The organism is Paenibacillus cineris, assembly GCF_018333335.1.
Taxonomy (GTDB): domain Bacteria; phylum Bacillota; class Bacilli; order Paenibacillales; family Paenibacillaceae; genus Paenibacillus_AQ; species Paenibacillus_AQ favisporus.
Map to the genome: position 1 here is coordinate 461,371 of NZ_BORU01000004.1, position 57,671 is coordinate 519,041.

48 protein-coding genes (2 of these 48 only partly in view) are annotated in these 57,671 nt (G+C 49.8%); 8 read left to right on the forward strand and 40 right to left on the reverse strand.

The window, feature by feature from the left end; genetic code table 11:
* On the forward strand, window positions 1–134 hold the final stretch of the coding sequence (gene nfsA / locus KI379_RS28845) for an oxygen-insensitive NADPH nitroreductase (RefSeq protein WP_089549514.1). Its footprint begins 607 nt before the window's first position; 134 of the gene's 741 nt are visible here — the last part of the coding sequence; its start codon lies beyond the left edge, outside the window; it ends in the stop codon at window positions 132–134.
* Window positions 135–358: 224 nt separating this feature from the next.
* Here nfsA and KI379_RS28850 read toward each other — a convergent pair whose 3' ends face one another.
* Window positions 359–1,138, reverse strand: coding sequence for a nuclear transport factor 2 family protein (locus KI379_RS28850; RefSeq protein WP_212985724.1), 780 nt, complete (start codon window positions 1,136–1,138; stop codon window positions 359–361).
* Window positions 1,139–1,388: 250 nt separating this feature from the next.
* Between KI379_RS28850 and KI379_RS28855 the strand changes: the two genes are divergently transcribed.
* Window positions 1,389–1,997: a TetR/AcrR family transcriptional regulator gene (locus tag KI379_RS28855; protein WP_076172379.1), complete on the forward strand. Its 609-nt coding sequence runs from the start codon at window positions 1,389–1,391 to the stop codon at window positions 1,995–1,997.
* 124 nt (window positions 1,998–2,121) lie between these two features.
* Here the strand turns inward: KI379_RS28855 and KI379_RS28860 are convergent, their stop codons facing one another.
* Window positions 2,122–2,586, reverse strand: coding sequence for a phage tail protein (locus tag KI379_RS28860; RefSeq protein ID WP_212985725.1), 465 nt, complete (start codon window positions 2,584–2,586; stop codon window positions 2,122–2,124).
* A gap of 278 nt (window positions 2,587–2,864) precedes the next feature.
* Here KI379_RS28860 and KI379_RS28865 point away from each other — a divergent pair, with 278 nt between their 5' ends.
* A complete protein-coding gene (locus KI379_RS28865; RefSeq protein WP_212985726.1) occupies window positions 2,865–3,467 on the forward strand; it encodes an isochorismatase family protein in 603 nt (200 codons plus the stop codon).
* 74 nt (window positions 3,468–3,541) lie between these two features.
* Here KI379_RS28865 and KI379_RS28870 read toward each other — a convergent pair whose 3' ends face one another.
* A complete protein-coding gene (locus KI379_RS28870; protein ID WP_306433707.1) occupies window positions 3,542–3,997 on the reverse strand; it encodes an Lrp/AsnC family transcriptional regulator in 456 nt (151 codons plus the stop codon).
* Between the two features lie 149 nt (window positions 3,998–4,146).
* Between KI379_RS28870 and KI379_RS28875 the strand changes: the two genes are divergently transcribed.
* Window positions 4,147–4,797: an SDR family NAD(P)-dependent oxidoreductase gene (locus KI379_RS28875; RefSeq protein WP_212985727.1), complete on the forward strand. Its 651-nt coding sequence runs from the start codon at window positions 4,147–4,149 to the stop codon at window positions 4,795–4,797.
* Window positions 4,798–4,956: 159 nt separating this feature from the next.
* On the opposite strand, the gene KI379_RS28880 is transcribed toward KI379_RS28875, so the two are convergent.
* From KI379_RS28880 to KI379_RS28890, 3 genes are all read right to left on the reverse strand, one after another.
* Window positions 4,957–5,970 carry a DUF3231 family protein gene (locus KI379_RS28880; RefSeq protein ID WP_076172388.1) on the reverse strand — a complete coding sequence of 338 codons (1,014 nt, stop codon included), beginning with the start codon at window positions 5,968–5,970 and terminating at the stop codon, window positions 4,957–4,959.
* Window positions 5,971–6,155: 185 nt separating this feature from the next.
* Window positions 6,156–7,379 (reverse strand): RNA polymerase sigma factor, encoded by a 1,224-nt coding sequence (locus KI379_RS28885; RefSeq protein WP_212985728.1) that lies wholly within the window; start codon window positions 7,377–7,379, stop codon window positions 6,156–6,158.
* 8 nt (window positions 7,380–7,387) lie between these two features.
* Entirely contained in the window at window positions 7,388–7,735 is a 348-nt protein-coding gene (locus tag KI379_RS28890) for a YciI family protein (RefSeq protein WP_212985729.1), read from the reverse strand.
* A 368-nt stretch (window positions 7,736–8,103) separates the two neighbouring features.
* Between KI379_RS28890 and KI379_RS28895 the strand changes: the two genes are divergently transcribed.
* Complete coding sequence (locus tag KI379_RS28895) at window positions 8,104–8,667, forward strand: DUF4062 domain-containing protein (RefSeq protein WP_212985730.1); 564 nt, start codon at window positions 8,104–8,106, stop codon at window positions 8,665–8,667.
* 100 nt (window positions 8,668–8,767) lie between these two features.
* Here the strand turns inward: KI379_RS28895 and srtB are convergent, their stop codons facing one another.
* The 3 genes from srtB to KI379_RS28910 all read right to left on the reverse strand — a co-directional run bounded on the left by srtB (window position 8,768) and on the right by KI379_RS28910 (window position 16,954).
* Window positions 8,768–9,547 carry a class B sortase gene (srtB, locus tag KI379_RS28900; RefSeq protein WP_212985731.1) on the reverse strand — a complete coding sequence of 260 codons (780 nt, stop codon included), beginning with the start codon at window positions 9,545–9,547 and terminating at the stop codon, window positions 8,768–8,770.
* A gap of 19 nt (window positions 9,548–9,566) precedes the next feature.
* Entirely contained in the window at window positions 9,567–15,812 is a 6,246-nt protein-coding gene (locus tag KI379_RS28905) for a DUF7601 domain-containing protein (RefSeq protein ID WP_244879484.1), read from the reverse strand.
* A 551-nt stretch (window positions 15,813–16,363) separates the two neighbouring features.
* A complete protein-coding gene (locus KI379_RS28910) occupies window positions 16,364–16,954 on the reverse strand; it encodes an NAD(P)H oxidoreductase (RefSeq protein ID WP_212985733.1) in 591 nt (196 codons plus the stop codon).
* Window positions 16,955–17,165: 211 nt separating this feature from the next.
* Here KI379_RS28910 and KI379_RS28915 point away from each other — a divergent pair, with 211 nt between their 5' ends.
* Window positions 17,166–17,552: a winged helix-turn-helix transcriptional regulator gene (locus KI379_RS28915; protein WP_076172400.1), complete on the forward strand. Its 387-nt coding sequence runs from the start codon at window positions 17,166–17,168 to the stop codon at window positions 17,550–17,552.
* A gap of 196 nt (window positions 17,553–17,748) precedes the next feature.
* Here KI379_RS28915 and KI379_RS28920 read toward each other — a convergent pair whose 3' ends face one another.
* From KI379_RS28920 to KI379_RS28950, 7 genes are all read right to left on the reverse strand, one after another.
* Entirely contained in the window at window positions 17,749–19,872 is a 2,124-nt protein-coding gene (locus KI379_RS28920; protein WP_212985734.1) for a bifunctional metallophosphatase/5'-nucleotidase, read from the reverse strand.
* A 260-nt stretch (window positions 19,873–20,132) separates the two neighbouring features.
* Window positions 20,133–20,828: an ABC transporter ATP-binding protein gene (locus KI379_RS28925; RefSeq protein WP_212985735.1), complete on the reverse strand. Its 696-nt coding sequence runs from the start codon at window positions 20,826–20,828 to the stop codon at window positions 20,133–20,135.
* Complete coding sequence (locus KI379_RS28930) at window positions 20,828–21,949, reverse strand: ABC transporter permease (protein WP_212985736.1); 1,122 nt, start codon at window positions 21,947–21,949, stop codon at window positions 20,828–20,830. Before KI379_RS28930 ends, KI379_RS28925 begins: the two co-directional genes overlap by 1 nt.
* 118 nt (window positions 21,950–22,067) lie before the next feature.
* Complete coding sequence (locus KI379_RS28935; protein ID WP_212985737.1) at window positions 22,068–22,637, reverse strand: TetR/AcrR family transcriptional regulator; 570 nt, start codon at window positions 22,635–22,637, stop codon at window positions 22,068–22,070.
* 100 nt (window positions 22,638–22,737) lie between these two features.
* Window positions 22,738–24,570, reverse strand: coding sequence for a hypothetical protein (locus KI379_RS28940; protein ID WP_212985738.1), 1,833 nt, complete (start codon window positions 24,568–24,570; stop codon window positions 22,738–22,740).
* Window positions 24,571–24,738: 168 nt separating this feature from the next.
* A complete protein-coding gene (locus KI379_RS28945) occupies window positions 24,739–25,380 on the reverse strand; it encodes a hypothetical protein (RefSeq protein WP_076172413.1) in 642 nt (213 codons plus the stop codon).
* A 149-nt stretch (window positions 25,381–25,529) separates the two neighbouring features.
* Window positions 25,530–25,901 (reverse strand): hypothetical protein, encoded by a 372-nt coding sequence (locus tag KI379_RS28950; RefSeq protein ID WP_179232097.1) that lies wholly within the window; start codon window positions 25,899–25,901, stop codon window positions 25,530–25,532.
* 410 nt (window positions 25,902–26,311) lie between these two features.
* On the opposite strand from KI379_RS28950, the gene KI379_RS28955 reads away from it, so the two are divergent.
* The gene (locus KI379_RS28955) at window positions 26,312–26,986 is read left to right on the forward strand and encodes a hypothetical protein (protein WP_212985739.1); all 675 of its coding nucleotides are present in this window, start codon (window positions 26,312–26,314) and stop codon (window positions 26,984–26,986) included.
* 194 nt (window positions 26,987–27,180) lie between these two features.
* On the opposite strand, the gene rlmH is transcribed toward KI379_RS28955, so the two are convergent.
* The 3 genes from rlmH to KI379_RS28970 form a co-directional block, all read right to left on the reverse strand.
* Window positions 27,181–27,660, reverse strand: a complete 480-nt coding sequence (gene rlmH, locus KI379_RS28960) for a 23S rRNA (pseudouridine(1915)-N(3))-methyltransferase RlmH (protein WP_089549497.1) — start codon at window positions 27,658–27,660, stop codon at window positions 27,181–27,183.
* Window positions 27,661–27,923: 263 nt separating this feature from the next.
* The gene (locus tag KI379_RS28965) at window positions 27,924–28,091 is read right to left on the reverse strand and encodes a CxxH/CxxC protein (RefSeq protein WP_076172419.1); all 168 of its coding nucleotides are present in this window, start codon (window positions 28,089–28,091) and stop codon (window positions 27,924–27,926) included.
* 112 nt (window positions 28,092–28,203) lie between these two features.
* Window positions 28,204–29,457, reverse strand: coding sequence for a S1C family serine protease (locus KI379_RS28970; protein WP_212985740.1), 1,254 nt, complete (start codon window positions 29,455–29,457; stop codon window positions 28,204–28,206).
* 703 nt (window positions 29,458–30,160) lie between these two features.
* On the opposite strand from KI379_RS28970, the gene KI379_RS28975 reads away from it, so the two are divergent.
* Window positions 30,161–30,367 carry a hypothetical protein gene (locus KI379_RS28975; RefSeq protein WP_076172423.1) on the forward strand — a complete coding sequence of 69 codons (207 nt, stop codon included), beginning with the start codon at window positions 30,161–30,163 and terminating at the stop codon, window positions 30,365–30,367.
* Here the strand turns inward: KI379_RS28975 and KI379_RS28980 are convergent.
* The 21 genes from KI379_RS28980 to KI379_RS29080 form a co-directional block, all read right to left on the reverse strand.
* Window positions 30,336–31,142: an MBL fold metallo-hydrolase gene (locus tag KI379_RS28980; RefSeq protein WP_212970506.1), complete on the reverse strand. Its 807-nt coding sequence runs from the start codon at window positions 31,140–31,142 to the stop codon at window positions 30,336–30,338. The two genes, KI379_RS28975 and KI379_RS28980, sit on opposite strands and share 32 nt — an antisense overlap.
* A complete protein-coding gene (gene yycI / locus KI379_RS28985; RefSeq protein WP_212985741.1) occupies window positions 31,142–31,945 on the reverse strand; it encodes a two-component system regulatory protein YycI in 804 nt (267 codons plus the stop codon). Before yycI ends, KI379_RS28980 begins: the two co-directional genes overlap by 1 nt.
* 275 nt (window positions 31,946–32,220) lie before the next feature.
* Window positions 32,221–33,507, reverse strand: coding sequence for a YycH family regulatory protein (locus tag KI379_RS28990; RefSeq protein WP_212985742.1), 1,287 nt, complete (start codon window positions 33,505–33,507; stop codon window positions 32,221–32,223).
* Complete coding sequence (gene walK / locus KI379_RS28995; RefSeq protein ID WP_212985743.1) at window positions 33,504–35,342, reverse strand: cell wall metabolism sensor histidine kinase WalK; 1,839 nt, start codon at window positions 35,340–35,342, stop codon at window positions 33,504–33,506. Before walK ends, KI379_RS28990 begins: the two co-directional genes overlap by 4 nt.
* Complete coding sequence (gene yycF, locus KI379_RS29000; protein ID WP_076172433.1) at window positions 35,343–36,077, reverse strand: response regulator YycF; 735 nt, start codon at window positions 36,075–36,077, stop codon at window positions 35,343–35,345.
* A gap of 253 nt (window positions 36,078–36,330) precedes the next feature.
* The gene (locus tag KI379_RS29005; protein ID WP_212985744.1) at window positions 36,331–37,902 is read right to left on the reverse strand and encodes a peptidoglycan DD-metalloendopeptidase family protein; all 1,572 of its coding nucleotides are present in this window, start codon (window positions 37,900–37,902) and stop codon (window positions 36,331–36,333) included.
* 246 nt (window positions 37,903–38,148) lie between these two features.
* A complete protein-coding gene (locus tag KI379_RS29010; RefSeq protein WP_212985745.1) occupies window positions 38,149–38,886 on the reverse strand; it encodes a hypothetical protein in 738 nt (245 codons plus the stop codon).
* A 526-nt stretch (window positions 38,887–39,412) separates the two neighbouring features.
* Entirely contained in the window at window positions 39,413–40,693 is a 1,281-nt protein-coding gene (locus tag KI379_RS29015; protein WP_076172439.1) for an adenylosuccinate synthase, read from the reverse strand.
* A 350-nt stretch (window positions 40,694–41,043) separates the two neighbouring features.
* A complete protein-coding gene (gene dnaB, locus KI379_RS29020) occupies window positions 41,044–42,405 on the reverse strand; it encodes a replicative DNA helicase (RefSeq protein WP_076172441.1) in 1,362 nt (453 codons plus the stop codon).
* A gap of 1 nt (window position 42,406) precedes the next feature.
* Entirely contained in the window at window positions 42,407–42,850 is a 444-nt protein-coding gene (gene rplI / locus KI379_RS29025) for a 50S ribosomal protein L9 (RefSeq protein WP_076172443.1), read from the reverse strand.
* A complete protein-coding gene (locus tag KI379_RS29030) occupies window positions 42,847–44,850 on the reverse strand; it encodes a DHH family phosphoesterase (RefSeq protein WP_076172445.1) in 2,004 nt (667 codons plus the stop codon). The genes rplI and KI379_RS29030 overlap by 4 nt, the downstream gene beginning before the upstream one ends.
* A 10-nt stretch (window positions 44,851–44,860) precedes the next feature.
* Entirely contained in the window at window positions 44,861–45,772 is a 912-nt protein-coding gene (locus KI379_RS29035) for a DUF2232 domain-containing protein (RefSeq protein WP_234489821.1), read from the reverse strand.
* A gap of 11 nt (window positions 45,773–45,783) precedes the next feature.
* Complete coding sequence (locus KI379_RS29040) at window positions 45,784–46,086, reverse strand: MazG-like family protein (protein WP_076172449.1); 303 nt, start codon at window positions 46,084–46,086, stop codon at window positions 45,784–45,786.
* A gap of 356 nt (window positions 46,087–46,442) precedes the next feature.
* Window positions 46,443–46,895: a CBS domain-containing protein gene (locus tag KI379_RS29045; protein WP_076172451.1), complete on the reverse strand. Its 453-nt coding sequence runs from the start codon at window positions 46,893–46,895 to the stop codon at window positions 46,443–46,445.
* 314 nt (window positions 46,896–47,209) lie between these two features.
* Window positions 47,210–48,229, reverse strand: coding sequence for an LCP family protein (locus KI379_RS29050; protein ID WP_076172453.1), 1,020 nt, complete (start codon window positions 48,227–48,229; stop codon window positions 47,210–47,212).
* Between the two features lie 363 nt (window positions 48,230–48,592).
* Window positions 48,593–49,597, reverse strand: a complete 1,005-nt coding sequence (locus KI379_RS29055) for an ABC transporter ATP-binding protein (RefSeq protein ID WP_212985746.1) — start codon at window positions 49,595–49,597, stop codon at window positions 48,593–48,595.
* Window positions 49,590–50,618 carry an ABC transporter ATP-binding protein gene (locus tag KI379_RS29060; protein ID WP_116233202.1) on the reverse strand — a complete coding sequence of 343 codons (1,029 nt, stop codon included), beginning with the start codon at window positions 50,616–50,618 and terminating at the stop codon, window positions 49,590–49,592. The genes KI379_RS29055 and KI379_RS29060 overlap by 8 nt, the downstream gene beginning before the upstream one ends.
* Entirely contained in the window at window positions 50,585–51,577 is a 993-nt protein-coding gene (locus KI379_RS29065) for an ABC transporter permease (RefSeq protein WP_076172460.1), read from the reverse strand. The genes KI379_RS29060 and KI379_RS29065 overlap by 34 nt, the downstream gene beginning before the upstream one ends.
* Window positions 51,574–52,545, reverse strand: coding sequence for an ABC transporter permease (locus KI379_RS29070; protein ID WP_076172462.1), 972 nt, complete (start codon window positions 52,543–52,545; stop codon window positions 51,574–51,576). The genes KI379_RS29065 and KI379_RS29070 overlap by 4 nt, the downstream gene beginning before the upstream one ends.
* Before the next feature lie 124 nt (window positions 52,546–52,669).
* A complete protein-coding gene (locus tag KI379_RS29075; RefSeq protein ID WP_076172464.1) occupies window positions 52,670–54,406 on the reverse strand; it encodes a peptide-binding protein in 1,737 nt (578 codons plus the stop codon).
* A 966-nt stretch (window positions 54,407–55,372) separates the two neighbouring features.
* Window positions 55,373–57,671: the 3' portion of an alpha-mannosidase gene (locus KI379_RS29080; protein WP_212985747.1), read on the reverse strand. The gene runs 446 nt beyond the window's last position; the window shows 2,299 of its 2,745 coding nt (coding positions 447–2,745); the start codon falls outside the window, past its right edge; the stop codon is at window positions 55,373–55,375.

A 57,671-nucleotide genomic window follows, 5' to 3' on the forward strand; every position in this document is an offset into this window, starting at 1 on the left:
GCCGTCCGGTTATGGCTCCCTTCACAGTGAAAAAAGTAAAGGGATGGAGTGACCATATCCAAGATCATCTCCAGAGAAGTACTCTCCCTCAAATGATGAACTATTTGAACAAGCAAGGATATGCGAAAAAATAAACGGTTAAGGCCGAGGTAAGTTAACTACATTAGCGCTGCAGAATAATAGGGATTTTCGCAACCGCGATTGCAAAGCGGTTGCGAAAATCCCTCTTTCAGTTCGGCATCGTTCTACGCCAACAGCTCCGGCAAATTACAGCCGGACCTCCGACTGTGGCGGTTGGTGAGCAAAGCTGACACCGCCGCAATGTTCGGCGATGCCTTTCTATTAACCCTCTCAAACCTTAAAACCGGCTGTTCGAATTTTTCCGCTTTTCTGTCGGCAGGATGGCTTCGACTACGTCCCAATGCTCGGCGATCTTTCCGTTCTCCACACGGAACAAATCGTAAAAAGCGGTAGGCTGGCCATCAAACAAACCTTCGCTTACCGTAAGCACAAAATCGCCTTGGCCAATGACCTGATGGAGCTGAGTATATTGAAATTCAATATTTCTCTCCGATAACGCCTGGAGTGCCGCATGCAGTCCCGAAAGGCCATCCCCAATATGCGGACTATGCTGAATGTAACGATCCCCGTCAAAATAGGAGTTCAGCAGCTCCGGATTTTTCCCAAACAAAATGTTCTCCACATAGCTTTGGACAAGCCCTTTGTTCTCATCCGTCTTGTCGATATCCTGAACCGTGACCGGTCCGTCAATCATCGTATGGCCGCTTGGCGTCTTCTCCACCATCTCCTGCAAATTGTCCCAATGCTCGACGATGAGTCCATGTTCAAAACGGAAAATATCAATCCCAATCTTAGGACCGAAGAATTCATATACGGAATGGAGGACCACCAAATCCCCGTCGACCAAAGCACGTTTAATGCTGACCTTCGTACCGTTTTCCTTTAAATGAGCTAGCGCACCTAGCATGGCATCACGGCCATCAGGTAAGGCTTGGTTGTGCTGAATATATTTATCCGGATGAACGTAAGCCTTAATCGCTTCGGGGCTGCCGCTCTCCAAGCTTTCCAGCACAGCGGTTGCCTTAAGAACAAGCTCATTATGATCGTTGAATGTCATCGAAATATCCTCCCTTTGATATCGAAAGTTAAAATTAACGTTTGCGCTTGATGGACCGGTCCTGATCTCGCACCATTTATCGTCATCAGATAAATAATGAACACGATGTTGTTTATTTATCTTGTGCTCATTATAATAAGGAACCATAGCACCCTCAATATTCAATATTTTGAGTTTTGCAGGATAAGAGGCATTTCGAACGGATTTGTCGCTTAACGCCTTAAATTTCTTGTAGGAGAGCGAAATTCATATGAACAAAAAGAAGACCGATCTAAGAATTGTGCGCACGAAACAATCGATCCGAAAGGCATTTTATGAGCTGATTCAGGAAAAAGGATACGAAGCGATCACGATCCAGGATATCGCCGACCGGGCGATGATCAATCGAAACACGTTTTATCTTCACTACCAGAACAAGCCGGATTTATTAGATACATGTATGGACGAGCTGTTAAGCGAATTGCAGCAGACCGTCGTGCTTTGCCCATTTCATATGAACCCTTTCCGTCTGTCCAGACTGGAGACCGTCATGCAAGCCGTTCTGGAACACATTTCGGGGAGTATTACTTTGTACTATGCCATGTTGGTGGAGGAGAGCAGAATCTATCCGTTTCGAGCAAAAATGGAGGCGATCATCAAAGGCAAACTGGATGAGGGGTGGAGTCCTGCGCAGGGGGATTCGCCGTTAGCGGTATCTAAAGAATTGCTGCTTGAATACCTCGTATCGGCTTTCATGGGGATCGTGATTTGGTGGATCAAAAACGACCGGCCCCTGTCCGCGGCTGAGGTATCTTCCCAGTTCAGTAACATCGTGACCTATGGACATTTGAGAGCTGCCGGCATTGCCGTCGAGGAGTAGGATCGCGAGAGCAGAGATGTGTTGTAGGCTGGCGTTCTTAAAAAGACAAAGGACAGGAGAGCATGGTCTGCCCCGCCTGTCCCGTTTATGTTTTGATTTGATTGCTTCGCATCCTATGCCGAGCTTAATATTCCCCTTTAATGACAAAAAACGAACCCCGAATCGTTCCGGCCAGCTTGGACTTCTGCCTCGCAAACTTAAACTTCCCTTCCAGCTCTTGGGGTATCTCCATCCCTTCCGAAAGCTTGAAACCGACGGCCCGTTTCTTCGGGTCATCCACGGTATACATGACATTGAGTGCGAGACCGTCCTCATAAAAAACGTAGGCCATTTGGATATTTTCCACTTGAAAACGCGATGTTTCCAAAGGTTTGGCCGCAAACTCAATATCCCGTTCTTCTTTCAAAATCCGGTTCACATAATCCAGGGTCTCCTGGCTTTCGCTGGCAGGCACAACCGTAAATTCATGCTTGTATTTGTTCATAAAGTAACGAGCTTCATTTGCGCGCAAACCGGCAAGTGCTTCAGCGACAGGTGAAGATTCCAAACCAACCGTAGATACATTTTGAAAATCAACGATATACGACATTTCCATCCCTCGTTTTCCCTTAATTTCCAGAGATCTATATTTCACAAGCTGACTGACGATTTTGTTAGTCTTCTAAATATTGTTTACATAGACTGGTAGAAACAAACATCCCGTTTACATATTCAGCACTTTGCGTCAAAATCCTTCACATATCTTCATAAAATCTATGTATTCTAGGAGAATCACTCCTAGGATAATCCGCTCTCTCGTTAATCACCACGGCCTAATATATACTGATTCCGTCATCATTACATTACAAGATTAGCGGAGGGTTTCCTATGAATCAACTTCATGACAATCATACGCATAGCGGGCAAAGAGAACCGTTAATCGATTGGAACAGAACAGCTCTGGTCGTCATCGATCTCCAAAAATGGATAGGCCAGCAGTATGCCCCTTATTCCGCCGAAATGGTCATTGCCAATGCAGCCAAGCTGACCCAGCTTTTTCGTAACCATGGGGCTTTTGTGGCACTTGTGCATGTATCCAGTAAAGACTTCAAAGATATGCTTAGCCCTAAGCTGGATGCCGCGCCTCCCAAACTAAATCTGGTCGAGGGCTGGGACGAATTTATTCCCGAACTCGGCGTAACGGAAACGGATCATATCATCTCTAAAAAGCAATGGGGGGCCTTCCATGGAACAGACCTTGATCTCCAGTTACGCCGCCGGAACATTGATACGATCGTCATCTGCGGCATAGCCTCAGGGATCGGTGTGGATACAACCGCCAGAGAAGCTTTTCAGCACGGATATGATATCATTTTCGCGATTGACGCCATGACCGGGTTCACGAAGGCTGAGCATGAGCATGTACGGGATGTTATTTTCCCGAGGATGGGGCGGATTCGCACAACGGAAGAGGTATTAAAAGGGATTTAGTTCCCTGGAGGGGTTGGCCAAAGCATCCCTGAATCCGATAGATTGCACTTTCTTCAAACCACCTGGTTAAGTCGTTAATTAGACTCGGGGACGACCGCGGCCAGGGATTTATTTTCAATAGGGGAAGAAAGTACGATGGACGTTGCAAATTTCCCGTACTTTACGATTTCGTTCTCAAACATCTCTAAATCCGGCAGTGACGCGGTAACTACCTTCAACAAGTGATTATACTCTCCCCCGCTTATCCTGTGGCACTCAATCACTTCCTGGGCGGATTGGCAGAAAGCATAAAGTGATTCGCAATTCGTTGCGCGCAGCCAAATAGCCGCCATTGTATGTTTACCTATCTTTTCTCTTGCGACGACCGCCCGATACTCTTTAATCACTCCCCTTTCCTCCATCCGCCGAACTCTCTCCGTTACAGCAGGCTGGGTTAGCCCAACCATCCTGCCTAGTTCTGTCATGGAGATCCTTGCATTGTCCTGCAAAACTAACAGGATATTCTTATCAACCTGATCCAAGTGACCCACCCCTTATATTCTATAAGCGTATGAAGCTAAATGGTTTGATTTCCTTAGCGAATGATGATAAACACCTTGGTTGACCCATGTAGCATTCCCATACTATCAAATATAATTTGTGGAGTACATTGGAATCCAAATTGAAGGAGCGAGTCTATATGGGCAAAAAATCTATTGTAATTGTTGGGGCAGGTCCCGGAGTGAGTTCTGGCGTAGCTAAAATATTCGGTTTGAAAGGGTTCAAAGTTATTCTTGTGGCCAGGAATGAAAAATCGCTGGGCGAGCTTGAAAAGAGCCTGGAGGCCCAGGGCATAGAGGCATATGGAACAACAGCGAATGCTGCGGATGCGGACTCTCTTCAAACCGCGTTCCAGCAGATCAAAAGAAATCATGGAATCCCGGAGGTACTTGTCTATAATGCAGCTGTTATTAAACTGGGGACTGCATCGAAACTAACGGAGGCCGAGTTGTTGGACGATCTTAATGTCAATGTGGTCGGGGCTCTAAGCAGTGCTTTACAAGTTATTCCCGACTTCATTGAACGGAAGAGTGGAACGATCTTGTTCACAGGCGGTGGATTTGCCCTAACTCCTGCTTATGAATTAGCTTCTTTGTCTGTCGGAAAAGCCGCTCTACGCAGCTTAGCCTATACATTAGGAGAAGAATTGAAGCCTCATGGCATTCATGTGGGCACCATCACCATTGCTGGTACAGTTGCGGTGAACACAAATTTCGACCCTGATCGAATCGCCCAAACGTATTGGGATATGTATGAAAAGCAGAACGAACGTGAACTTATCTATCAGTGAGTACTCCATTAGCGGTCATTTTCGCCTTACTTAGGGTACGGATCACCCGGCTGTCTGTAACCGCAAGCTTAAAGGCCATCCTGTAAAGGATGGCCCTTCCTATACCTATAGCTCACTCGATTCAACTATGGTGCCCAAAACAGCTTCTAGATCAAGCTTTTAATGTCCCGCTTGTACCTCATCTCGGTCTATAGCTTCTGGAGGTTGCTCCAACCAGCCATGGTCAATCATAATATTGGCACCATCTTCTACATATAACGATACTTGCAACTGACATTTTGCAAATAAGGCGGCAACATCTTTTCTTGCACTAAGTGAGGCACCATTGGCGTATTCCCGGATCTTCATGGCAAACATATCGATTTTATGATAAACCATCAGTTTGTCTGAGAAAGGAGACTCCGTTGATGGTCTGACCAGATGATCAATGAGCGAAGGAGATGGCAAACCGTCTTTGGACAATTTATCCGACATCTGATCAATATGTTTTTGGTTAAGATTCTTTCCGCGTTCTAAATATTGTCTGACTTTTTCACTTTTTGCCACCTGAACAAAGCCAGTAATAATGGCTTTACTTGTGATGTCGTTGTTCATGTTTCCGTATAAATGGGCAATTTCCAAGCCTTGCAGCGGTCTCCCGTTTCCAAAAAATACATTTAAGAAGCTCTGTTTGGTAATAAAATCAACTCCTTCGGGAGGAGGAATGACGGGTGGATTTATGGATGCATTTTTGGAAAGCAAAACATCATTGACCCGAACCATTAATTGGCTCGTATCATGAAGGGTCTTGACAAAAAAATCCCGGATATCTTTCCGCGTTACTAAAGGTATAGCCACGCTATAAATACTCATCCCGGCTTTGCCCAGATACTGTAAGTAATGAAGATAAAAGTCATCTTCATACAGTCGGGGTGCTTCCAGATTTACGTCGTCCTTCGTAAACCCGACCGGTATGGGAAAGGCCGCTTGTTTAAAAATGGCTTCGATATCCTGTATATAATCTTCACATAACCCCTGGGCAAATTGTAAAATTTTTTTAATTTCTTTATCGTTCACATGCTGGAGATAATAACTAAGCACGCATTTCCCCATCGTATTTCCAACATACGTTGCCCAAAGTTTTCCCATCTCCGCTGCCGTTAATTGTGATTGATCTGTTTTCACAAAACTCATTCCTTTTATGGTCTATTGGGAACCCATGCCTAGGATATCCAGTGACCAGCTTCGAAATACACTAGAAGCGCACCTTAAATTAAGCACGGGTTCAGCTTAACGGGTTTATCGGCGGAAAATTGAGAAAGGGGCTGGCACGCCAGCCCCTTTCTTCCTCGGGTAGTTATTTTATCCCGGTGTGTGCTTTATATCTCAGCATCTTGGCGATTTAGAAATTGCCGAATCGATATATCTGTGCTTAGCCCAATGGCACGGCTATAAGCCAAGTGAGCATCTTCCTTCCGCTGCATCCGTTTGTATAAATGACCGGCAAGTGCCCAATAGGGCTGATAGCTTACCACTTCTGCAGATGGAATGGCTTCTAGAAGCGCAATGCCGCATTCCGATCCATAAGCCTCCGCCACTGCAGCGGCTCGGCCGACTAATGCGCCTAGGGTAGGAGATATACGAATGAGGACCTCGTATAATTGAGCAATCGCCTCCCACTCTGTTTGCCCAGTCCATAAACGCTGTGCATGCACGGATTGGATCGCGGCCATGAGTTGAAAGCGTCCGATTTCACCGGCTTGCGAGGCGATATGCAGATAACGCTCCGCCTCCAAGATCAGGCTTTGTTCCCATCGGGCACAATTCTGCTGCGAGAGGGGAATATAGTTCCCCTCTTCATCATGCCGAGCCCCAGCTCGTGCTTCACAGTGCAGCATGAGCGCCAACAGGCCATTAACCTCCGGCTCGCGGGGATTGAACTGGAGAAGCAGCCTTCCCAGATAGATCGATTCCTCTGCCAATCTCCTGTGAGGCGAATCGGCACTGGCTGCTTCGTCCCACCCGCTCCCGTATGCAGCGTAAATAGCCTCCAGGACGGAATCGAGACGATTCGGAATTTCTTCAGCATCGGGCAATTCAAATGTGATGCGTTCGGTACGAATTTTGGCCTTTACCCGCGTCAGACGCTGGCTCATGGTGGAGGGCTTGACGATGAATACAGATGCAATTCGGGCTGCATCGATTCCAAGCACCGTCTGCAGCATCAGCGGTGTACGCATCGCAGGGTCAATGGCCGGATGAGTACAAAGAAACATCATCCGCAGTCGTTCGTCCGGAAAACCAGTGTTTGACGATGCGAGCCGCTGTGTATCCTCTGACATGGCAATGAGTGTCGGCAGCGCACTTTCGGAAACGCGGGTACGGCGTGCACGGTCGATAAGCCGCCTACGGGCGGCGGTAACCAGCCATGCCTCAGGCTTATCCGGAATGCCGATCTTCGGCCAAGTTTCTAACGCAGCGAGAAAAGCGTCTCCGATCGCATCCTCAACTGCCTGCAGGTCCCGCCAATTTACAGCTAAATAGGAGAGTAATCGGCCGTAAGCGTTACGAGCTGTTTGTTCAATAACTTGATGAGCTTCCATAGAAATGGTTACTTCAGCGCGGGAAGGTTCTCTCTGACCTCCACCGTATCGACAGGCCCTCGAGCAGCCCACTCTAATGCAGTATCCAAATCCGGAACATCAATCACGAATATTCCGCCGAGCTGCTCTTTCGTCTCGGGAAACGGTCCGTCCTGAACCTCCATTTCACCGCCGCGCCGTTTCATCGTTGCAGCTGTCTCTGGAGCATGAAGCCCCGAACCAAACACCACGATTCCAGACTGTCGTAAAGCATGCACGTAATGCGTCCAGCCTGCCAGGTATTCTTGTTGCCGGGCTGGATCCATTCTAGCCGCAAAATCCTCCTGGCTCTCGTAAAACATTAGGGTGTAACTCATACAAAAACTCCTCCCTGTAAAACCGTATTGGAATTGGGTTGCACTATAATGTCGTGTGGGCTGCTCCAATTTCTACATTACAAGAAAAATATTTATATAAAAAGCCGGCGTCATTTGGGATGCGCTCACAGGAAACCAAACGAAACTCCAAATCCCCACAAAAAGTGCGCAGTGAATACAAAAGCCCTTACATGTAAGCCATATATACTTGCTAATTTTGACATATAAAGTGAGCGAATGTTAGATTCTAAATAGATTGAAATAAAGTCTGCGCTGAACCTCCTGTTATAACAGCCCAATACGGCCTATTTCATTCATTTCTTTATTTCATTCTATATTTTTATGAATTCTTTAATTTAGGTGGGCTTATGAGAAAAAAATTACAAATTTACATATCGTCTACTTACTATGATCTAATTGAGGAAAGACATACCGCTGTGGAAGCCATACTTCAAGCCGGTCATATCCCTGCAGGAATCGAGCAATTTTTCAAGGAAAGCCCAGTGAACATTAGGAAGAGATGGATCGATGAGTCCGATGTATATATCCTGATTCTCGGAGGATTCTATGGTTTGACGCTTCCTGATGAATCCAAAAGCTATACGCATTGGGAGTATGAGTATGCCGGAGAAGCGGGCAAACCTAGATTTGCTTTTGTTGTCACAGATGAAGCATTACGACAAAAGCCATACGACTTTACAGCGATTGAATACTATCAGGAGTTTCAAGAGTTTAAGCAAACGGTCATGGAACAGGTCCCTATCTATTATGTGGAGGATGTACGGCACATTAAAATGGTACTTCGTGATCAACTGCCGGGGTATGCAGCAAGAGACGATTTGCATGGCTGGGTTTCCGGCAAAGATGTCCTGGATGTTCAAAAGCTGTTGGAAGAGAATGCAAGACTAAAGGCGGAGTTGGAGAAGAGGTAATGAAAGAGGGGTTGGCACCGTCAGCCCCGAATGCTAAAAAATCGCGTCCTCCAAAGGGAGAACGCGATATCAACCAGCTTGACTCCGTATTTCAACATCGTCATTTAATCTTTCGCGCAACCACTGCTAACCGGCCGTTTTGGGTTGAATATTCGCAAGTGGACAGTACAACAAGCTTGTCGCCATACCGGGCAGTTACGCCCGTATCATAAAGAGCAAGTTTCTTGATGTTCTGTACATACGAATCAAACTCGGCGGGCGTACTTATATTTTCAATCTGGTAGTATTTAAAAACGTCGTCCGATTTGCGATAAACTTGAGACAGAATGACGGCTACAATTTCGTACTTTTCCTTTTCAAAAAGCGTGCTGAACTGGAACGTAGCGTGCTCTTTGTAAAAATTTTCGTTCTTGTACTTCATTAAATCTTTAAACATCCAGCCGCTTTTCATGTGATGTCCATGAATCAGCAAAATGCCCGAACCATTGGCCCGGCTATGCGCATCCAAAAAGGGGAGGCCGCCTTTGTTTTCCTTCTTATCGAAATCATGATTGAGATAGTACTCCGCATCCTGTGGATTCTGCATGACCGGGTACTCAATTCGGGTGCCGTCAATCTTCAGCCAGCCGACGATATCCGGATTCCTCTCGTAAAGCTCTCGAAATTCGGGAAGCATGACCGGCTTACCCGCCTTATTGGACAAAAGGGAGGGGATTGCATCCCCTCCGCCTTTGCCAGACCCATCCTCCCTAACTTTTGTCAGCTCTTTGATTTTCTGCTGTTCAGCGTAATCTCGAAGGAGAGTCTTCGCAATACTGAAGAGAGAAAATACGAACACAAGGAGGGAAACGGCGATAAGAATCTTTTTCGTTTTGCTCATGTTCTTACCGCCTTTCCGGTCACTGAATGTGCTTTTTCTTCTTGTTACCGATTAGGCAGAACCCGATCGTCATCAAGGACATCAGCGCTAAAGCCATATAAAGGATAGGCGATACGCTGTTGTCTCCGGTTTTCGGAGCATCGTCCAGTTCGTTGTCGACGTTGCCGGTTCCGCTGTTGCCATTGTCGGTTCCATTGTTACCGTTGTCGGTTCCGACGTTGCCGTTATCGGTTCCGTTGTTACCGTTATCGGTTCCGCCGTTACCGTTGTCGGTTCCACTGTTGCCGTTACCGGTTCCGTTGTTACCGTTATCGGCTCCGCCGTTGCCGTTGTCGGTTCCGTTGTTACCGTTATCGGCTCCGCCGTTGCCGTTGTCGGTTCCACTGTTGCCGTTGTTGGTTCCGCCGTTACCGTTATCTGTTCCACCGTTGCCGTTACCGGTTCCGTTGTTGCCGTTACCGGTTCCGTTGTTGCCATTGCCGGTTCCGTTGTTGCCGTTATCGGTTCCGCCGTTACCGTTACCGGCTCCGTTGTTACCGTTACCGGTTCCGTTGTTGCCGTTATCGGTTCCCCCATTGCCGTTTCCGCCCCCACTGTTACCGTTGTCGGAGCCGCCACCGGAACGGATCGGCTTCATTGGCACGTCGTATTTGATAATGTCATAATCGACAGAAATCGTATCGCTCCGATGCGTCTCATATCCGTCCTTCGTTACGATCAGATAGTAATCCGCGTCAGGAAACACCATGTATGCATAGAAGCCATTTGCGTCGCTATCTTGCTCGGGGCTCTTGTTGTTGTGCGGCGGGAAGTTCGGAACCGGAGGAAGCGTTACTTTCGTATCCGGTGTGTGCCCGTTAGCTCTATTCCGTTGCGTATCCGCATAATACAGAGTAACTTTGGCTCCATCAATTTTCTTACCGGTGATAGCGTCTCCTGTCGTTTCATCATAAACCGTACCGTAAGGATCGACCAATTCCTCGGAAATATTCAGCTCTCCGTTTGCTTTCACGTCCAGCTGCGTCACCTTGAAGAGCAATTCCTGACCGTTCTCAGCTTCATAGCGAACTTCCATGGTGTACTTCTGCTCGGTTAGCCCTTCCACGGAGAAAGTGCCGTTTGAAGCCATCGGAAACGCCTTGGGACGACCGTTCTCTTGAATATAATTGCCATCCTTGTCCTTCAAATAGATATGCATCTGGCTGGTAAAAGAATCGTTGAATAGCTCTTTTGTTCCATCCAGCTGCTTGAACAGCACGATCCCTACTGCCGTAATGTCGGCCGGAACGGTCTCGTCTCTCACACTGCCGTCTACATTTGCTTTTTGCGTGAACTCGACAGGGACATCCTTCCCGCCTACATGATACAGCTTCGTATAAGTGATCGTATATTCGGTATCGGCTGCGGCCGGAATCGAATATTCACCCTTCTCATTCGTCCGAATCTTTTGCTGTTCATCGGTCTTCTTGTTCGTCACGATGATTTCCGCGTTCGGAATGACTTCGCCTGTGTTGTTGTCACGCAGCACGCCTTCCAGATATGGGCGGGTATTTACAAAGTATGCTTTGGCCGCTGTTTTCTCCGGAATGGTGCCTGTGCGAATGAAACTTTCAGGATCCGTCACATAGCCGTCTTCCGAATAATCAGTCTGGGTCACCGTATACTCGAGACCCGTCGGAAGTTCATGCACAACGAGCGTCTGGCCATCCGTAAGATCGAAGGTGTAATCACCCTTAATCATGACCGTAGTGCCATCCGGCTTCTCATAGGCGTAGGATTCGTCCGATCCCTCTCCTGTGAAGGTGATCGTGTACTTGAACAGCTTCTTCTTGTCGTCGTCTTTGCCTTTAACCGTGTTGCTGATGACCAGGTCGCCCTTTATGACTCGCACGTTCGTGTACGGGGCATTTTCATCTTGGCCCTTCATGACTCCGGTATAGTTTCGTTCCTCGGGAGTAGTCACGTAATCATCCGTTGTGTAGTCCTTCTGGGTAACTGTGTATTTTAGATCTTTAGGCAGATCCACAATTTCCAGCAACTCTTCATCCTTGAGTGTGAAGGATTCGCCGGACTTGATCGTACCTGTGCTGCCATCCGACTTCTTGTAAGAGTAGCTTCCGCCCTCGCCTGCACCCTCAAAGCTAACGGTGTACTCGAACTCCTTCGTCTTGTCGCCGCCGTTGCCCTTGACCTTATTACTGACGGTCAGTTTGCTGACGATCCGTTCATTGACGAAGTCCGCCTTGTGGTCGCCTTTATCTGCAATTGTGCCAGACAATTCTCTCTCCGGCTTAGTCGTGTAACCGTCAATGGTTGTATAATCGCCCTCGATAACGGTATAAACCAGACCTGCAGGCAATGCAGGCAGCGTCATAGTTTGCCCGTGCTTAAGGGTAATCTTGTCACCACTCTTGATTTTTCCATAAGTATTATCTGGTTTATTATAGTAATACTCTCCGCCCTCACCCTCACCTTTGAAGGTAACGGTGTACTCGAACTCTTTGTTCGGATCGCTTCCGTTGCCTTGCACCTTATTGGTGATGGTCAGCTTGCCCTGGGCCGGCGTAGGCACGATCAGCGGATTCTCAGAGGTTACTTTTACGCCGTCTACCCAAATGGGCTTCCCAGGCGTATTGCCTACGTACACCTGATACACATGGGTGATCGGCAGCCAGGTATTCAGATCAATGTAGGTTTCCTTCAGCTCGTAATAACCCGGATCCGGGAACAGCAGATTAAGTTTCCCTGCGCTATCGGTTGTTCCTTTGGCAACTTGAGTTCCGTTGTCTTTCTTGTAGAGCGTAAACTCTACGCCTTTTAGCGGATTGTTGCTAGGATCTACCTTTTTCAGGGGCAGCAGGGCATTGGAGCTTGAACTGCCGGCTACGTCCGAACTGTCCAGCGTGCTTTCACTTTTGGCACTGACAGAACTCAGCTTATCATCGCCCATCAGCTTTACCTCGTTGCCCATTTTGTCTCCAGCCTTCGTTTTAGAAGGGTCAACCTCGGTTTGGTACACAAACTGGTAAAGCTTATTAGGGTTGTTCATTTTGAATATTAAAACCGTAGTGCCGCCTTCGCCTGGTGCAGCTTCTACCTGAACTTCAGAGTTCGGGTCGCTGAGATCCAGCGCTGCGCCCTCTCTTTCCAGAGCACCGCTGGCAGTCAATTTAGCAGGATAAACTGCCATACTAGGCGCTGTCAGCACAAGCTTTCTGTTTTCTTCATAGCGAAGATTCATACCTGCACCTAGGGTATCCTGCAAATAAACACCCTGCTCCATGTTGAATGGCGGGGTATAGTTCACCGTCCATTCCAGCACCCCTGGAACGGGCTTAGTAACCGACTTGCTCAAGGTCTGAATAGGTACAATAACTTTGCGCTGTTCGGTGAGGACCTTCTCCACCCCGCCCCATGTCATGTGAAGATCGGCTTTGTTATAGAGCACCTGCTTGGAAGTTCCGTTGGCGGTGTACTCTTCCAAATATTTCTCCAGAGCCGCATTGGAAGGTCTCGCCTTTACCAAAATAACATACGGGCTTTCCAATTTAGAGAAAGTAAAGGTTCCTACGTTTCCACTCTGGGAGAAGTCTACCACATGAGCAGGGTCGTTCGGCTCGATGATTGAAACAGCGTTGTTTCGAACCCCATAGCCAGTGCCACTGCCATTGTCCGAATAACCTTTCCAAAGCTCAAAGTCCTTCTCCTCGGAGAACGGAACGAACTCCCACCCCGTCGGCAAGGTGTCTACTAGCTTCACATTGGTGATGACCCGACCTCCGCCGTCTTTCGCCATCTCGACCGTGTTGTAGCCCGGCATATTGACGCCTAGGCGGAAGGTGACCGTCTTGGTTGTCCGGTCATAACCAGCCAAGGTGTATTCGTCGCCGCTTGATGAGCTATCATAACCGATATAGCGGTTAACGTTGTTCGGAGTATACCATGTGTCAGCCGTCCCGTCCTTCTTAATAGGATAGGATGCGGCAAGCATATCCTTATTCAGCATATGCAGGTGAAGGTTGGTGTTGTTTTGCGCTTGTTTTACGGTTTCGCCGTCAAAAAGCAATGCCCGATTCCAGCTTGTTTTCCCTACGTTAATATCCTGCCTGAAGAGGATGTCTGGGTTGGTCTCCAGTGAACGGAAGCTGAAGGATGCAGCTTTGTCGGTGTATCCAGTTACCTTGACCAAATCCGCCACGACTTCACCGTTCACCGTCAAAGGAATAGCCTTCAGTGTCAAGCCACTCGCATTGGTTACGCCTTTCAAGGATCCCGCATGATACTGCTTCCAAAGCTGAGCAGTATTAACATTTGCCTTGATTTTCGCAATCGTTTCCGCGCTCACCTCTCCGGTTTCATCCACAGCGTTGTCCAAGACGTTCAAATCTCCGCCATGCACCAGAACATCGTATACCGCTGCATTTGGCAGAGCATACTGTGGCGTTAGATTGACAGTCCACGTGATGCCGCCGAGATTGAAATCCTCCATCGAAACAGACCCACTCTTTGTGAAGACGTGCTCCCCGATGGTGACCATTGCCTCATCAGTCACTGCGTTAGGTCTTGTACCAGTGATTACATCGTTATTCTGTATGCCATCTGGTGTATCCAAATCCCAGTTGGCACGAGGGTCGATTCTGAAGCTGGAACCGCTTGTTACCTTGCTCTTAATCACTAATTCTACTTTACCATTAATATCCCCGAAGGAATAAACGCCGTTCGCATCCGGTGTAATTTGTGTTTCTCCAGATGCAACGCCATCCACCCATGTCTGCCATTCAGCTGATAAAAAGTCTAGCCCGGCAGGCAATACATTTGTGATAGTAAAGTCCTTTAACTTTTTTTTGTTATATTGGTTAACAGTAACTTTCCATGTAATGGTTTCATTCGGGTGGTCATAAGAGCCTGATGTTTGAATCCAGTCGGGTGCGACCCACGATTCCCGTGCTGCACTGGCTTTTACACCAGCACTCGCATCCCTCAGTTCTACTTTTGGGTCAAAACGCTGTCCGCTACCTCGTCCGGGGTCAATTCCCACGCCCCGATACTCTTTATAATACAGATCCTTATGAAACCATGCTTGATACTCAACCTTTGGATCCACTCCCGTTCCTCCCGGGAAAACGTAGCTCAGACTGCCATCTACATCAATGTTTGGCTCTACCTTAGTGCCGTTTACCTTGAAGGACCCAGGTACATAGACCATGCGGTAATCGGAAGGCTTCGTATAGAACGTCATCCCATCTAGCGGCAGCTTGATTGTTGCATCAAGCACATCAAAAGAGGATGGAGTAGACTGGAAAGTTAAATAGCCATCCTGATAGCCTGGCACGGTCACATACCACCAAGACCAGCTCCCATTCTTTGGCCAGTTGTTTCCTGTCAAGCTGATGTTGTATGCCGGCGTAACAGCCGGGTTCTTTAACCCATATGCTCCCCCGAAAATCGAGATAGGCTTAATATCGCCGTATTCAATTCCCGTTACGTCTGCATCTGCAGTAGTTTCAAAGCTGAAGTGAATATCTCGTCCGACACCGTTGAAAAAGTTGTCATCACCGTTAAATACAATCCTGATGCTACTCGGCGTGAAAAATGCGGTACCAAGCTGTTTCATACCTGAATCAGTCTGCGCATTCAGGGGTTCAGTAGCTGTCGGCAGCACCACTTCCTTGAAGTGGTCTTCTCTTTTTAGCTCAATCCAGTCACCCTTTTGTATGTATTTTTCAGGATCTGCATTAGTTGGATTTGGGTCATCACCATTCACTGGCAATTTTAGACCTTCAGATTTCAGCGTAAACTGCTGTCGGCCCTGGATCGTACCACCTGGGGCAATGTCAGTTCCTTGCGTCACCTTCAGCGGAAAGGTTGAATTAGCCTCCATGAACACCGCCGTTTTGTCCGTAGGGACTGCCGCCATCACTACGGAATTGATCGGCTCCTCAGTTACTGACGGCGGTTCTTCCGCGCTTGGCGGTTCGTTCGCACTCGGCGGTTGGTCCGTGTTCGACGGTTCTTCCACGCTCGGTGGTTGATCCGTGCCTGACGGCTCGTCCACGCTCGGCGGTTGATCCGTGCCAGACGGTTCTTCCACGCTCGACGGCTCGTTTGTGCTCGGCGAGCCAGGTTCACTAACTACTTCCGCCCCCGAATTGTCTTGCGCACTCTCCGCAAATGCGGCAGACGAGAAAGCCACCGTCTGCAGGACTAGCATAATTGCCAAGCAGAAAGAGAGTATTGCTTTACCTATGCTGCGTTTTCGTTTCAAGACACTTTTGTCCTCCATTCCCGAAACTACTGAAATTTTTGCGACTGTAGGATCATCGGTTCAATATCGCTCAACCGAATAGACTTTTATATTTGCTCGATCCCAGCAGCCCTTTGCATCATCTAAATCTTGCAGAGTTCCCTCCTTTCCACTCCTCCACAGATGCTGATAGGCCTAGTTGGTGACACATGTAGTTGTGCTCTCTTCTTATCCTGTTATCTGAGTTTCCCTGTGATCTATCATCACGAAATCTCCTCAGTGTAGTGCATCAACATATGACCAGACCATTTAATTCTGTCTAATTTTGGAGAATATAGTCGACTTGCGATGATTATACTCATTCCTACTGAATAATTACTGAATATTAACAGACTACAGATAAGGTCACGCTTTCTATGTAGCCCAACTACGGGCTGGAAATGGATTGTGAGAAGGTCGGATCAACTTTAATGGAACGTTAATGGTTGTCTCTAAATGCAAAACAAAAAAGACCCGTAGGAATTCAATTATTCCGAACGAGTCTTTATGGGCCCGGGCCTGAATGCCAACCTCTATACTGCGGATCCTCGCTCCTTGGCATATTTCAACCCTAAGTGATAAGCTTGATTAAGCAGCATCTCATAATGCTTGGAATCGGAGTCCAACGTCTCGTATAAAAATTCAACATTGGAACTGGATACACCGCAATAATCTGCAATTCCCACATTGAGCAGATGGGTAATCATTTTATCGTAATTTCTCTTTTCCATCTGTTCTTTGGAAACGCCCGCCAGACCAATCCACAAGACATGCTGATGCTGAAGATGGTTCGAACCGTATGCAAACCCATTGTTCCATACACGGTCAATATAACCTTTTAGCATGGCTGGCAAATTCCACCACCAAACTGGAAAAATAAACGCCAGAGCGTCGTGCTCCTTCATTCGCCTTATTTCCCTTTCCACCTCAGGAGAAAAGGACTGTTTGGCTGCAGACCAATCCGGTTCATCCGCTCCTTGTAAAACCGGGTCAAAGCCAATCCCGTGTAAATCCAATATCTCATAGTCGTGGCCGGCCTCGGCAAGACCTTGTACGAAACGATCGGCGACCTGAAAGGTCAGGGAATCTTTTCGCGGGTGCGAAACAACACATAATACATTCATGCTTGTATCCTCATTCCTTTCTCAACAGCTAACTTGTAGCCATGATCAACGGCTGATGCTATTATAAACAGTGCCAAAATAACCTGGAAGTACGCACTTTCACGTTCTATAGGATCATACGGGTACCCTAGGAACATGGAAGTGCCCTGGATAGATGCCCTAGAAGTTATGTTCTTAGCGAAAACACATCCTTTTTGCGGAGGAATCCAAGATGACTGAACAAAAGGAAAATCGCATTCGAGAGAAGTATAAAGTTGGGGTGGAGGCTGCATTAGAAGTAATGGGAGGGAAATGGAAGCCTTTAATCATCTATCATTTGATGACAGGACCGAAACGGACCTCGGAACTTCGCCGGCTAATCCCCGGCATTACGCAGAAGATGCTGACCACTCAACTAAGAGGCCTGGAAAAGGATGAGATCGTCGCACGCAAGATTTATCAAGAAATCCCACCTAAAGTGGAGTATACGTTAACTCCCTACGGCTGGGGATTAAAGCCTGCGCTTGACCTTTTATGCTATTGGGGAGAGGATCACCTGGAAAAGGTTTATGGCGACAAATCCAAGGTCTTGGAAGAGTTTGAAAGCTGTTCAAAGTAAATTTCCACACTTAAAAGAACGGGTATTCGGGATTACCGATGGAAAAAAACACATCCTCAATTGGGATATAGCATTCTTCTAAATAAACCTACCTCTCCATGAAATGAGAGACTAATTGAGGTTCATCAATAAAGAAGACTTTTCACCAAAGGGATGTGTTTTTCTGTCTTAATATAAGCTATGAATCACTTCTACATTATGAAGCCTTTGCCGCGACAGCCTTTTGAATTAACGCTTTTGCATCGCTATTGGAAAGACCTTGTTTAGGTTGAAGCAATTTTTTATCCGCTGCACTTAGAATACCTTTATCAATCAGAGTGGCCATAGATTTAACCGCGTAGGCAGAAACGGTTTTGCCATCTTCAAAACCTGCAAGGATTGCAGCAGCGTTTTTATCAGAAACTGGGTTGTTCAACAATTTAGCAAGAATGGTAGCCGCTTCTTCACGAGTGATATCACGATCCGGATTGAAGTTACCACCGTAGCCTTGAATGAATCCGGCATGAGCAGCTTCAGCGATGGCATCTGCATAGGCAGCGTCAGCAGCAACATCCTTGAATGCAGGTGCTGCAGCTACTTGGTTTAGTTTCAACATATCTACTAGAGCACTGACAAACTCGGCACGAGAAATAACTTCTGTGGTAACAGGTGTTTCCGGTTGTTCCGTAGATGCACCTAGGTTGGTAATACGTCCTTCTGTTTTAGCTTGAATAGCGCCACCTTTAAATTTATCTACAATGTACTGATAGAATACATCCAGATCGATCGGACCGGCTAAGGATGATTTAGCATCCACCAGCACTTTATAGTTATCTCCGCCTGCTGCCATAAAGTTGTTGACTACAGCCGTATATGTTTTTCCAGGATCAATCGGTGTACCGTCTTCAAGAGTGAGACTAGTCACACGTTCAGCAACTGGCTTATTGAGATCTGCCGTATACTTCAAGCCAGAGATTTGTAGTGTTTTGGTGTTTGGTGTACCGTCCGCATTTGTACCCCATTGCTGCTGCAGCAAGGTTTGAATTTGTGCACCCGTCAGCTCCAGTTTCACCAAAGTATTGCCAAAAGGTTGGATTTTAGCAAGATCAGCAAAGGTCACATCGCCTTGCGGCAGATCCGCACGAATCCCACCTGGATTCATAAATGCAAAGTCAGCAGCGCCTGCTTTATCACCAAAGTCTGCCTGACGCATTGCATCTGCAATGAGGTTTCCAAGAGGCGCTTCGTTATTATAAGCATCTGTACGAGTGACAGAACCATCTGTCGTACCTACTGGCTTCGTTAGCTCAGGATGCTTGTCTAGTGATTTTTTAATAATAGCTAAAGATTCAGGGTCTTCTTTGACACCGTCTTGAAAAGTTGTTGTAACTGCAGCTGACTTTTCGGTTACGTCCCCAGTCTTAGGGTCAATCATCAGCTTAATATCCTCAAATGCCGTACCATAAGAATAAGCCTGCACAATCAATTTTCCATTCACTTCACCGTTAGCTAAAGCATGATTGTCGCCTGCAACGATAACATCTACAGGGGAATCAGCAGGCAAAGCTTTGGCCAAATCAGCCGCTTCTCCAGTGGTTACGCCTTCTTTGGTTGTTGCTGGATCATGTGCCAGGACGATGATCGTTTCTACCCCTTGATCTTGCAATTCTTTGGCATATTTATTAACGGCTGCAACTTCTTCTTCTGCGCTTAAGAAACGCACGCCTGCTGTACCCGCTGGGGATACTTTAGAAGGTGTCGCTTTCGTCACTAATCCGATAAATCCGATTTTGACTCCGCCCACTTCTTTAACCACATATGGCTTAATCAATGGTTTGCCAGTGGAAGTTTCAATGACGTTTGCATTTACATAATCAAATTTTGCTCCAGCATGGGTTACCTTGCCTTCTTTTGGATCCAGACCACCAAAGATTTGTGCTTTTAATGCAGCGATACCTTGGTCGAATTCATGATTGCCCAAAGAACCTACATCAAAGCCCATCATATTCATCCATTCCATCGTAGGCTCATCACGATCCAGAGATGAGACGGGGGCGGATGCTCCAACAGAGTCTCCATTATGGAAGAGCAGGGAGTTTTCATATTTGGCTTGAGCTTCTTTTAAATATGTTGCTAGAATTGGAGCTGTTCCGACCTTTTTGTCACTAACTATCGATGTGGTGTCCAACTGACCGTGCAGGTCATTGATTCCAATCAAGTGTACTTCGACATCGTTACCTGCAGCAGAGACAGAACCTACTGCGCCAAACAGTTGGGAAAGTAATAGAGCAGTCGTAGCCACACGAATGGTGCTTTTACCCAGAACTTTTTTCCATGACATGAGTTATAAAACCCCTCTCCAATTTCTGTTCCTGAAATATTTTAGCATAATTCAAATCATGGAAGTCGTAGAATATATCAAATCTACGTAAAAAAGTTGGGAGATTGGTAGAGATGGAACAAGATTATGGATTTTTTATATAACCTGTCTGCCGTATGGGAGCCTATCGGTTTTTTACTGATGCCACTTCATAAGTTGTGATCTCGCTTCCGAGAATTGGAGATTCTTTACTTGCTGCCTCTGAACCTGGTTCTGGACGTTCAATGGATGGACTCCAGTTCCCCTAGAAATAATTTGCCATCTTCCATCCGGTATACCTTGTCGCAGTAGGTAAGCAGCCGCTCATCGTGTGTGACCATAATCGCCGCTTTATGGCGTGTTCTCACCTCATGGGCAATCAAGGAGACAACTTCATGGGCGCGCTTGGTATCCAGGCTTGCTGTAGGTTCATCCGCCAATATGATATTGGGATCGTTAATTAACGCGCGGGCAATGGCGGTACGCTGCTTCTCGCCCCCCGACAGCTCATCCGGGTAGCTCTTCAGCTTATTGCCTAGTCCGAGCTCTTCAAGTAACTTTATAGCCATCGCTTTGTCTGCTGCACGAATCTTTCCCGACATCCGCTTCACAATAAGCAACTGATCGAGGACGCTCAGATATGGAACTAAATTCGAGGCCTGCATGATGAAACCAATCTCATGCAAGCGGATATCGGATAGTTGTTTGCCTGATAGCTTTGAGATGTCCTTCCCATTTAGTATGACCTCTCCATCGGAAGCTTTTAGCAGTGCACCCGCGATGGATAGGAAGGTGCTTTTTCCAGAACCGGACGGACCTACCACTGCGACGAACTCACCTGGCTCCACTTTTATGGACACTCGGTCTAATGCCGCAATACGATTCAATCCCTCGTTGTAATATTTGGAAGCTGTTGTTATTTGCAAGCCTTCAGTCATTACTCAACCCTCCCAAGTGCCTTAAGCGGATCAATTTTTGAAATCGTGCGAACGGATACCAACGAACTAAGCAATGAGATCACCAACAATACAATGGAATACGTGAGCACCAGCCTCGTATCCAGCATGAACGGCATGCTTTTGGGCATGATTGCCGCTGTACCATAAGTCAATAAAATGCCAACGATAATGCTTGAGAGCGACAAGACGAACACCTGTGAGACGACGGCTTTACTTAGGAATCCATTCTTGGCCCCGATCGCTTTCATAATCCCGAACTGGTTGGACTTCTGCATCGTGAATACATAGAAGAACACGCCAATGATGAATGCAGAGATCGCAAGCAGGAACGCAAGCATCATCATGATAGTGCCATTCTCTTCTTTGTATCCAGGCATTCCCTGTACCGCTGCCGCACGAGTAACCGTATCGGTACCCGAAAGCTGTTCATTGATAGTGTTCCGATCAATATCTTTACCTTGAAGCATCATCGCATTGACGGGGTCCTTAACTCCTTTGTCCGAGCCTGGTGCCGCAAACGCAAGCTTACGCCACTCTTCAATAGGTGTAAATACAGCTGCTACGTGGTTATAAGTCTGATTCTTGACGAAGCCGACAATCGTCAACGATTCCGTCGAACCATCTAATTGGAAGGTGTCTCCTAGCTTAAATCCTTCGTCTTTCATCGTCTCATTAACGATGACCTTCGTCATCTGATCGGATGCCAGCCCCGTTCCTTCCATAATCGCCGGCTCAAGAAAGCTCCCCGGGTTAATTCCAACAATTGCTATATCTACTTTATCCTCATTCAACTTGCTACTCCCTTTGATTGCCGATGCCATGATGGTTCCCATAGGTGAAACGGCACTTACATTCGGCATTTCTGCTAATTTAGCTGACAAATCATTAGATAATAATGATTTACTCATTGAAGCCTTAGACCCTTGTTCAAAAACCACATAATCAGCCCTCATCGTTTTAAACGTCGAAGCCGCAAGCGTAGATAACCCATTCCCCAAACCTGACAATATAAACACCAGCCAAGAAATGAGCACAAAAATAATAGCGATCATCAAAAACCTTGTCTTGCTGTGTCTCAATTCCTTCAATGCCAAAAACATATGCTAATCCTCTCCTCAGCACAGATAAATGACACGCGTGTCAAATTAATCACATTTCGTCCGGTACGTATTTATTATAGGTTTTATATGACACGAGTGTCAAATATATTTGTGCTCCCTATCGTCTTCCTACTCCTCCCAGCCACATTTGGTACAACAGCTTACTCCATTGAAGTGTAGGAATATTCATCATATTGGGAGTTTCAATCAGGTTAAAAAATACACCTATAATCGCAGGAAGTGGAATACTTGTATTCAAGTGTCCCTCTTCCTGAGCACGAGCAAACAATCGCTCCAGTTGATCTTTTAAAATCTCATGCGCTTGCTCAACAAATTCAAGATCATTGGCCGCAGCCGCGGAATTGGCTTTATTTATTTTATGAGCATATCCAAGCAATTGATGGAAACTAGCTTCCTCCAGATATACATCTAGCAGATGTTGAAGGGCATTCATGCAATCCGTTTCATCAATAGCCGACGCCTTCTGTAATACATTTTCCATTGATCGTTTCATACATGCAGCAACTATCTCTTCTTTGTTGGCATAATATTGGTAAATCGTGCTTCTTGCTCCAACCAGGCTCTTGGATAACAACTTAAGTTGAAATCCCTCATAACCGTATTCGAGAAGCACTTTCTTGGTTTGGTCAAGCAACTCTGATTTTGTAAAAGCCTGCTTTCTTCCCATGTTAATCACCGTCCCTAATTGCTAGCCGTAGTCTACATTGTAACAAAAATTTCGCCCTATTTGTCGTACGGTTCAGCTTAACACGTATAGTCGGCGAAAATTAGTCGAGGGATTTAGATAATAACTGATTTGCTAACTTGCGGTAATACTTATCTTTTGTCGTAGTCGAGATGTTCTTAATAGCAGCAAGTATACTAGGCTGTTGCCATATCGAAGGAGTCCATTCTTCAAGCACACTTAGAGCCTGATATTGCATTAGCAAAGTATCCGATTCAAGAGCAGCTTGAACCAGTGGTAGCCCCACTCCTGCATGCTCATGTAAATCTTGAACAATATATCGCAGACAATGTTCTTCTTCTTTTGACGGGCTTGATAACGATAAATGATTTTCTGCGAATACGCAGAGGTCTATGATATGCTGTCGATGATTTGTACTCATAATGGAAAAATATATCTCGCTATTTGTCGGATGTATCTCTAGCATCTTAAACAAATTCGGAATGATGTCTAATTGGTAAAAATGGGCGACTTCAAGAGCCTTAACATCGATATCTTGTTGTAGTGTATCCATGGCAAGCTGTGACCACTTAGGATTATTTATAAATGGTTGAATCGCCTTCTGAATAGAATTGCGCTCCTGCTGCCTTCTGCAATCATTAGATCTTTCTCCCCAAATTTCATCAGCATTTATATATTTACATATTTTCATAAGGGGATAAAAATCTTCAAGGGTTTGGCAGTGGATACGAGCATGGTCTAAGAAGCGATAAAGAATCGCCTTTTCAAATATATAGTCTTCAATATCATGTTCCACATCTTCATGAAGTAAAGTTTGGATGATTAAACCCACTCCATCATACAGCTGTTTTGAGATCATCTCTGGATTTAGTGCTGCAGGAAGATCTCCTTTAATGGCACACATGTAGACAAAATATTCATTCTTAATGATATTTTCACAGCCCTTTGTCAGCAGCCATTGTTTTATTTCTGGCGTTGTTGCTTCTAATTTTTCAACTGCAGCAATTTTGCCCCAGCCATGGACAGACTGAGCGAGCCGCCAAATTTGGTCATTCGCTTCCCTTGTTCCATTTTTCAATGCAAATAAGACATATAATGTGAATTCTTCATGCATGCCTAATGTGAATAACAGCTCTTTATACTTTTCACAATTCGTACACCCAAGTACTGTGATTGAGAATTTTACAACCTCTCTATGTGCTGCATGTTCTAGAAGCCATATTGCTTCTTGTTGTACGAGAGATTCATCCCACTCAGCTTGTTTGAAGCGCTCAATAAATTCCTCACCGTAGCTAGCGATATTGTCAGAAATGATTTCTTCGTATGTTGCCTTTCGTGTTTTGTTCGTAGGATGATGGAGTTGTCTTTTAAAAAGCTTCAACAGCTTTTTCACAAAAAATGGAGTGGGGATGTCTTCTACGAAATGATCAGATGAACCTGCAGCCACTGGTGGATGATTTTCATCATATACATATTCGTCATCCGGTAAACCATCATCTACTATTTTGTTGTGTGTTTGAACTTGTCGCTCAATAAACGGAACGATCTTTTCCTTATGGTTCCAAGGAAGAAAGTCAAGCTCCAATGCATCATCCAGCACCGTAACATTGTCAATCGTGACAATACAGTTAAAGCTTATATAACCACCCAGTTTAACGGACACCGTATGTTTTACACCATCTTCGAGATCAAGAATCCCAGATAATTTGGAATAAGGAACAAAGTATGAAAATATCGATTTTCGTTTATTCGTATCCACCGTAGCCCCATCAATGATAAGACACTCTTTTTTTAGCTCATGTATAATTTCAACACTATGCCCTTTATAATCAATTCTCCACGTCTTTTGTACTTCTTTTTTTACATCTTTCATTGCGTTACGTATTTCACGTTTTAATTCATCTTTAAAACCCATAGTGTCCTACTCTCGATGTGTTAGTTTATTTTGTAAAAGCAGCGATTCCCATAAAATATGCATGACCGCATGACATAACGAATAGATAGGTTTTGAGAATACGAGGATTACCATTATTTTTCGCTGTTACTTATGATATGGTTCATCGTAGCATCTAAAAGAGCGAGATCAAGAGAATTGCCAAAAGCCTGCTACAGGGTGTTGGATCTCGGTCGCTCCTATTAAGGCGAAGATATAGAGTGATCCAAAACCAAAAGGGTAGTTGTAATCATGTTGAACCAACGTTTCGGGGTAACCATCTTCATCTACCTGAAATAAGAAGGAAAATGACTCCTCCCTAAGCTTCGTAAAATAATTGTCTTCATTTTGAATAAGTCTCGGGTTTCCACCTACTTTGATCAAAAAAGGCTGGTCTATCGATTTCTTGTCATTGCTTAGTGCACCTTCTGAAATGAAATGTTTTATAAGGCCTGGATTAGTAAACATCTCTTTGGCGCTTTCAGTTGAAATGGGATGCTCTATCACCTTAATCGAGCAATTAGGATACATATTGTTCTCCAAATACTCCTCATAGTCTTCAGGGATGAAGATCGAAATCATGCTCTCCGGTTTAAAGGGATGGACAAGGGTCAAGTAAAAAACATATTTCTGGTTACCTTCATGGATGAGGTCATCTTGATCATCAAAAAAGTCAGGTGCATTTCCGCCGATCCAGCCTGCCCCCTGATCTTTCGATAGGTCAGATTCGGCATAATAAAGTATACTGTCTGTCCGCTCAACTAAAACTTTTGTTTTATTGTCCAACGGCATTCAACTCTCCTCCAAGAAACTTAATGAGGTACCTTTCAGGCCGCGCAAGGAAATCTCCACGTTTCCACATCATATTTAAGCCACGATTATCCTAATTAAAAAAATCTATTGATTCATATTCCTCAGTAACTACCTCTGTAGATCCTACATTACTTATTCTCTTCTTCTTGTAAGATGGCTGCCCCGCCTATTAAACAGGAAATCTCAATATCATCAATGTCCACCATCTTATCTTTCTCTGCATCATAATACTCCCCAAATAAAAATAACGAATCATTTTTCCTATCCAATAAATAGGGGATAATTTTTTCGCAAAATTCTGTAACGCTTTTAAACATGCTCTCTGGTGTTATCCCCGATTCATCGATAACGAGCAATTCTTTGTGTTCATTACGAGCAGGGTTGCGATTTAAATGATACAGTTGAAAAGAGGTACCCTTGCGATACACTTTATAAATTGGAACTTCTAGGTTGTCGATGAAATCTCCATCCGTATAACTCAAGCTAAACTTTACGGTCATCTATATTCTCCTTTCAACATGAATGCTATGTTTAGATACAAATTTCTAAGTATTTATTATATTCCTTTTTGGGCACCCAGAGTCTGCGGCTTTTCAGACGTAGCGCCCATGAAGCGATGCCACGCGCAGCATTGACTAGCGGATGGATGATATGGAATCCGTAATCGCTGTTTCGCCTTACTTATGATACGGTTCTCCATAACATCTATAAGGCAAAGTCGAAAGGCACCCATCGGGTGCCCTCTACTTCTTACTATATCATAAAGAAAGGCTTCCGGCGTTTTTTGTTATACCAGTAAGATTATAAATAGGTTATATACGGGAAATAAGGGCTTGGAGACAAATGAATATTGCTGTGTAGTTATACCTTTTTAGATTAAACTAAATAAGAAATATGGAGATGAAGCGATATGACAGATTATCCAACTGGCAAGGATATTTTTCGGGAATGTTGTTCCAGGATTGCCGCGGCCTGCGCGCCATGCGGTTTCAAATACAATAAATCCAGAAGAAGTATGATCAAACCAATCGGTTCCTTTACAGCTGAGATACGTTTTTCAAGTCACTCTTCCAATATGGCCGGCAGTTATTTGGAGTTTAATACCAATTCCCGAATCTTAAATACGCACAGCGGAAAAGTATACTGGGAGATCAGCTTGAGCAACTTCCGGGACAAAGGCAAGGTTTGGAATTTGGCCAAGGAAGCCACCCGAGAGCGGGAACTGGCAGAAATCATCACGTTGATTCAAAATAAGGTCGCTCCATTGATGGACAAGTATGAAACTAATCTTGAGGAGATCCTTGAGGAGGTCATCCAGACTGGATGGTTTTTGCCGCAGGCGAATCCAATGGAATTCTATGTGCTTGACGTTCTAGACCTGGTGGTTGATTTCGGCACACCTGAACAAATACGTGAATGCGCGCATCGATACATCCGCCACTTATCGGAGGAAATGCAGGAAACCTTCGAGAACGATTATAATGCATATCAACGGGATGGACAGGCTGCAAGCACAATAGCATTTCGTAAATTAATCCCTTTTATGATCGAGCGCAACATTTCACTACCACTATATACCGGCTAGCGCAATCCACGGCTCATACGGATCCTGAATGCAATTACTTCTCACTTGCTGAAGAATCTGAAGCGAATGGATCAGTCGCCAAATTCAGTAGGCTTTGAAACAATTGATTTTTTTGACAATAGTCATTCGGTAACGCATAATGCCTCAAACAGACGTTTTTAAAGATCTCCAGGCAGGAAACAGCAGTTTTCGCCCTACTTGTGGTACGGTTCTCCGCGATTGATCTTCACCGCGCGATAAATCTGTTCCACCAGCACCAGCCGCATCAGCTGGTGCGGCAGGGTCATGCGCCCGAAGCTCAAGCGCTGCTGAGCGCGGCGCAGCACCTGATCGGAGAGCCCGTGGCTCCCTCCGATCACGAACACGACATGGCTCGTCCCGTAGGTGCCGAGCCGGTCGATCTCGGCGGCCAGCTCCTCCGAGCTCCAGAGCTGGCCGCCAATGGCGAGCGCGATCACATGCGCGCTCTCTTTGATGTGCGCGAGGATGCGTTCGCCCTCGCGCTCCTTCACAATCGACACCTCGGCATCGCTCAAGGTGTCGGGGGCCTTCTCGTCCGCGACCTCCACCATCTGAAATTTGATGTAAGGCGTCAGCCGCTTGGCGTATTCCTGGATGCCCTGCACCAGATATTTCTCCTTCAACTTGCCGACGCCGATCATTTGAATCAGCATGAATACCCCTCCACTTATCTTTTACGTCCTCACATCATAAAGCACTCCCATAGGGTCTTAGACACTCCAATTCCGCTCCAATCTTCGGGGCCACGACACTTTCCCGACCAGAAAAGAGCCCCTTGAAAATCGCCTGCGAACCCCTATCTACTGAGTGCATTTCACGAACCCTATCCACTCTTCCAAAAAGTAAAAAAGAGCGTGTCTCCACGCTCTCCCCATCGCTATTCATCTCTTCATAGCATTTCCTGATAACCCTGCGGCTACACGACCAGGAACTTGGCCGGCTGTTCGCAGTGCGCGCACTGTACAGGCGGGTCCCAGTCTGAGAACTCCGTCTCCTTCAGGTCCACGATATCCGGCGCGTCCTCGTACTCGTCGACGAACATATCGATCGCGAGCTCCACATGGTCTTTACAAACGACAAACATAAAATGGCATCCCCTTACAATTGCACACAATGTACGTTTTTCTGGCTGTTGATCATCCGAAAACCTATGACTCTCATTATATCCGGTTTTGGGCCGGATCACACGTCCTATTTTAGGAATCCGGCTTGTCGGCGAGCTTGACGTCCACGGTCTCCTGCTGGCCTGCACGGTAGAAGGTGACCTTGAGCATGTCGCCGATCTTCACTTTGTCATACAGGTACTTCTTCAGCTCCAGCGTAGTCTTGATCGGGTTCCCGTTGAACTCCGTAATGACGTCGTTTAGCTTGAGCCCCGCATCCTTGGCAGGTCCGATGGCATCCAACACGACCACACCGTCTTTCACATCAGCCGGAAGCTTCAGCTCCTTGCGCTGGTCTTCATCCAGCGGGGCGTACGGATTGTTCAGGTCCACGGTGTACACGCCCAGGTAAGGACGTGAAATCTTGCCGTATTTCATCAGCTCATCCACCGTCTTCATCACCTGATCGACCGGGATGGCAAAGCCCAGGCCTTCCACGCCAGCATCAGAAATCTTCATCGTGTTGATGCCGATCACTTTGCCGTTCAGGTCCACCAGCGCGCCGCCGCTGTTGCCTTCATTGATGGCCGCGTCGGTCTGGATCACTTCCTGCTCCCAGTCGTACACGCCATCCTGGTTCAGCGACACCGGCACGACCCGGTTGGTGTAGCTGATGATGCCGGACGTCAGCGTATCCCCGAGCCCGAGCGGATTGCCGATGGCAAACACCGTCTCCCCCAGCCGCAGCTTCGTAGAATCGCCCATTTCCGCCACATCGGCAATGTTCTTGTCGTCCACCGACAAGACGGAGATATCCGTCACTTTATCGGTACCGACGAGCGTTGCCTTTTTCATGTCCCCGCCGACCGTCATCACTTCCAGATCCTGTGAGCCTTCAATGACGTGGTTATTGGTGATGACATAAGCTTTGCCGTTTTCCTTTTTGAAAATGACCCCTGATCCGAGCGCCGAATCCTCCAGGTCGGCCGTCCCCTTGTCCGCGTCCTTCGCATCTTTATAGTTCACGATGCTGACGACGGTCGGACGGACTTTGGCCGCTGCCTGAACGAGCCGGTCGAACGGATCTCCGCTGCCGTCCAGCGGGGTTGAAGTAACGGCACTGACCGCCGCCGTCTCCCTTGTATGGGAAGGAAGGCCGGTGATGAGGCTGAACAGGAGCACCGCCACCACCGCACTGATGACGGAGCTGACCGTCGCCACGAACAGCGTGGACGTCCCCCGGCTGCGCCTGCTTCTGCCCCACACCCGCTGTGCGGGATATACTTTGCGAAGGCTTCGCCGTTTGGAAATTTTGGTCGAATAAAAATCGTCACGAAACAGCCCCATGTGATCCTCTCCCCTTTGTTGTAACGCATCCCGAAAATCTTGTGAGATTCATCCATACAGATGCCTTTGACGAGAAATGAAAAATATTCGTCGCCAATGACCGGTCCGTATAACTAATGACGTGGCGGCATGTTCTTATAAGCTTCTAATCGTTCAGGCTGCCTATACTATTAATAACTGCTTCCAGCTTACCAAGGTTGCACGAGGCAGACCCTTTATTTTTTACATCACCACATTGGGCTGAATCTAAGCAGCAAATTTGAAGCGTCGAAGTCTCAGTCACTCACATTTGTATGTATGGAATTTGCCCACGTTGACTTCGGATTCTCTTTCTATATAGATTGAACTAAAGCTTTGCATTGAACTACCTGCTATAACGGCCCGATAGGCGGCCTATAACATTCATTCTTTAGCCTATTCTATACAGCATATGAGATTTATTTTCATAGAAACAGGAATGTTTCCAGCATTAACAGACTAGAATAAAAGTAAAGCCTGATGAAACTATGAAAAAGGGCGAAGCACGACCTGCTATGCTGCAGGCTGGACACCAGTCAAACCCGCTGTATGCAAGCCTTCGCGGACATTCATGCGGTATAGTTATTGTAACATATGTGGGACGGTTGCCCTAATCTTTTATCGCTTGCGTCATTGGTGGGTTATGGAATTGAACCGATGTTGAAAAACAAGGAGGAACGGACTCATGGAACGATTTCCGTCTTCGATGGACTATGTGAATATGATGGCCAAGCTGGGGGATTTAAAGGACGAGCACTACCGCAATACCCTTGCCTTAAGCACGATCATTGAACTGCTCATTGACAAGGGCATTCTCACCCGTGACGAGGTAGAGAGAAAAGCGGCGGAGCTCGACGAGTTTATGGCTCACTCACCTTATCCCACGGTGTAGGCCGGTCGTAGTAAGTGTCGCACAGTTTAAATTCGCTGTCTTTATAGAAGCATCCCCGGTCTTCCATCCCGGCACGCACGGTCATTTTCGCCAAATCCATCTGATTATGGTCCCGGCTTAAATGCGCCAGATAGGTGCGCTTCAGGTCTCCGGTCAGCAGCTCGCTCATCGCCTCGCCTGCGGCATCGTTGGACAAGTGCCCAAGATCGCCCAGAATGCGGCGCTTGGTGTTCCACGGATAACGGCCCATCCGCAGCATCTCAATATCGTGATTCGCCTCCAGCACGAGCACGTTCGAGCCGCTGATGGCCTGCTTCACCTTATCGCTCATATAGCCCAGGTCCGTGGCCACGCTCAGCTTCTCGTCCCCGTCGTAGAAGCAGTAGCCCACCGGCTCTGCCGCGTCATGCGAGATTTGAAAAGACTCCACCCGCAGCGATCCGAAATCCCGCACTTCGCCGCTGTCCATCACGACACGGTTCTCCTCGGCGATTTTGCCGACGGACTTGTTGATCGCCTCCCATGTCTTCTCGTTGGCATAGATCGGCAGATCGTATTTGCGGGCCACGGCACCGAGCCCTTTAATATGGTCGGAATGCTCATGGGTGACAAGAATCCCGTCAAGTTCCTCTCCCGACAGCTCCCGCTGCTCCATCAGCTCGTCGATCCGCTTGGCGCTCAGCCCGGCATCGATCATCAGCGTCGTCTCTTCGTTTCTTACCACGGTTGCGTTCCCCGTCGATCCGCTCGACAGAACGGTAAAAGATATGCCCATCATCCCTGCTCCTTTCCCTCTTCATCCTTGGGGCTGTTCACGGTCACGTCACCGCTGATCCCCTGTACGTAATAAATTTCTCCGCTCTCCAGCGTGAACCGCCATGATGGCGCGGCCACCTGGCTTTCCGAGTTAAATACCTGGCCGTAATAGCCCAGCTGAATATCCTTTATGGACGAACCTTCCGGGATAAAAGCGTCCACTAACCGTTTTAGTGCCCCGGATGCCGGCAAAATCTTCTGCTCCTGCTCGTCCTCCATCGGGGCGATTTCCACCAGCGACTGGCGGTAGGACACGATTTTCTGCTCGCTGTAGTACAGCTCGAGCTGATCGTTGAACAGCGGCCATTTGCCATCCACCAGCGTATGCATGACGAATCGGCCCGCGGCGCCGGCAACTTTCACCCGTTCCAGCTCCGACTCCGTCATCTCCTGACTCGCCTGGGGGTCATACCGGTAATTGCCGAACTCGGGAATCTGGTCGCCCAGGGCTTCCACAAGGTCGGTACCCATAAAGATCAGCTTGCTCTCGACCGGCTTCTTCAGCGTGACCGGCTTGCCGATGCTTTCCCCGCTAACGTAGTGATAGGAGATTTTGGGCAGCGCGGGCGTCATGCTCGGAATCGGGCACAGCAGCTGAATCGATTTTTCCTCCATCGCCTTCTGCGTGCTGTCCGCTAGGGAGGCAAAGTCCAGATTGGTGTCCGCCTGTTCGCGCACGTCGGCCCACAGCTGGTAGCCCAGCACCAGGTTCAGCAGCAAAAAAGCGTAGATCAGCACATTTTTGGCCCGTCCCCAATCCATCCCTTGCCCTCCTTTTACCCGAAATTTGATCCCGCATGGTTCCCCATAGCTTCGGCTAACCCATCATTCCCAAGCTTCGACACGCGATCCATCCGATCATTATGAAAATGGAGCTTTGCTCCTTCTAATCGACCTTTCATGCTAGATGCTGCATCCGTTATTGCCCCTAAATACAGCAGCAAGATATAGATTGGGAGGCAGAATTCCCTGCTACTCCCACCTTACGCCACTCTTTTCCATCGGTCAACCCGCATTATGCCAAGCCTGGCGTTCCTTTAGCGGATCACCGTCACGGCGCCGCTCGCCTGCTTTACCGCCCAGACCGGCGTCAGTTTCAGCCCCGTTCCGGTCTTGGTCAGCTCCGGCAAATACGCCGGATATAGATCCTCGATCGCCGAGTCCTTGTTGATCCGGCCCAGCTTCTCCTTGAGCTCGGCACCGCCCGGCAGCTTCACCATCGTCTTATGCTGCTCCCCGGATTTCATATAGATCAGAGAGCGCTCATAGGCCGACACGGTGCCCTGCTGCAGGTTCAGCCGGATCGTGCCGTAATGGAAATTAAGCGTGTCCAGGATCGGGTAGGCGCCGTAATACTGCTGGAACACGATTTGGCTGCGGTCCTCTCCGGTGCCCGACTGGCCGAGCCGGTAGGTTCCATTCCAGCCGCCATGCTCGTTGACGAAGTCAACGGCAGCCAGCGCATCCTTCCCGTCGCTGCTCTCGCCCGCCGGCGGCGCGGCCGGATCGGTGTAGCTGATCCACTTCTGCTCCTGCCGCACCTGGAGGCTCCGCTTGCTGTCCGTATAAATCTCCGATCCGTCCTTTTCCTGGATGTAACGGGTTATTCCGGGGTCGAAGAAGAGGCTCTGCTGCATCTGTTCCACCGTATAGACGCCAATATTAATTTCAGCCTCCACCATCTGGATGGACGACTGCGGCACATAATACTTGCCGCCTGCCTCCGAAGAGTAAGCCGTCCATTCCTTGCCGAAATCGACATGCTGCTGCACATCCTGCACCGTCAGGTCGACTTTGCCGGCTTCATAGACGATATCGCCTTCCGTACTGAAGAACATCGCATGCGTCTTGGAATCGTTCGGCGACGTATAAATCCAGATCCGGTCGATCCGCTCCGCTTCAAACAGCGAGTCAGGCGCGATCTGCATGACGCGCTGCAGAAGCGATACCGGGATCCCCGATCCGAAGGTCAGCTCGATCCCGGGATCCTCATTGCGGATCTTGCTCCAGTCCGTGTTCTCCACCGGACGGCGCTGGAAGCTCTCGAAGCTGCGTCCCTTCAGACGCGAGTAAATCAAGTTGTAGAACGTAGAGTTCGGGTAGAAGACCGTATGCTTGCCCTCTCCCATATGAATCTGCATTTTATCCGGATAAATCAGGTTCTCGGCGCTCTCCTCCGGTCCCATGTTGTCCGTCTTGATATAATTGTTCTCCGTTTTGGCGATCGAATCCCCGCCCGGCAGCCGGTAAATCAGGTAATAGCTCTGCACCAGGCTGCCGGCAACGAGCAGCGCCAGCAGGATCGATTTCATCTTCTCCTTCATGAGGCGCTCCCCCCTTCGTCACCCAGAGGCAGCGTAAACGTCACCTTCGTGCCCTGCCCCAGCTCCGATTGAAGGGAGATGGTGCCGCCGTGGGCGAGCACGATCTCGCGGGCGATGGACAGTCCGAGTCCGGTGCCGCCCATGTTGCGGGAACGGGCCTTGTCCACCCGGTAGAAGCGCTCGAAGATCCGGTCCAGGTCCTTCTTCGGAATGCCGATGCCGGTATCCTGCACCGAAATGGCGAGCAGACGGCCTTCGGTCAGCGCTGCTTCCATCGTGATGCTGCCACCGGACGGCGTATATTTGAGCGCATTGGACACGAGGTTGTCCAGCACCTGATCGATCTGGTCCCGGTCGAACGGCGCCTTCTGAACCCCTTCCTCCACGCGGACTTCCGCCAGAATGCCCTTCTGCTGCATTTGAAAAGAAAAGCGGTCCGACACGTCCTCCAGCATTTCGAGCACATCAGTCGGCTGCTTGCGCAGCAGCGCCTCCTTGTTGTCCAGCCTGGACAGATGGAGCAGGTCCGTCACGAGCCGGATCATCCGCTCCGTTTCGTTCTGGATGACCCCGACAAACCGTGCCGCCAGCGGCGGATCGTCCAACGCCCCGTCATCCAGCGCTTCGGTGTAGCTCTTGATCGTCGTGAGCGGCGTGCGCAGCTCATGCGACACGTTCGCCACGAACTCACGGCGTGACGCCTCGAGCTTCTCCTGCTCCGTCACATCCTGCAGCACGGCGATCGTGCCCGTGATGCCGAATTCGCGGCGGTGAATCGGAGTAAAGGTCACGCGCACCATGTAATGGCGCGATTTCTCCTTCTCCTCTTCCGGACTGATCTGCAGCAGCATCGTCACGTATGTTCCTTCCGTGAACGTGTCCGCCTGCTCCGGCGTCAGTCCCAGCACTTGCGCGATATCGCTTCCGGCCAACTCATCCTCGTCCACGCCAAGGATCGCCCCGGCGCGGCGGTTCATCAGGATGACCTTGCCGGCTTCGTCCGTGGCGATCACGCCGTCGCTCATGTTCGTCAGGATCGAAGCGAGCTTCTCTTTCTCCTCTTCGTTCTGGATCAGCGCTTCGCGCAGCCGCGAAGTCATATAGTTGAACGCCTCGCTGAGCTGGCCGATTTCATCGTTGCCGAATACGGGCATTTTCTGGTCGAAGCTGCCCTCGGCCACCGCGGTGGCGTGGTTGGTCATTTCCTTGATCGGGTGAGTGATCGTATGAGCCAGAATGACGCCGAGCACGCAGGTCATCCCCAGCGCCAGCAGGATCCCGGAAATAAAAATGTTGTTCACCCGGCCCATCGTATCGTACAGCTCCTTCATCGAAGCGACGATGTAGATGGCGCCGACGATTTTCCCATTGTTCATGACCGGCTTCGCCACGACCTTCTTGCGCACGTTGTCTTCATCGATGACGTATTCCTCGTTGTCCTTGATGCCCTGCAGCGCCCGGCTCACGACCGTCTGCGTGTTCTTCTTCCCGACATAGTCGGCATGCGAAGGGTAAGACGTGATCAGCACCTTGCCGCTGGCGTCAAGCACCTGGATTTCCGCCCCGTTCAGGTTGAACAGGTTGTTGACGATTGCTCCCAGGCTCTCCACCGGATTATTCTCTCCCGTATCCCCGGTGCCGCCCAGCTTATCCGCTGCCAGCACCGACAGCAGCTCCGCCCGCTCCTGAAGGTCCTTCGTAAAGTTGCTGGTCAGGGAATTTTTCATCGCGCTGACAAAATACACCCCGATCAGCTGCATCGCGATCAGGATAAGCAGCACATAGATGATGATCAGCTTCGCCTGGATCGTGCGGAAAAAGGAGGGCCATTTCATTTACAGGCCTCCGTTTTTGGGACTCCGCATGACGTAGCCAAGCCCCCTCCGGGTAAGGATGTATTCCGGCTTGCTCGGATTCTCCTCGATTTTCTCGCGCAGACGCCGGATCGTCACATCGACGGTGCGGACATCGCCGAAGTATTCAAATCCCCATACCGCCTGCAGCAGATGCTCCCGCGTCATGACTTTGCCCGCATTTTTGGCCAAGTAATACAGCAGCTCGTACTCCCGGTGCGTCAGATCCAGCGCTTCGCCGTCCTTGTACACCAGATACATGTCCGTATCGATAAACAGGCCGAACAGCTGCACGCCCTGCTTCGGCGTCTCCGCGGCAGGCGCGGCGGCCGCCTCCGTACCGTTCGGTTTGTTCTGGCGCCGCATCTGCGCCTTGACCCGGGCCAGCAGCTCGCGCGTGCTGAACGGCTTGGTGACATAGTCATCCGCCCCAAGCTCCAGCCCCAGCACTTTATCGATCTCCTCGTCCTTGGCCGTCAGCATAATAATCGGCAGCTCCATCCCGGCGGCGCGCACCTCGCGGCACACATCCATGCCGTCTTTGCCGGGCAGCATCAGATCCAGCAGCATCAGGTCCGGCTGCGCAGACAAGGCCATTTCTACGGCGCTCACACCGTCAAAGGTACAGATGACCTCGTATCCCTCTTTTTCCAAATTAAATTTCAAAATATCGGCAATCGGCTGTTCATCATCCACGACCAAAATGGTTCCCTGCATCGGCTGACCCCACCTCTTTTTCTCTCCGTACTTGTTGACACTGTCCTTTTTATTTTACCATACCTGGAAGCCCGTCACATCCCGCAGAGCCGCAGTTTTGGCAGTAATCCTTTCCTTTTCATGAAAATTTCTTGCAAACCTCCGCCATCCCACTAAAAAAGCACGGCCTCCCTCAGGAGACCATGCTTTGAATATAAATATATGATAGCTGTATCCGGTTATTATCTTATGCTAATTCTTACCGCAGCCCAACTCAGTTCAAATATTTCATCGGGTTCTGAATCGAACCGTTCTTGTGGATCTCAAAATGCAGGTGGGTGCCGGTCGAATGTCCGGTGCTTCCCATGATGCCGATTTTTTCGCCTTGGTTTACTTTTTGACCGCTGTGAACCGAGATGCTGTTCAAATGTCCGTACAGCGTTTCATAGCCGTTGCCGTGACTGATGATGATGGCGTTGCCGTAGCCGCTGATTTGGCCCGTAAAGGTCACCGTGCCGTCGTCAGCCGCCATGATCGTCCGGTTACCGGATACCATGTCGATGCCCTTATGCATCTTGCCCCAGCGGGTCCCGTAGGAGCTGGATATGACATGGCCGCTCACCGGCCAGGCGAACTGTCCGGAGCCTCTGCCCGGAACTTTCGTCCCCTGCAGGACGACCTCTTTGAGCGAAGACTTCACGACCGTTTGTCCGAGCCACTGCTCGCTGACGACCTTTCCGTTCTCCTTCGTTACCTGATAGGTCATTACCTTCAGGCCTTCCTGTCCGGGCCGAACGACTTTGGTCTTGCCGGCCGGCAGTTCCTTGCTCTTGCGGATTTCGATTTCCGGCGCAGTCGATACCTGTTCGGTCACCTTCTCGACCGTCTTCACCGTAATTGGCGGCTTCGGTACGGTCAGCTTCAGCTGATCGCCGATCTGCAGGTACTTTTCCTTCACACCCGGATTGTTGCTGTAAATCTCCTTCTGGCTGATCTTGAACTGGCTCGCGATCGTGCTGATCGTATCGCCTTCCTCCACCGTGTACACCAGCGGCGCTTCCTGCCCAGTCGTCAGCAGCTTGGCTGCCTCCGCAGCGGTTAGCACTTTGTTCGGGTCGGCTTTGACTGGCGCTACCGTCACCTTCTCCTCAATAGACACCTTTTGGACCGAAGTTCCCGGCGTCGACGCGGTTTTCGCAGAGGAAGTAGTAGCTGCCATCTTCTTCAGCTTGGTTTCCGCCTTGTCCTTCCCGCTGGCCGCAGTGACTGCAGCCTTCGGCGCGAACTTCATCTGCGCCTGTTCCAGCGCGGCATCCACCGTGGCCTGGTCCTTCACGATCCCGACGACCTTGCCGTTTACTTTCAGCTCCACACCTTCGGCATATGCCTTAAGCATACCGTCCAGCTTCTTGAGCGTGTTATCCGTATCGGGCTTGGCCTGAAACGCCTTCTCGACCTTCGTCGTGATGCCGTCCGTCTGAAGCACCATCTCCACACCCGGATATTCATCTTGATATTCCTGCTGTTTCTGGCTGAACAGCTTATCGATTTGAGAGGGATCCTTGACCGTCCCGATTTCCTGATTATGTACAAGGACATGATAATACGGGACCATATTGGCATTGACGTACTGATTGCCTGCATACACAAGTCCAGCGATCACGATGACCGCACCGGCCGTACCCGCGATCCATTTCCGTGGAGCGCTCCATTTCCGCCCTTGAGGTTCGGTTTCAGGCGTCGCAGCGCCCATATGCTGATGTTCATCCTGCTTTCCGGAGAGTTGCGCGGAATTTGTCGAAGCTTGATTATTCTCCTTCCAGCGGTTACCCTTAAAACCCTTCATAACTCTCTCCTTGTTTGCTTTGTATGCTTTTTCAAAAATGACGAAAAAGTTAAAATTTTGATACCTTTTTACACAATCTATACTTTAACACAACGTTTACAAACAATTCAACTCTCGGCGCACAGCAAAAAACCCGCGTCCGGCGCGGGTTTATGTTATTTACCTATAAGTGGATTGCGTTGCTTTAATTCATTAAAAGGTTACAACTTCCTCCGTTGGGTTTGATCGCCCAGTGTTTCCAGCTGCCTATTGCTCCAGCAGTTTACTAAGCGCGGCATATTCTTCCTTCGTCAAATACTTGGAGATCGTGTCTTCTATTGTCGATAATTCTTGCTCGGTCAGGCCGTCCTCCATGGCGGCCGAAATTTTTTGCATTTCCGATTGCGGCAGCTTTTTCATCAAAATATTAAAAATCTGCTCCTTCTCCGTCGCGGTCAGCTCATCTTTCTTCTGGATCATTTCGTCCGGGCTGATGACAACCTGCTGATCGGCTGCGGACTGGCCGCCCATGGCTGATTCGCTCAGGCCCTGCCCCATAACGGGCAGTGCGTCGTCCGGCGCATCCGTGCCCTCGCCGTCTGCGTTTCCCCCCGTCTCCATACCGGCCGTACTGCCCCCCGATCCCGCCTCACCAGTGTTGGTTCCGGTCTGGGACCCGGTTCCGGCAGTTTCTCCCGCTCCCTCCGTGCTGCCTGTTCCGGTTTCTGCCGTATTCGTGCTTCCAACCGTTGACTTGCTGTCGTCCGCCGCATGAGCCGTGCTGGCCGCCTCTTTATCGGGCTCCTTTTCCTTGGTGGTGTTCAATCCCAGCATTCCCTTCATCATGCCACCAATGCCCGTCGGCTGGCCCTCCAGCTGAATGTTAAAGCTGGCCAGCAGCGATTGGACATACATATTCACGACAGCTCCTGTCGTAAGTACCGTCAGGCCGCTGATCAGCACCACAGTCAGCACCGTTTTGAGCAGCCATTGCGCAATCTTCATAGCGCACCTCCTCCTTTGCCCTTCCCGTCATATCCGGGCTGTTTTCCGGCATTCCAGCCGTTATTCTTTGTGACGACCTGTGACGACCTATCCATGCCAACACGTATGATTGACTGTTATTAGAGCGTAATCGCTACGGGCCAGGCCGCCCCAAATTCTGCACCGCTCCGACTCTATCAGAGTCACGGCGGCCGAACTCTATGAAACGGCGCTGTTCAATAGAATGAACTGAAACTTCCTGTAAATTTTCAAATTCAATCTATATATCTAGCAGTATTGACGGGAAGCGGAGGATTCAATCCTGCAGTACGCAAAATAGCCCCAACAAAGTGGAGCTTACGCTTCGATGCTTATTCCAGATACTTTTAGGCAGACTCCACAACAAGGAAGCTGACTCCGCGTGGTTTATACTTTTATTACATCATCAAAAAAGGCCACCTTAACGCACTTGGCGTTAAGGTGACCTCTTCGATCAAAACGGTATCAATTCGCCTGTTTCCCAGGCTACTGTACAACTGATGACTTATTAATAGATCGGCAGCACCTGATTGGTCTGATTACGGTTGCGTCCTACCGAGAAGATAGCAATTGGAATGCCTGTGAGCTCGGATACGCGGTTAACGTAGTTGCGTGTCGTTTCCGGCAGATCGTCCAGCGTCTTCGCGCCGGAAATATCTTCGTGCCAGCCTGGCATTTCCTCGTACACCGCTTCGCATTCGCCCAGCATTTTCAGGCTCGACGGGTAGTGGGTGATGATTTCCCCGCGGTATTTGTATCCGGTGCAGATTTTAACCGTATCGAGACCTGTAAGCACGTCCAGGGAGTTCAGCGACAGTCCTGTCAGGCCGCTGACACGGCGGGCATGGCGGACCACGACGCTGTCAAACCAGCCGACGCGGCGCGCACGTCCGGTGACGGTGCCGTACTCATGGCCTTTCTCCCGGATATAATCGCCGATCTCATTGTTCAGCTCGGTCGGGAACGGTCCGTCGCCTACACGGGTCGTGTAGGATTTGGCCACGCCAATGACCTGCTGGATTTTGGACGGCCCTACGCCCGATCCGATACATACGCCGCCCGCGGACGGGTTGGACGAAGTCACATATGGGTACGTGCCTTGGTCAATATCCAGCATGACCCCTTGCGCACCCTCAAACAGCACCTTGCGGTCTTCGTCGATCGCGTCGTTCAGGACGACCGAGGTATCGGTAACGTACTTCCGGATTTGCTCCGCATAGTCCAGGTACTGCTTCAGCACTTCCTCGACGTCTAGCGGCTCCCCGCCGTACATTTCGATGACCTGGTTCTTCTCTTTCATCAGATGGCGGAGCTTCAGTTCGAACTCTTCGGGATCCATCAGATCGGAGATCCGGATGCCGTTACGTGCCGCCTTGTCCATGTAGCATGGGCCGATCCCTTTCCGGGTCGTGCCGATCTTGTTCGGGCCCTTACGGTCTTCCTCCAGACCGTCCAGCACCATGTGATACGGCATAATGACATGCGCGCGATCGCTGATTCTCAGGTTGTCCGTCGTAAATCCGTTGTCGTGAATGTATTGGATCTCTTCGAGCAGTGCCGCCGGGTTGATGACCATCCCGTTGCCGATGACGCAAATTTTATCGGAATAAAATACGCCGGATGGAATCAGGCTGAGCTTATATTTTTTACCGTCAATCAGAATGGTATGACCGGCATTGTTGCCGCCTTGATACCGGGCCACCACATCGGCGCTTTCTGCAAGATAATCCGTAATCTTGCCTTTGCCCTCGTCTCCCCATTGTGTTCCCACAACGACTACTGTTGACATGTTCATTCCCCCGCTTGGTGTGTACCACCGCATTTTAATTACAAGCTTATTTCATTATGTTTACCTGCAAGTATGATTATGCACCATTTCAAAGCTGCCATCGTCAAAGGGCATGTAAAACCCTCACACGTTCCAGTGTCCCCTACCATGAGACGAGCGCTGGACTGTGCTAAAGCAGCATTACCAGTGTAACAGTCCCCATTTTTAAAGTCAAATAAAAAACGAACAATTGCACTAACTAAAGTACAATTGTTCGGAAATAAGACAAGCATTCTTAGAAATATGGATAACCATTTATAAGATCGATTGGATCCATCTATCTGTTCTCGCGAACAACATCGCCGGCTTCGCTACATCGCGAATGCGTCGGTGTGCGTCCGCTCGTAATTGACGAACTTATTGAAATTCTTCATGAAGACCAGTTCGACGGTGCCCACCGGACCGTTACGCTGCTTGGCGATAATGATCTCGATGATGTTTTTCTTCTCTGTCTCCTGGTTATAGTAGTCGTCGCGGTATAGGAACGCAACGATATCGGCGTCCTGCTCGATGGAACCCGATTCACGAAGGTCACTCATCATCGGACGCTTGTCCTGCCGCTGCTCTACGCCCCGGCTAAGCTGGGACAGCGCGATAACCGGCACGCTGAGCTCACGCGCGATCTGTTTCAGTGTACGGGAAATTTCGGATACTTCCTGCTGGCGGTTCTCGCCGGCTTTGCCGCGTCCCTGGATCAGCTGCAGGTAGTCGATTACGATCATCCCGAGCCCCTTCTCCTTCTTCAGACGGCGGCACTTGGAGCGGATATCCGCAACGGTAATGCCTGGCGTATCATCGATGTAAATTTCGGCCTCCGCCAGGGAAGCGATCCCCATGGTCAGCTTGGCCCAATCCTCATCGGTCTTGAAATCGCCGGTACGCATCAGGTTGGCATCCAGGTTGGCTTCGGCACAGATCATCCGGTTGACGAGCTGGGGCGCCGACATCTCCAGACTGAAGATCGCGACCGTTTCTTTCGCACGCACCGCCACGTTCTGGGCGATGTTCAAGGCAAACGCCGTCTTGCCGACGGAAGGACGGGCAGCCACGATAATCAGGTCGGAACGCTGGAAGCCGTTCGTCATCCGGTCCAAATCGACAAAGCCTGTCGGTATGCCGGTGGTGCTTCCGCTCTGCTGGTGCAGCACCTCAACGCGCTCGAACACTTCCATCAGCACGTCGCGGATGGCGACAAAGCCGCTGCCGCTGCGCCGGTTGGAAATCTCCAGGATGCGCCGCTCGGCGTCGCTCAGCATGCCGGATACGTCTTCGCCGCCGGTATAGCCTTCGCTGACGATCTGCGTCGCTGTGCGAATGAGCCGCCGCAGCATGGATTTCTCTTCGATGATCTGGGCGTAATACTCCACATTGGCCGCTGTCGGCACCGCATGTGCCAGCTTCGCCAGGTAGCTGACGCCTCCGATTTCTTCCAGCTGTCCCTTGTCCTGCAGACGCGAGGTTAAGGTAATGAGATCAATCGGCTGGTTCTCTTCTCCAAGCTGGATCATCGCCTCATAAATCAGCTGATGCGGCACATCGTAGAAATCCTCGGGCGTAACCCGCTCCATCGCGGTGATCATAGCCTCGCTCTGCAGCAGAATCGCACCTAGAACCGCCTGCTCCGCCTCCAGATTTTGCGGGGGAATCCGGTCGAAAAAGAGCTCTCCGCCCATCTTATTCCTCCGTGACCTGGACCTTCAGCGTAGCTTTGACATCCGGATGAAGCTTCACGGTCATCTGCGTCACGCCCAATGTCCGGATCGGCTCATCCAATTCGATCTTGCGTTTGTCGATCTTGATGCCTTGCTGCGAAAGTGCATCCGCGATTTGCTTGCTAGTGATTGCTCCGAACAGCCGTCCGCCTTCCCCGGCTTTCGCTTTAAGCTGTACGGTCATCTCTTCCAATTTTTTGCCGAGAACCTGTGCTTCCTCTTTCTCCTGCTCTTTGCGCTTCTGTTCGGCCGCGTTCTGGTTCTCCAGCGTCTTCATGTTACCCTCGGTTGCCACACGGGCGAGGCCGCGCGGAATAAGGAAATTCGTTGCGTAGCCTTCCGATATATCTTTAATGTCCCCTTTTTTGCCTTGACCCTTAACATCCTTAATAAAAATGACTTTCATTCGAACAACCCCTCTTTCTCCTCAATTTGTGCAAGAACTTCGAGCAGCTGGGCCTCCGCTTCCTTAACGGTACCCTTCAGCTGCACGGCAGCATTGGTCAGATGGCCTCCGCCGCCGAGGCGCTCCATCACGACCTGCACGTTCATCTTCCCGAAGGAACGGGCGCTGATCCCGATCAACCCGTCCGGACGTTCACTGATCACGAAGGAGGCCACCACATCCGTCATGTTCAGCAGCGTATCCGCCACCTGCGCAATGAGCAGCTGCGGGATGACCGTTCCCGGATCCGTGACGGCCAGAGCGATATGATCATATACCATTTTAGCACGCTTAATGATATCTGACTTTGCCAGATATTCCTGCAGGTCTTCCTTCAGCATCCGCTGGATCTGGATCGTATCCGCTCCGCTCCGGCGGAGGAAGCCTGCCGCCTCAAAGGTCCGGGAACCGGTATGCAGCGCAAAATGCTTCGTATCCACAGTAATCCCGGCCAGCAGCATGGTCGCTTCCAGCGGCGTGAGCTGGATTTTCTCATGGATATACTGCAGCAGCTCCGTCACCAGCTCGCACGCGGATGAAGCGTACGGCTCCATGTACACGAGCACGGCGTCGTTGATGAATTCTTCGCCGCGGCGGTGATGATCGACCACGACGACCCGGCTGGCGTGATGAACCAGCTTCGGTTCGATCGTCATGGACGCCTTGTGCGTGTCCACCACGACCAGCAGGCTGTGCGGGCTGATCAGCTGCAGCGCTTGCTCCGGCGAGATGAAGCGCTCGACGAGCTTCTCGTCCTTCTGGACCTGGGTCATCATCCGCTCAATAGACGGGTTCGTGCCCGGGAGCACGATGTACGCTTCCACATTGTACATCTGCGCCGCCTTCAGCACGCCGATGGAGGCACCGATGACGTCCATATCCGGCATTTTGTGCCCCATGATGAACACCTTGTCGCTCTCCTGCATCAGGTCGCGCAGCGCGTGCGCGATGACGCGCGCCCGGACCCGCGTGCGCTTCTCGACGGCGTTGGACTTGCCGCCGTAGAAGGACAGCCGCTGGCCGGCCTTGACGGCCGCCTGGTCGCCGCCGCGCCCGAGCGCCATGTCGAGCGACGACTGCGCCAGCTCGCCCAACTCGCTGATGCTGTCGGGGCCAAAGCCCAGCCCGATGCTCAGCGTCATCGGCACCTTCAGCTCCGCGGTCATTTCGCGGACCTCGTCAAGAATGACAAAGCGGCTTTTCTCCAGCTCCTGGAGCGATCTGTAGTTCAGCATCATCAAATACCGGTCGGACGACAAGCGCCGCAGATACACTTCGTAATGCTTCGCCCATTCCGTGATTTCGCTGGTCACCTTCGCAATGAGCGACGTGCGCTGCTGGTCATCCATGCCCTGGGCCGCTTCGTCCAGGTTATCCATCATAATAATGCCGATCGCCAGCTTCTCGGCCTCGTATTTCTCCCGGAGTACGACCATCTCCGTTACGTCATACAGATAGATCAGCCGCTCATCGGTATTCAGGATCAAATGATAGTGCAGCTCGCCCACCTGGATTTCCGTCTCGATCTCCTTGGGCCCGTCCTTATGCGCTTCCCGGCCGCCGTCCCTTTTCTCGGCAAGCAGCGGCATCAGATCGGGAAACAGCTCGGATAGGCTAGCGCCCACAAGCGATTTTTGACCGAACATGGTACAGACGAACCGGTTATTCCATTCAACCACGCGGTCCTCGCTGTACAGCACGATCCCGAAGGGCAGCGTATTGATGGCTTCCCCTTCCACCCGTTTCACCCGGAAGGAGAGGCCGTTGATATATTCAAGCAGTTTTTTGCGGAAGTCCATTTCCTTCTTCAGCACCGCATAGCAGAGCGCGACGACAAGGCAGAGGCTGACGATTCCCAGCGCCCAGTTATACCGGGTCACAATAATGACCAGAACCAGCATCAGCGCAAACGCCCAGACGGTATAATAGCCGTGCCAGCGTTTCTGTAGAAATTTAGGCATGACACCCACCCTAACGTTTTGATTTGGTCATAAATTGACGAAGCGGAAATGCAAGATCCAGAATGCCGATAATCCGCATCGGCGGGAACAGCAGAATGGGAATCGCGAACAGCAGCGGGATGACGGGATGCCATTTCCGCTTGTGCCCCAAAAAGAAGAAGAAGCCAAACGCTTGAATCATAAAGCAAATATGCAGAAGCGGCAGCAAGTTCGCGGCAATCATGTCGAGAAAGCTGTTCTTTGATCCGCTTGCGAAAATTTCAATAATGACACCAATCAGATAATACCAGATTAGGGATCTCGGCAGCATCCACTCGCGGGCCGGCTTCAGCCTTGGGACAGAGAAGCCCATGCTGTCCATGATCGGACGAGCAAGCGCGTGCGTGATCACCGCCATCATAAAGGAACTGACTATCATGGCAAAAGGAATCATTTGCACCGTGGCGTCGCTTACCATCTGCATCTCCTCGGGGGACCAGGCCATATCCGAAATCAGCGGGTTACTTCCGCCCACATCACGCAGCGGAGACATCGTCATTTTGACAATGTCATGGACGTAGCTGGACAGATCAAAGTGGAAGAACGCCGTTCCGACCAATAGCAGGAGCAGCAGTTCCGCCAGAATAGTACCTGCACCCAGCATCAATGTGCGTATAGCCGGCACCCTTCTCTTGTAGGCCCGCCCCATAATCAGGGCAGGAATCATAAAATAAACGGCGAGCAGCAAATACACCGGATGTACAAGGTAGGCAATCAGCCAAACCGGGAGCACATGCAGTATGAACGATTTGACGTTAAGTGTTGTGAATAGGATTGCGGCCGGCAGGATGAGAAAAAAGACGGTCACAATCGAGAAGGGAGATAGTAAAGATAGCAGCAGGAGCAAATAGACGACACTCCAGACTACCGACGTCCAGCGCATTTTCAATGTGTTCACCTCTTACGCATATGTTCTTCCAGCGCGGAAATATCCTGGTACCAATCTTCAAGCTGGTGTCCTTCCTGTTTATGCTTCTTCAATTTGTCGAGCAGCAGATCATCCATGTCCCGGTAGGACATGCCGAGCCTGCGGGCCAGTATGTAAGAGCTCATAATCAAGCTGGCGAGACTGTCGCCCACTCGGGTGGTGCTGCCTTCCCACAAGGCTTTGAAAAGACGGGATACGTGGTCTACGACTTCGGTTTTCAGCCATTCAATAACTTTAGCGCGTTTGGCTACATCCAAATCCTTTGGCATGCCTCTAGGTCACACTCCCTTAAATAACCCCACGATGTGGGGCTTTATCCTCCGATGCCTATTCGGTTTCTCTTCGGCGGCCCAATATCAGCAAATACGCCTTTTTTTGATGAAAAAGCTTTATTCTCCATTATAGCATAAATAATAGCCTCTCACGAAAAGCCCCCCTGGCCTAAAACGGCGGCAAACTTCCAGCAAAGTGGCGTTATTAACCTCTGCCTATGTTCCTGCCTACAAACGGGTAAATGAATAAATGATAAGGCAAAAAAGACCTGCCATCCCGTACATCCCAATCCAAGCAGGTCTTTTGCCATTGCTTATTCAAAATCTTTGCCCAGCTTCCTCAAACCAGCGGATTAGCGGGTCTCTATGGATGCCTTGGTCTCCTCCGAAGCTGTGGATTCTCTGGAGACGAACTTCTCACAATATTCGATAATCTGGCTTCTGCGCACGATGCCGATAAACCGGTTCATATCATCCACCACCGGCACGAAGTTCTGTACTTTCGCCAAATTAATCAGATCTTCCATATTGGCGTCGATGGACACCGGCTTATTATGCACTTTGAGCGGAACTTCCTTCAGCAGAAATTTGGACGTATTCTCGAACGTCACCTTTCCGCCGGAGTTCTTCATATACCAGAGCAGATCGCCTTCCGTGACCGTTCCTGCATATTCCCCGTTCTTCCCGACGATCGGTACGGCCGTGTACCTGTGATACTCCATCCGTTCCAGCGTTTGCCGCAGCGTGGAGTCCATGGTAACACTGACCACTTCCTGTTTAGGGAGCAGAAAAAACGCTATATTCATGAAAATTGATCCTCCTCTTACCCTTTTTCAAGGTTCCCCTAACTCCATACGTTTCAAACCGCCCAATGTCTCAGTAGGGACACAAAATCAGCAGCCGAACCTGTGGCTGCCGATCATGCCCCGCATTTCTGATCCCGCAAATGCACACTGCTGCTTGTTGCGGTTTGGTTTTTTCTATATGCGAGCCAATAGGCACGCTTTGTTTTAGATATAAGAAAGCTTAATCTTCGTGGACTCAACATCCTTATATCGCAATAAAAACTTCCGCTAAATGCGGTCTGGCTTCTTAGAATGTTCGTCGATAGACGTTTTTGTTACTTTGCAACAGTCGTTTCTTCCTTCTTATCCAACATGTCAGGCGTCAACAGCTGATCCGAAGGGGTGTCCGGATTCTCCCAGCTGTCGATCAGCTTCTTGGCGTTCTGCACATCCTTCTTGATCGGCTCATCATAATAAACGCCGTCAATCTTCATGCCCTCACCCATGATGGTATAGGCAGTCATCTCAGCCTTATCACCGGCCAGCACTTGTTTCGCTAAATTGATAATGAAATTGGGCTGCATATCGGTTTTGAAATTGTCACCCATAATTTCGAGCAGCTCCGGAATTTTGGAAATTTGATTCAGGTTCAGCATCCGGTTGGCCACCGCATCCAAAAAGACCTGCTGGCGCTTCGTCCGGTTAAAATCGCTGTCCTCCCGGTAGCGCACATAGTTGAGCGCTTCTTCGCCGCTGTAAATAGGCTTATTGGCTTTGACCGTAAATTTCTCGTGGTCCTTGCCTTTGTTGACAATATCTTTGCCGATCGGCAGCTCCACGCCGCCCAGCGCGTCAACCGCGTCCTTCAGTCCTTTGAAATTGATGGTGGCATAATAATTGATATCGTGGTCCAGAAACGCCTCGACGGTATCCTTGGACATCTGCTGACCTCCAAAGGCATACGCATGGGTAATTTTATCTTTTTTACCTTTGCCGACAATCTCTGTATACGTGTCCCGCGGAATCGAAATGAGCAGCACCTTGGAATCCTTTGGACGTACGACCGAATAAATGATCGTATCCGAACGCGACGGTTCGTTGTCACGCTGGTCGGATCCGAGCAGCAGCACCGAGAACGGCTTGCTTTGGTACGCAATCTTCTCCACCGGCTTGCTCGGCACGTTGTCCTGGGACGTCAACGGCTGATACGATTTCTGCAGCGAGCTTTCCACTTGCTTGGACAGGAACAGGTCAAAGGCCATGACTGCGAGCTGCTTGCGGAAGAGATAAGCCCCTCCGGCCAGAAGCAGCAAAATCACAGTTAACGTTATATATGTTTTTGTTCTCTTTTTCATTAAGGGATTCCTTCTTTAAATTTAGAATAAAAAATGAATTATAGCCAGGTCGCGCCTGTACTTCCATCCCTCCCTTCTATATTTACACGAGGGGCGAAGGCTTGACGCACAAGCTTGCCCGCTGCCATTTGGGTATAAAGTCACAGCCAAACGACATTTACATTGTAAACGCAAACGAAACAAAAGAAAACCTTAAAAAGGTAACAGTGTTACCGGAAAGAGGATATTTCCAAGCCGTTTTCTTCCCTCAAAAAAAGCCCCGCCTCGGCTGAACACCGCAGGCAGGGCTGTATATGGAACGCTCAGAAGGACCCCAATCCTTCCTGTATACGCAGCATATAACTCTAATCGCAGAATATAATATTACTTCAGGCTGTTCAGGTCCGAACCGCCTTCCACGCCGATCGGGAAGTGGCAGGCCACCTGGCGCCCAGGAAGCACTTCCGTCAGGGCCGGTTCCACTTGGCTGCATTTCTCCTGAGCAAACGGGCAGCGTGGATGGAAACGGCAGCCGGACGGTGGATTGGCCGGAGACGGCACATCGCCCTGAAGGACGATCCGGTTGCGTTTCTTCGTTGGTGTCGGCTTCGGAATCGCGGACAGAAGCGCCGCGGTGTAAGGATGAAGCGGGTTGGCGTACAGCGTTTCCGTTTCGCCGACCTCAACCATTTTACCGAGGTACATGACGCCGACGCGGTCGGAGATATGACGGACGACGTTGAGGCCGTGGGCGATGAACAGGAACGTCAGGCCCATTTCGCGCTGCAGCTTCATCAGCAGGTTGATGACCTGCGACTGGACCGACACGTCAAGCGCCGATACCGCTTCGTCGGCCACGATGAATTTCGGATTCAGCGCGATGGCGCGGGCAATCCCGATCCGCTGGCGCTGACCGCCGGAAAATTCATGCGGATAACGGTTCCGGCGCGAAGCGTCCAGACCGACCAGCTCCATCAGCTCAATGACGCGTTTTTCGATCTGCGACGCAGACATCTTCGTATGGACCTTCAGCGGTTCGCCGATAATATCCTTGACCAAGAAGCGCGGGTTCAGGGAACCGAACGGATCCTGGAAAATAATTTGCATTTCCTCGCGCATTTTGTTCAATTCCTTGGAGCCCATGGAATGAATATCGCGCCCGTTAAATTTAACGGCACCAGCAGTAGCGTTCTGCAGCCGTAAAATAACCCGGCCCAGCGTCGACTTGCCGCATCCGGACTCGCCGACGAGTCCAAAGGTTTCGCCTTCGCGGATCGTAATGGACACGTCGTCGACCGCTTTGACATTGCCCACAACGCGGTTCAGCAGTCCTTTATGGATAGGGAAATACTTCTTCACGTGCTCTACTTCGATCAAGTTCTTAGCCATTGGCATTTCCCCCTATTCCACCGCTTACCGAGACTCCGTTACGATCCTTGTCTTCGTACAACCAGCATTTCGTGCTGTGTTCTGCACCAATCTGGATATCGCCCGGCTCTACCTGACGGCATTTATCCATCACATGAGGGCAGCGCGGGTTGAACCGGCATCCTTTCGGCAGGTTGCCCAGACCAGGGATGGTGCCCTTGATCGTGTACAATTCGTTGCCACGTTTGCCTTCAAATCCCGGAATGGACTGCAGCAGACCAACCGTGTATGGATGGGAAGGGTTCGAGAAAATCTCTTCAACCGTACCCTGCTCGACGATCGAGCCCGCATACATAACGGCAATATGGTCAGCCACCTCGGCAGCCACACCCATATCGTGTGTGATCAGCAGAATCGCCATACCGAGTTCTTCTTTCAGTTTCATAAGCAGTTCCAGAATCTGTGCCTGTACTGTCACGTCCAATGCGGTCGTCGGTTCGTCCGCGATCAAGAGCTCGGGCTTGCAGGCCAGTGCCACCGCGATGACGACGCGCTGACACATACCGCCCGACAGTTCGTGCGGATACTGCTTGGCTCGCATTTCCGGAGCCGGAATACCTACCAGACGAAGCAGTTCGATCGCTTCTTTCCAGGCTTCGCTGTGGCTCTTGTTCTGATGCAGACGCAGGCTCTCCGCGATCTGCTCACCCACGGTAAAGACGGGATTAAGCGCAGACATCGGGTCCTGGAAAATCATCGCGATCTTATTGCCGCGGATCGATCTCATCTGATCCTGCTCTTTAGTTGCAAGGTCGTCGCCATTAAACCGGATGTTACCTTCCAGTATACTGCCCCCTGCATAATCTATCAGACGCATGATGGATAAAGAGGTAACACTTTTTCCGCTGCCGGACTCGCCGACGAGGCAGAGCGTCTGTCCTTTTTCGATATTGAGTGAGATCCGGTCCGTCGCCTTGACGAAACCATTCTCGGACATAAATGCCGTGGTCAGATTCCGGATTTCGAGTAGTTTTTCCGCCATTTGTCCAGCCTCCTCCGGGAAATCTTCTTCTTCTGTCTAGGGTCCATCGCATCGCGGATACCGTCGCCGATGAAGTTGACGGCAAGCACGACCGCCAGGATACAAACCCCTGGATAAATGGCCTGCAACGGGTCAATCAGCATAAACTCCTGCGAGTTGCTCAGCATAAGTCCCCAGCTTGTGGCCGGTGCCTGGATACCCAGACCCAGGTAGGACAATCCGGACTCGGAAAGAATCGCGCCCCCTACCATCAGGGTGGCGTTTACGATAATCGGAAAGCTTGCGTTACGAAGCAAATGCCTGAAAATAATACCTGTTCTGGAAACCCCGATAGCACGGGCAGCTTCCACGTACTGCATTTCACGAAGCTGCAGGTACGTACCGCGAACGAGACGGGCCACGCCCATCCAGCTTGTAAAGGCCAAAATCATGATCATATATTGGATTTTCGTTCCGAAAATCGCCATGACCAGAATGTTCAGGAACAGCGTCGGTATCGAGTTCATGACGTCAATCAGACGCATGAAGATCGTATCGATCCAGCCACCGAAGAAGCCGGAAATCGCGCCGACCAATGTACCGATGATGACGGAAATGGCCGCGACGGAAAATCCGACTGTCAGGGAAATCTGACCGCTGTGCAGCAGTCTTGAGAAAATATCTCGACCTAGTTCGTCTGTACCCAGAAGGTGATCACCAGTGCCTGGCTTCAAGTTGGAGTTCATCAGATCGATTTTAGCAGGGTCGTAAGGCGAAATAACGTTTGCCAGTACCGATATCACGACAAAAAAGAGCAAAACAATAAGCCCGGTTACGGCATATGGATTACGAAGGAATTTCTTCACGACCGTCATCCACGGGCCCGGAGGCTTCTTGGAAGGGGGAAGTGGCGCGCTGGCCGGTTCCGGATGCTCAGATGCCTGAACATTAGGAGCTGTCTCGATGTTCATGTCACTCATGCCGATTTTCCTCCTTTACTTCCAAGTTTCACGCGTGGATCGACGATCTTATACAGAATATCAGCGATAAAGTTACCAGCAACGACGACCACAGCAGTAATGAGCGTAATCGCCATTAACACGGAATACTCACGCGAACGGGCCATTTCAACGAACAAACGTCCCATACCCGGCCAGTTAAATACGCTTTCCGTCAGCGTCGCACCGCCGACCAGAATCGGCAGATCCAGGCCAATGATCGTAATGATCGGAATCAAAGCATTACGCAGCGCATGCCGGAAAATGACTTTGCGCTCAGGCACGCCCTTCGCACGGGCCGTACGGATGTAGTCCTGCTCCAGCACTTCAAGCATACTGGAACGCGCGTATTTGGAATATGAGGCCAAGAAACCAAGCACCAAGACGGAGCAAGGCAGAATCAAGTGATACAGCAGGTTGCCGAAATTCCCTTGCTTATCCATGTCGTACATGTCGGACAGCGGGAGCCAGTCTAGTTTTAAGGAAAACAATTCCTGGAGGATGATCCCGAACCAGAACGCAGGCATTGCAAAGCCAATGTAACTGACAAAGTTAGCCGTCTGGTCGGAAATGCCGTACACTTTCGTACTGTTATAAATCCCCCATGGAATGGCGATGAGCAGTGAGATAAACCAGGCGAACGCCATCAGTTTGATCGTGTTGCCAACCGTTGGCCACAACACTTCGCCAACCGGCAGGTTGTTTTTGAACGTGTGACCCAAGTCGCCTTTCAGCATGTTCGTCAACCAAATAACATACTGGGTAGGAACCGGCTTATCCAGACCCAGGTTATGGGCTTGGATCTTTGCGGTTTCAGGTGATACTCCAGGGGCCATCATCATCTGTGTTGGACCGCCTGGCGCAGCGTGAATAAGGCCGAATGCAACCAAAGAGATCAGAAAGAGTACAAGAATGGATTGCAGTAAGCGGCGGATGAAGTATTCAGTCATTGTTGATCCTCCTAGAGATGATACGGACACGGACGCCTAACCATCATCCTTTTTTAAACACAAAAAAGGGTGGAGGGGAAGTTTCCTCCCCCTCTAGCACCGTTGTTACTTCCTATGTTGTCTATTATTTTGCGTCTACCCACCAGTTGATCAGGTGGAAGAAGTATCCGTAAGCCAGGGAGGATTCAGGAGCATCCTCTTCCGCAAATTTCACCTTGCTGCTGTTATACGCGGTTGGCGTACCGTATTGGTACATGAACACGTATGGAAGGTCCGTCGAAATCTCTTGACCGATTTGTTTGTAAATCTCTTTACGCTTCTCTTGGTCTACGACAGCCGTTCCTTCTTCCCACAGCTTGTCGAGTTTTTCGTTCTTATAGAAACCTTGGTTCTGACCAGCCGGCGGGAAGTATTTCGAGCTGAACGTCGTTTCTCCGTCCGGATCCGGGTTGTTCAGGGACCAGCCCATCAGGATTGCCGGGTATTTACCTGGAGTCAGGTTTTGGTCAACCCATGCAGCGAAGTCGAGCGCTTTTGGCACCACTTCGATACCAACATCCTTCAGGTTTTGCTGGATTACGCTCGCCACTTGCTCACGGCGGCTGTTACCCGAGTTGTATTGAAGTTCGAAGGAGAAACGGTGTCCGTCTTTCGTCAGGATGCCGTCGCTGCCTGCAGTCCATCCGTCTTCAGCCAGCAGCTGCTTCGCTTTTTCCGGATCAAAGGCATAGTTGACTGCCGCATCGCCCGGATCTGCCCAGGAACCTGGCAGGAACGGAGCGTTCATCAGCTTGCCTGTGCCTTTCAGAACGTTGTCGATCATACCTTGACGGTTAAGCGCGTAAGCAATCGCTTGTCTTGTTTTTTGTCCAGCCCAAGGAACGAATTTGTCCTTGAAGTTGTCCGGGTTGAAGTTGAATCCGAGGTACTCGTATTGCGGACCTGGCTCCTGGATAACGGTCAAGCCGTCTCTGCTCTTCACGGCGTCGACTTGAGTTACCGGGATACCGCCCAGAAGGTCAACGTCTCCTTTGATAAGGGCTTGAACTTCTGTGTTTTGGTCAGCATAGATTTTATATACGATCTTGTCGATATGAGGCTTAGGACCCCAGTAGTTCGGGTTTCTTTCGAAGGAAAGGTACTGCTTCTGCTTCCACTCTTTCCATACCCAAGGACCGCTGGATACCGTTTTGGCCGGATCGGTTCCGTATACGTTCTTTTGCAGCTCTTCAGGTTTAACGTCCTTCAGGATGTGCTCCGGAACGATTTGGGTAGACAAAACATATTGGAATGGAGCGTAGACTTGTTTCAGCGTAATTTTAACGGTAAGGTCATCCACTTTCTCGATTTTCGTTACCTTGTCAAATCCGGACATTCCAGGGGATCCGACTTTAGGGTCCTTAATCGAATTGAATGTAAAGACGACGTCGTCGGCCGTAATCGCTTCGCCGTCGCTCCATTTCGCCGAATCTTTCAGCTTGATGGTATACGTAAGTCCATCTTCGGAAATCGTCATCGGCTCAGCGGCAATAGACCAAGGCTCGGCTACGACTTCACCTGTACGGTTAATGTCATATAGCTTGGCATACATGAACTCCGCAGCATCACCAGAAGCTGTATCTTGAACGAACAGTGGGTTTACGCTAACGATGTCGGAGAAGCTTCCGTAAGTCAGCGTTCCGCCGTCCACCGGACCGGTCGCCTCTTTCGTTCCCTCCGTGCCCGTATTCGTAGACGATTCTTTGTTCCCCTCGTCTTTAGGTGTGCTGCTTGCATCATCCTTGCTGCCGCATCCTACGAACAGCGTGCTGACTACCGATAATGAAACGAGTAATGAGAGCCATTTTTTCTTGCTTGTCATGTACCATTTTCCTCCCCTTTATGATTTGAAAAATAATGGCGTCCCGCATAAGATACGAGAACAACCCAAGACCTCTCCAATGGTCTTAAGCGAATCTGGCCGCGAAAACCATTAGGGACTTTACACCTACTTCGGTTACCGTAACCGACCCCCGAATGACGTTGAAACAATTCCCCCTCTTGTAGACCTTTCATATTGCAACAAGACGACGGTAGCAAGGTAAAGCAATATATTAAAAAATAATATATCCAGAAGTAAGGCAGGACCGATGCGGGATCGTGCAGCGATAAAGGACGGTTGATTCCGCGACGTGGACGCGCAGTGCATTATAGCGCAATAAAGCATTAATGCTTTAAATGACCATCGGTCAATTTGAATCAGCAAAAAGGACTATATATGAAATGGTTAAAACTTCCTAATAAATTTAATGTAAATAATACGTGTAAATTAATATCACGTCAATATTTTTTTTAGGCGGTTTTAATATATTTTTTAAAATGGCTGAATATTAGCTGTATCAATGGGATTTTGATGAAAGAGGCGATCCGTTTTCACCAAATTTAAATGTTAAAAACAGGAAGGTTTGACGTCTGGAATATCCAAGTTTTCAAAATGTTCAAAGTATAAACCGCTTACATTGAGAATACATAAAAATGCATGTTAGGTTCTGTGACATAATAGCGAGGTTTCTTGCAAATTATGGCAGTCACAGGCTAACAGCATAGGAATCTTCCGCGTCATCTCTTGCAAATCAACAATTGATTACGTTCAAATTTACTGGAACATAAATCATCTGTCAATTATAAAAATAGCTGGTAATTCTGGTAAATAGATGGGAATTACAATATTTATATTGTCAAGGAGCCGGGGTTGCCCGAGGGGGAAAAGCCCCCCCTCACACCCCTATTATAAATCACTTTTTGAATAAATCTATGATGACCAAATTATTCCACAAAATTAAACATACTAGCGCTCAATACCTATCGTTACGATTTCGCAAGGTCCCGCTTCCAGCTCCAAAGACTCAGACAGCTGTTCTACCGAAGCGCCTTCCGTCTCTTCCAGAATGGTCGTTTTATATGCACGGCTCACCGATTGAGGCCATTCCAACCGAAGGCTGGCAGGCTGCTGTTTCATGTTGTACCAACGAAGCATATGATCTCCGGAATCCTCGTTAACGGTCCATGCCGAGAAGGCGACTCCCTCACCGCTCCAGGCAAAAGGAGCATGTACCGCAGACAGATCGCCGGTATGAATTCCGGTTTGCACGCTTGTCCACGGAATTTGGAATTGGTAGGCTTCCGCGTAAGCTCCGGACTCCTCCCCGCTGCCGTCATGCGGAATGATTTCAAGCTGAACGGCATGTTCGCCAAGGCATTGAGCCTCCGGCGTCGGGAACCAGCCCCAGTCGCCCAATTCTCCGACCGAACGCAGCAGCGTGACCGCGATGGTATTCCGGCCGTCCCGCAGCACTTCATACTCGTTCAAGCCGAGGTTGGCTACCGCCAGGCCGGCTGTCTCCCCGCTCACATCGACAAAAGCCTGCTGATGCTGGGCGTTGCTCGGATTCTGCCATTCAATCGCGGGCTGATTATCCCGTGTCACGATTTCAAACATGGAGTCCACGCGGTGCCGGCTGGCTTCAATGTCAGTCGGGAACAATGCGCGGACGCGGTGATCCTTCGCCTGGTTGTTAAACGAGGCCTCCACTTTAACGCCCTTGCCGTCCTTCTCCAGACGTACCAGGGTACGGATCTTCATCGGCACGGTTTCTTTCACCCGTTGAGCCTTGCGCTCTGGATAGTAGACCACTTCGATCTGCTCCTTCTGAAGAAGCTCATCCGCCGATGCCGGTACCTCCCAGTCATGAACGATTTCGAGCGTAGCGCGGTAAGGCGTATCTTCCACAACCCGGATCGATGCTTGCAGATCGCGCGTCGTCAGCGGAGCTTCGCCTTCCGGCTGCTTGTACATGTATTCGTTGCCGATGTCCCCGGTATCCTCGTAAACGAGCAGGTCACGGTATTCGCGTCCGTTTCGCTTGTCGGTTACTGTAAGGCTTCCGTTAGGCTCGGCCGCTACCCGCAGGATGCTATTTTCCATCACGTTGTTCCCGGTGATCAGCGATACTGAAGCATTGTCCGAGTGCTGCGCCGCTGCCTGTCCGGACACGAGTGCGTACGCCCGGAGCCCGTGCGCCGGAACGGCGTTAGCCTGCAGCGTAATTCGCACGGCACGCGCCATATATGGCTGACGGAACCGGTCATCCGGCAGATCGTAGCCGAAGCGCTGGCCCAGATCCTCGAGCGTAAAAGGCACTGGCTTTCCGCTTGGGTCCAGCACCACGCGCTCACCAAGCTCGAGCGCCTGAATCCGGCGGCTGATTTCGTCTAGCGGGATGCCGTCGCGGAAGTAAATCCGCTGTACGTCCAGCTCGACGGATACGGTGCCGGTCCGCTCCCATCCGGTGGTGTTAAACACCACAAATGGCAGCGCATCTTCGCCATACTGCGCGAAGGATGACGTATCCACCGCATCGGCCACCGCCCGCTTGCTGTCATAAATGATCGATTCCGCCACGTCGCGGCTCTTCGCAAAGCGGGTTACCATCTCGCGGTGAACCTCATCGACGCTGCAGCCGCAGATGCTGTCATGCGGATGGTTCTGCATCAGCGTTTTCCATGCATACGTAAACAGATGATGCGGGTAGGCCTGACCGGTCAGGTGGGCATACGCCGCCAGCGGCTCGGCTACCTTTTCCAGCAGCGCCTGGCCATGCTGGTTCATCTGCTTGAGATATACGCGGGCAGACGCCGTGTTCACAAGCGTCCCCCATCCGTCGGTCCGCTGGCTCCGAAGCTCGCCGCGAACGACGGACAGCTCGTTCTCTTGATGGCCTTTGACCGATTCCAAATACTGCGGGAAGTTCGAGTGAACGAACTCCGTGTCCGGGTAGAGCTTGCGCGCAGTCTCCAGCGCCTCAGCCAAATCGGTCTGGATCGGCTGGTGGTCGCAGCCGTTCATGAAGAGAAGCTCCGGCGTCGACGCGTACTTCTCCGCGTCCGCCAGCTTCCGGTCCCAGAACGCCTTCGCCTCTTCGGGATCGGTCGGAATTTCGTTGCCGTTGCTGTACCAATTGGCAAACAGAATGCCGAGCACCTTGGAGCCGTCCGGACCTTCCCAGATGAGCTCCGAGAAAGAAGATTCATATTCAGAATCGGCAACCGTATTGTTAAAGCCGGTCGGCTTGACGCCGCGGCCGAAC

Excerpts from the sequence above, each read along its gene's own strand:
- KI379_RS28930 (WP_212985736.1), bottom strand. The coding sequence starts at position 21,949 with ATGTTTTTGGCATTGAAGGAATTGAGACACAGCAAGACAAGGTTTTTG.
- KI379_RS29065 (WP_076172460.1), bottom strand. The coding sequence starts at position 51,577 with ATGAGTGACATGAACATCGAGACAGCTCCTAATGTTCAGGCATCTGAG.
- KI379_RS28980 (WP_212970506.1), bottom strand. The coding sequence starts at position 31,142 with ATGGGCATATCTTTTACCGTTCTGTCGAGCGGATCGACGGGGAACGCA.
- srtB (WP_212985731.1), bottom strand. The coding sequence starts at position 9,547 with ATGAGCAAAACGAAAAAGATTCTTATCGCCGTTTCCCTCCTTGTGTTC.
- KI379_RS28945 (WP_076172413.1), bottom strand. The coding sequence starts at position 25,380 with ATGCCGTTGGACAATAAAACAAAAGTTTTAGTTGAGCGGACAGACAGT.
- KI379_RS28925 (WP_212985735.1), bottom strand. The coding sequence starts at position 20,828 with ATGACTGAAGGCTTGCAAATAACAACAGCTTCCAAATATTACAACGAG.
- KI379_RS29055 (WP_212985746.1), bottom strand. The coding sequence starts at position 49,597 with ATGGCTAAGAACTTGATCGAAGTAGAGCACGTGAAGAAGTATTTCCCT.
- KI379_RS28875 (WP_212985727.1), top strand. The coding sequence starts at position 4,147 with ATGGGCAAAAAATCTATTGTAATTGTTGGGGCAGGTCCCGGAGTGAGT.
- KI379_RS28890 (WP_212985729.1), bottom strand. The coding sequence starts at position 7,735 with ATGAGTTACACCCTAATGTTTTACGAGAGCCAGGAGGATTTTGCGGCT.
- KI379_RS28915 (WP_076172400.1), top strand. The coding sequence starts at position 17,166 with ATGACTGAACAAAAGGAAAATCGCATTCGAGAGAAGTATAAAGTTGGG.
- KI379_RS28950 (WP_179232097.1), bottom strand. The coding sequence starts at position 25,901 with ATGACCGTAAAGTTTAGCTTGAGTTATACGGATGGAGATTTCATCGAC.
- yycF (WP_076172433.1), bottom strand. The coding sequence starts at position 36,077 with ATGCAGGGAACCATTTTGGTCGTGGATGATGAACAGCCGATTGCCGAT.
- KI379_RS29010 (WP_212985745.1), bottom strand. The coding sequence starts at position 38,886 with ATGAAGATTGCGCAATGGCTGCTCAAAACGGTGCTGACTGTGGTGCTG.
- KI379_RS29040 (WP_076172449.1), bottom strand. The coding sequence starts at position 46,086 with ATGCCAAAGGATTTGGATGTAGCCAAACGCGCTAAAGTTATTGAATGG.
- KI379_RS28975 (WP_076172423.1), top strand. The coding sequence starts at position 30,161 with ATGGAACGATTTCCGTCTTCGATGGACTATGTGAATATGATGGCCAAG.
- KI379_RS28970 (WP_212985740.1), bottom strand. The coding sequence starts at position 29,457 with ATGGGGCTGTTTCGTGACGATTTTTATTCGACCAAAATTTCCAAACGG.
- KI379_RS28895 (WP_212985730.1), top strand. The coding sequence starts at position 8,104 with ATGAGAAAAAAATTACAAATTTACATATCGTCTACTTACTATGATCTA.
- KI379_RS28885 (WP_212985728.1), bottom strand. The coding sequence starts at position 7,379 with ATGGAAGCTCATCAAGTTATTGAACAAACAGCTCGTAACGCTTACGGC.
- KI379_RS28880 (WP_076172388.1), bottom strand. The coding sequence starts at position 5,970 with ATGAGTTTTGTGAAAACAGATCAATCACAATTAACGGCAGCGGAGATG.
- KI379_RS28910 (WP_212985733.1), bottom strand. The coding sequence starts at position 16,954 with ATGAATGTATTATGTGTTGTTTCGCACCCGCGAAAAGATTCCCTGACC.
- KI379_RS29035 (WP_234489821.1), bottom strand. The coding sequence starts at position 45,772 with ATGCGCTGGACGTCGGTAGTCTGGAGTGTCGTCTATTTGCTCCTGCTG.
- walK (WP_212985743.1), bottom strand. The coding sequence starts at position 35,342 with ATGAAATGGCCCTCCTTTTTCCGCACGATCCAGGCGAAGCTGATCATC.
- KI379_RS28860 (WP_212985725.1), bottom strand. The coding sequence starts at position 2,586 with ATGTCGTATATCGTTGATTTTCAAAATGTATCTACGGTTGGTTTGGAA.
- rlmH (WP_089549497.1), bottom strand. The coding sequence starts at position 27,660 with ATGCTGATTCAAATGATCGGCGTCGGCAAGTTGAAGGAGAAATATCTG.
- KI379_RS28855 (WP_076172379.1), top strand. The coding sequence starts at position 1,389 with ATGAACAAAAAGAAGACCGATCTAAGAATTGTGCGCACGAAACAATCG.
- KI379_RS28965 (WP_076172419.1), bottom strand. The coding sequence starts at position 28,091 with ATGTTTGTCGTTTGTAAAGACCATGTGGAGCTCGCGATCGATATGTTC.
- KI379_RS29075 (WP_076172464.1), bottom strand. The coding sequence starts at position 54,406 with ATGACAAGCAAGAAAAAATGGCTCTCATTACTCGTTTCATTATCGGTA.
- KI379_RS29030 (WP_076172445.1), bottom strand. The coding sequence starts at position 44,850 with ATGCCTAAATTTCTACAGAAACGCTGGCACGGCTATTATACCGTCTGG.
- KI379_RS28865 (WP_212985726.1), top strand. The coding sequence starts at position 2,865 with ATGAATCAACTTCATGACAATCATACGCATAGCGGGCAAAGAGAACCG.
- KI379_RS29015 (WP_076172439.1), bottom strand. The coding sequence starts at position 40,693 with ATGTCAACAGTAGTCGTTGTGGGAACACAATGGGGAGACGAGGGCAAA.
- KI379_RS28940 (WP_212985738.1), bottom strand. The coding sequence starts at position 24,570 with ATGGGTTTTAAAGATGAATTAAAACGTGAAATACGTAACGCAATGAAA.
- KI379_RS28955 (WP_212985739.1), top strand. The coding sequence starts at position 26,312 with ATGACAGATTATCCAACTGGCAAGGATATTTTTCGGGAATGTTGTTCC.
- KI379_RS28850 (WP_212985724.1), bottom strand. The coding sequence starts at position 1,138 with ATGACATTCAACGATCATAATGAGCTTGTTCTTAAGGCAACCGCTGTG.
- yycI (WP_212985741.1), bottom strand. The coding sequence starts at position 31,945 with ATGGATTGGGGACGGGCCAAAAATGTGCTGATCTACGCTTTTTTGCTG.
- dnaB (WP_076172441.1), bottom strand. The coding sequence starts at position 42,405 with ATGGGCGGAGAGCTCTTTTTCGACCGGATTCCCCCGCAAAATCTGGAG.
- rplI (WP_076172443.1), bottom strand. The coding sequence starts at position 42,850 with ATGAAAGTCATTTTTATTAAGGATGTTAAGGGTCAAGGCAAAAAAGGG.
- KI379_RS28920 (WP_212985734.1), bottom strand. The coding sequence starts at position 19,872 with ATGTCATGGAAAAAAGTTCTGGGTAAAAGCACCATTCGTGTGGCTACG.
- KI379_RS29060 (WP_116233202.1), bottom strand. The coding sequence starts at position 50,618 with ATGGCGGAAAAACTACTCGAAATCCGGAATCTGACCACGGCATTTATG.
- KI379_RS29070 (WP_076172462.1), bottom strand. The coding sequence starts at position 52,545 with ATGACTGAATACTTCATCCGCCGCTTACTGCAATCCATTCTTGTACTC.
- KI379_RS29005 (WP_212985744.1), bottom strand. The coding sequence starts at position 37,902 with ATGAAGGGTTTTAAGGGTAACCGCTGGAAGGAGAATAATCAAGCTTCG.
- KI379_RS29050 (WP_076172453.1), bottom strand. The coding sequence starts at position 48,229 with ATGAAAAAGAGAACAAAAACATATATAACGTTAACTGTGATTTTGCTG.
- KI379_RS28990 (WP_212985742.1), bottom strand. The coding sequence starts at position 33,507 with ATGAAGGAGAAGATGAAATCGATCCTGCTGGCGCTGCTCGTTGCCGGC.
- KI379_RS28935 (WP_212985737.1), bottom strand. The coding sequence starts at position 22,637 with ATGGGAAGAAAGCAGGCTTTTACAAAATCAGAGTTGCTTGACCAAACC.
- KI379_RS29045 (WP_076172451.1), bottom strand. The coding sequence starts at position 46,895 with ATGAATATAGCGTTTTTTCTGCTCCCTAAACAGGAAGTGGTCAGTGTT.